The following is a 53,248-nucleotide window of genomic DNA, read 5'->3' as shown; positions in this document are numbered from 1 at the left end:
CGCCGCTTCGAGCAGCAGCTGCTGCAACTGGCTGCGGCCGCCCGGACCGTGCCGCGCTATGCCGCCCTGGCTTGATGCCGATCGCCTGCGCAGCGCCGAGCTGGACCTGCGCGTAACGGCTGGCCTGATGCTGTGCTGGAGCGCCTGGTGAGCTCCGTTGCTGCCACGCGGCACGCCGTGCCATCGCCGACGACGCCGCGGGCGTTCAGCTGCGCCTGCGGCCGGCCGGTGTTCTTCCGCAACAGCGAATGCCTGGCCTGCCACCGGCCACTGGGTTATGCCCCCGCTCGGGGCCAGTTGCTGGCGCTGGAGGCGGCACCGCGCTCAGGCCGCGGCGGCTGGCGCGAGGCCGGCGTGCCGGCACGCCGCGCGCCCCGCTACGCGCGCTGCGCCAACCTGGACAGCGCGGCCGCATGCAACTGGCTGCTGGACGTCACGGAAGTGATGGCCGGCTTGACGCTGTGCCGCTGTTGCCGGCTGACGCGTACCGTGCCGGACCTGTCCCAGCCCGAAGCCGGCCTTTGGTGGGGGCGCATCGAAGCGGCCAAGCGCCGCCTGGTGTCGTCGTTGATCGGCCTGGGCCTGCCGGTGCTGTCGCGCGCCGAGGATGCCGAGGAGGGCCTGGCCTTTGACCTGCTGCTGGCGCCACCCGAAGGCCCGGCCGTCATCACCGGCCATGCCGACGGCGTCATCACGCTGGACGTGTCCGAGGCCGACGACGCGCGCCGCGAGGCCCGGCGCCACCAGCTCGGCGAGCCCTACCGCACGCTGCTGGGCCATCTGCGCCACGAGACCGGCCACTACTACTGGCAGCGCCTCGTCGAGCCGACGGACTGGCTGCCCGCCTGGCGCGAGCTCTTCGGCGACGAGCGCGAGGACTATGGCCAGGCGCTCCAGCGCCACTACGCCAACGGCGCGCCCCCCGACTGGGGCCAGCGTTTCGTCAGCGCCTACGCCAGCGCCCACCCCTGGGAGGATTGGGCCGAGACCTGGGCGCACTACCTGCACCTGGTCGACACGCTGGACACGGCCCGCAGCTTCGGCCTGGATGGCGAGCGCGTGGAGTTGAACTACGAACGCTTCGACGCCAACCTGGTGGCGGATGCCGGTTTTCTGCAGCTCATCAACAGCTGGATGGAACTGACCGGCGTGCTCAACGAGCTGTCACGCAGCATGGGCGTGGCCGACTTCTATCCCTTCGTGCTGTCGGCGCAGGCGGTGCGCAAGCTGCACCTGGTGCATCGCGTCGTGCAAGGTGCCCGGTCATGAGGTTGGGCCGCCCACTGCTGTGCGCATTTTTCGCGCCCGGGCAGCGGCCCCGGCGCGGGGCCGCTGCCAGGCCTTAGTTGCGGCCGCGGCGCGGAGCGCGGTGCCGTCCGCGGGCCGTGAAGACGGTTGCGTCATGCGGGCATGGCAGTGCCCGCGGCAGCTCTCAGCGCCAGTGCGGCGCCAGTGCGACCGGTGCCGGCCGGGTGTGCAGCTCAGGCAACTGCGGCGGCGGCGAGGGATGGGTACCCACCCGCGCATCCAGGCGAGCCAGCACCTCGTCGACATTCAGCGGCTTGGGCCACAGTTCGCAGAAGCCCCAGTCCTCGACCGGGAAGTTGACGTCGGCCGTCACGGCCACGGCTGGCACCGACTCGCAGCCAGGCAGCGCCCGCAGCAGGCCGAGCAACCGGCTGCCGTGGCAATCGGGCAGGCCCAGGTCGAGCAGCAGCAGGGCGGGGTGCAGGCCGGCCGCCATGCAAAGCGCCTCTTCGCCCGTGGTGGCGACGAGGAGCTCCAGCTGAGGCCGTCTTTCCAGAATCGCGGCCATCAACAGCGCATTGACCGGGTGGTCCTCGACATAGAGAACGGGTCGGCGGGCTGGGCTGGGCATGGGTCCTCCGGAATGAAAGCTCAGGCCTGGTGGCAATCCGCGTGCCCGGCGCCGCGATGCAAGCCGGGCACCGCCCTTGCCACTGACGGGCTCTCGCCAACCAGGGCCCATCTATGTCCACTTCCGCCGCCACCACCGACGCGCCGCGCAGCTTCGGCGTCTTCAAGCCGGTCGGCCACGTCGTCATTTCATTCCCCGAGGCGGGCCAGGCCGCCCGCGCCGGCCAGGCCATGGCCGACTTCGGCCTGCCTGACGGCGCGGTGCGCCACTACAGCGACCAGGAGATGCTCAGGCAGATCGACGAGGACATCGCCCACGCCAGCCCGCTCGCCTCGGTGGGACAGGAGATGAATCTCGTGCTCGCCCACCGCGCGCTCGCCGCCAAGGGCTACCACTGGCTGGTTGTCCGTGTCGCCAATGACGACCAGGCCATCCAGGTGGCCCGGGCCGCCCAGGGCTGCGGCGCCGAGCGCGCCCAGCACTATGGCCACTTCATCATCGAAGAGCTCATCGAGCGGCCCGGCAACATCGCCCAGGTCGCCGAATCGCCGGACCGCGGCCTGGATGCGCAGACGCCCTCGGGCAAGGAAACCGAAGCGGCCCAGTTGAAGAAGAAGGACCCACGATGACGACAGTCGACAAGACCCTCCAGACCCAGCGCGCCATCCAGAAGCGCCAGGACCAGGCCGATGCCGGGCAAGCCAAGCAGGGCAAGAAGGAAGAAGAGAGCGGCGCCATGCAGGCTGGCGCCCGCAAGCAGCCCGAAACCCTGCCCGCCCAGCATCTGCAAAAGCCCGGACGGGAGGCCGACCTCGAACTCGCGCCGCGCTTCCTGGCACCCGACTACCGCGGCAGCGGCAAGCTGCAGGACTTCGTCGCCCTCATCACGGGCGCCGACTCCGGCATCGGCCGCGCCGTGGCGGTGCTGTTCGCGCGCGAGGGCGCCGACGTGGCCGTGGCCTACCACTCCTCCACTGAGGACGCCGAGGAGACCCGCCGCTGCATCGAGGCCGAAGGCCGCCAATGCCTGCTGCTGCAGGGCGACGTGAAGGACAGCCGCTGGTGTGAGGACGCCGTCGACCAGGTCATGGAGCGCTTCGGCAAGATCGACGTGCTCGTCAACAACGCCGCCTTTCAGGAGCACGCCTCCTCGCTGGAGGATCTCGACGACGAACGCATCATGGAGACGCTGGACACCAACATCGGTGGCTATCTGCGCATGGCCCGCGCGGTGCTGCCGCATCTGAAGGCAGGCGGCTCCATCATCAACACCGGCTCGACGACCGGCCTGCGGGGCAGCGCCAAGCTCATCGACTACTCGGCCACCAAGGGCGCCATCCATGCGCTGACCAAGTCCCTGGCCAGCAACCTCATCGAGCGCGGTATCCGCGTCAATGCCGTCGCGCCGGGGCCGGTGTGGACGCCACTGAATCCGGCCGATTCGCCCGCCGACAAGGTGGCCGAGTTCGGCAAGCAGACCGACCTGAAGCGCGCCGCCCAGCCGGAGGAGCTGTCGCCGGCCTATGTCTTCCTCGCCGCGCCAGTGTGTGCTGGCTACATCACCGGCATCGTGCTGCCCGTGACCGGCAGCGTCGGCGCCATCTGAGCACGCGGCTGGCAAGCCCTGCTGCAAGTTCTTCCACCGCGCGCAACGCGCGAGCGGCACCCCGTTTGCCTGATGCCGGTGACTTCACCTCGACCAGGAGCACATCATGAATCTGATTGTCTGGCTCATCTCCGGGGGCATCATCGGCTGGATTGCCAGCCTGCTGATGCGCACCGACGGCGAACAGGGCGTCATCCTCAATGTCCTGGTTGGCATCGTCGGCGCAGCCATTGGCGGCTGGTTGATCTCGCCCATGGTCGGCATTCCGAGCATCAATCAAGACGCTCTCAGCCTGGGTGCTCTCGTCGTGTCCCTGCTGGGCGCGGTCGTGCTGCTGGCGATCGTCAACCTGATCCGCCGCGGCACCCTGCGCTGAACCGTCACCCGCTTTCCAACCCCAAGGACCACCATGGCCACCACCACTGCCAATACGCCCTTCCCGACCTCGTCGGTCTCGCCCGCCACGCCCGCGCCTGCCGCAGCCGTCGTCAACGACACAGCCGCGAAGGCCGGTGACGCCGTCGACAAGGGCGCAGCCGTCGGTCACGACGTGCTGAACCGCGTTGTGCAAGGTGCGCACAGCGCCATCGACCGCGTGGCCGAGACGGCTGCCCCCGCCGTGCAGCGTTTGCAGGACGGCGTGCAGGCCGCTAGCGAATCGCTGAGCCAGCGCGCCAGCGATGCGCGCGACCTGGGCGATGAATGGGCCGAGAGCCTGCGCAGCACCGTGCGCGAGCATCCGCTGGCCGCCATCGCGACGGCCCTGGCCGTCGGCGTGCTGGTTGCCCGGCTCGCCCGCTGAGGCGGCCTTGGCCGACTCACCGCAAGACCAGCCCGCCCCACTGCTGGAGCAACTGCAGTCGCTGTGGCGCGAGTTGCCTGGCCTGGTCAGCGACCGGGTCGAGTTGCTGTCGCTGGAGCTGCAACGCGCGGTCCAGGCGCTGGCCCAGATCGTTGCACTGATGGTGGCCGTGGCCATCCTCGGTGTGACGGCCTGGCTGGTGCTGTGGGCCGGCGTCATCCGCCTGCTGGTCGCGGCCGGGCTGCCGCTGGAGGTGGCCCTGCTGCTGGCCATCGCCGTCAACGGGCTGGCCATCGTGCTGGCGCTGCAACGCGTGCGCAGCCTGCTGCCCAGGTTGCGCCTGCCCGCAACGCGGCGCCACCTGATGCTGGCTCCCGACCCGCAACCCAATGAGGCCAGCGATGAACGCGCCGCTGCCTGAACCCGATATCGATGCCCGCATCCTGGATGTCGAGCACCGGCTGATGGCGCGCGAGGCCAGGCTGCACGCGGGTGTCGAAGGTCTCACGGGCCAGCTGCGCCACCGCTTGCAACCCAGGAAGCTGCTGCTGCCGGTGGGTGGCGCGCTGCTCGCCGTTGCGGCGCTGCTGGCGTTGCGCCGGCGCCCTCACGCCGAGCCCGCAACGCCGCGCCCCGCCAGCGCGCTGCGGAACATTCCCTGGCTGCGCCTGCTTGGCCTGGCCTGGCCGTTGCTGCCCGAGCGCTGGCGCGGCCGCGTCAGCCCCGCTGCGGCGAGCAGCTTCGTGACGCTGGGGCTGCCGCTGGTCGAGACCTTGCTCGGCACGCATCGGGCCGAGCCACTGGCCACCGTTGGCGAGGTCGACCTGGCGCAGCTCAGCGGCCGCTGGTTCGTGGTCGGTGAATTGAAGGCGCACGGTGCGCCGGCGTTGCAGCCGCCGGAGTTCGGCCTGCTGCCGCGCGACGACGGGCGGCTGGATCTGCTGGAACGCCGGGTCGACGGCAATGGCACCCACGGCAGCGAGGCCTTGGTGGAGCCGGTGCCAGGCGGCCATGGCGCCCGGCTCAGGATCAGCCACTGGCCCGAGGCGTTGCGCTGGCTGCCGCTGGCCTGGCTCGAGCATGGCGTGCTGCATGTCGATCCGACTTATGACGAGGCGCTGATTGGCAGCACCGGGCGGGACGCGCTGTGGCTGCTGTCACGCCGACCGACGCTGGTCGCGCAGCGCCGCCAGACGCTGGTGCAGCTCGCGCGGGATCGCGGCTTCGTGGTGGGAAAGCTGCGCTTTTACGACGCTGGCTGATCCGCGGGCACGGCGGCACACGCCTTGCCTGCGATGGGTGCGGGGCCGTCCCGCGTTTCACAGCCGGAGGTTTTCATGGCACGCAGCAGCCTGCTAGGTATCGATTCCGCCGCGGCCGAGCCCGCCGGCCGCGACAAGGCGAGCCTGGGGCCCAGCGACAGCTCGGACAGCGGCAGCGACGTGGCGGGCATGGACGGTGAAGACGACGGCACCGACCCCGGCCTGCCCGTCGACGTGGCCCTGCGCGACGATCAGGTGGCGCCCTTGCCGCTGGGCGAATCGCTGCCGTCCAGCGAAGGCGAGACGGGGGTGCGCGACGGCGCCGACATCGGCGTGGACCGCGTCTTCACGCCGGGCGAAGCCGATGACACCGAAGCGTTGCTCACGGCCATCGACGAAGCGCCGCAAAGCGAGGACGACGAGGACGATGAAGATGAAGAGGAGGAGGAGCAGGAGGGTGAGGCCAGCCGGGTCAACACCCCTGCCAAGCCTCGCCAGCGCGCCACCAAGGCCGCGCCGGCGCAAACCGACAGCGAGGAGCGGCCCGGCGATGCCGATGCCGAATCCTCGCACCGCCCCGGCCGAAGCTAGGGCGGCTTCACGCTCAGACGGCGGCGCGGGCCTGGTCGCGCAGCGTGCGCACCTGCAGGTGGTTGCGCTTCACGCCTTCGTACTGGCGCTCCACGAGCATGCGCACATCGGGCGGCAGGGCCTCTTCCAGCGCCTTGCGATAGGCGCTCATCGCGCTGTCCTCACCGCGCTCGGTCTCCTCGAGGATGGCCTTGTCGGTGTAGCCGGCCAGCGTGCCCTTCACGGCCACCCAGCCGCGGTGCATTGCACCGGCGGCGGTGCCGCTGTCCTCGGCCTTGCCGCCCAGGCGCACGACCTGCGACTGCAGTTCGGTTGCAGCCTGGCGGCACTCCTCGGCGCGGCGCTCAAAGGACTGCTTGATTGCCGGGTCCTTCAGGTATTCCGCTGAGGCGTGGAAACCGTATTCACCGTCCTTGCAGGTTTCGATCAGGTCGTTCAGTGTGTCGATGATGTCGTCGTTGCTCATGGCAGATCCTTTCAGGGTTCGATGAAGACGCGCCGGCCGTCCGCAGGCATACCGTGCGTCCAGCCCTGGCATCGGCATTTGGCATGCCCGCGCCTGCCGCGGTGGCTGAGTTGTCGTTACGGCGTGTGGCCGGCCGTGGGCGGCGGGTGGGCGATGCGTGCCGCCGCGAGGGCCGCCTGCAGCGCGGCCAGCAGCTCGGCCGGCGCGCAGGGCTTGTGCAGGGTGATGAACTCGCCTTCGCCAATGGCCGAGTTGTTGAAGCCGGTGATCAGCACCACCGGCAGGCGCGGGCGGTGCTCGCGCAGCCGGCGCGCCAGCGCGACCCCGTCCATGGCGCCGGGCATGACGACGTCGCTCAGCACCACATCCGCCCCGGCCCCGTCGTCCAGCAGGCGCAGGGCGGCGCCCACCTCGGCGGCGCGCAACACGCGGGCACCATGGGCCATCAGCAGTGCCGCCGTCACGTCACCCAGGGCCTCGTCATCCTCGACCAGCAGCACCGTGGCGCCGGCAATGCTCTGCGGGGCCGTGTCGGCAAAGGCCGGCATCTGGTTGTCCTGGGCGTTGCTCGCCACCGGCAGCAGCAGCGACACCGTGGTACCCACGCCCGGCGTGCTGGCCAGGCGCGCGGTGCCGCCGGCCTGGGTCGCGAAACCATGGACCTGGCTCAGGCCCAGGCCGCTGCCCTGGCCCACGCCCTTGGTCGTGAAGAAGGGCTCGAAGGCATGCTCGACCAGGGACGGATCCAGCCCCATGCCGTCGTCCCCCACGGTCAGCAGCACATAGTCCCCCGGCGGCAGGCCTTCCTTGTCGTGCGCCTCGGCATTGCTGGCCCGCAGCCGCAGCTCGCCGCCCGTCGGCATCGCGTCGTGGGCGTTCAATGCCAGGTTGACGAGGGCCAGATCCAGTTCATTGGCGTCCACCCGCACCGGCCAGACGTTGGCCGCCACCTGCACCTGGATCTCGATGCGCCGCCCGAGCACGCTGCGCATCAGCTCCTGCACCTCGGGCAGGTAGCGGGCCAGCGACAGGGTCTGCACCCGCACCGGCCGGCGGCCGGAAAAGCGCAGCAGATGCTGGGTCAGCGCGCTGCCCTTGTCGACCGAGCGCTGCGTGGCGCGCAGCGGCCCCTGCAGCTCGGCGGCGCTGGGGTGGCGCTGCATCAGGTGCATGCTGTTGCTGATGACGCCCAGCAGGTTGTTGAACTCGTGCGCCACGCCGCCGGTGAGCCGGCCCAGGGCGACGACGCGCTGGCTCTGGGCGCCCCGCTGCTCGACATGGCGCGTGCGCTCCACGGCCTGGGCCACGCTGAGTTCCAGCTCGGCGCGGCTGGTCTCCATGTCGCGCGCCGCGCTGGCCAGGGCCTCGGCCACCTCGTCGCACTCGGCCATGCCGGTCGGGGCGGCCTGCACCGGCCGGCCGGCCTGCAGGTCCTGGGCGAGGCGCTTGAGAGCGCCTATCGGCCGCTCGATGCGGCGGGACACCCAGATGGCGCCGGCCATGGCCAGGGCCAGCAGTGCCAGCGCGCCCACCGCCACGCGTTGCACGGCCTGGGGCACGCGGCCGGCGAATTCCTCGCGCGGCATGGCGCTGACATAACTCCAGCCGAGCGCCGAGGTGCTGAAGTAGCCCGCCGTGGCGCGGCCGTCCAGCGAGATCGATTCGAAGCCGCCTTCGCGCGCCGCCGCCATGCGCTGACGCWGGTCGGCGCGGCCCTCGCGGCCGACATAGGCCGCGCCGCCGGGCAGCCGGGCCACGAGGCGGCCGCTGCTGTCCATGACAGCGCCTATCCAGCCCGGATGCGGCGACTGCGCCTGCAGGACGCGCTGCAGCTCCGAGGGCCGCACCGTGACGACCAGGTTGTAGACCAGGCGGCCGTCGCGGGTCACCGGCTCCACCCAGGCGGCATGCGGCTCCGGGGGCACGCCCGTGGGAGTGGGCGCAACGGGTTGCAGCGGCAGCATGACGGGGGTGGCACTCAGCGCCTCAGGCGCGCTGGATTCGGCGCTGGCGCCGTCGCCCGGCCGGGTGCTCAGCAGCAGCTTGCCCGGTGCCCTCAGCTCAACCCAGCCGCTCAGCCCCTGCATGGCTCGCCGGGCCAGGCGCTCGAAGGCCAGGCGGCTCTCCTCGCGCAGCGGCCCGGGGCCGTCCAGCGCGGGTGACTGCGCCAGCACCTGGGCGATGGCCGCGCGGCGCGACAGCTCGCCGTCGACCAGCAGGGACAGCGCGCGGGTCGTGTCGCGCAGCGTGCGCTCATGCGCGTCGCGTTCGGTCTCGTAGATGCTGGCAATGAGCCAGGCGACGCCCAGCATGCCGGGCAGCAGCACCGACAGCACGAGCAACAGCAAGCGGGAACGAATGGTGACCGGCATGGCGGGTCCAGGTGCGGCAGGCGTGAGCGGATTGCACGGACGCAACCATAGCGCTGTGGCCCGCGCCGGCCACGAAGAAGTATCAGGCCGCCTTGGCAATTGGCGTGCCCGACTGCGTGCGGCTGAGCCGCCGCCCCTAGGTGTAGTGCTTGCGTGAGCGGGATTTCGATGGCGGCCCGCGCAGCAGCGAGCCCAGCGACGGCGACGGTGCGTGCCGGTCGCCCTCCAGGAAACGCCGCAGCAGCGCCAGGCCCCGCCGGCGCTGGCAAAGGCTGCGCAGCCCGATCAGCAGCGGCACGGCGATGAGGGCGCCGACGATGCCCCACAGCCAACCCCAGAACAGCACCGACAGGAAGACCGACACAGTACTCAGCGACAGCCGGCGCCCGACGATGACCGGGCTGACGATGTTGCTTTCCACCGCATGGATGGCCATGAAGGACAGCGTGGGGCCGAAGATTTCCGGCCCCGTCTCGAAGGTTGCGATGCCGGCGAGCAGCAGCAGCACCATCAGCGCCATCGGGCCGAGGTAGGGAATGAAGCACAGCAGCGCGGCGATGCAGCCCCACAGCGTCGGGTTGGGCAGGCCCAGCAGCCACAGCACCAGGGCCAGGATGACGCCCACGACCGCGTTGATGATGCCAACGGCGGCGAGGTAGTGGCTGATGTCGCGCTGGGCTGCGCGCACGCCACCCAGCAGCAGCGCGCGGGTGCGCCGGCGCGGCAAGGCCTCGATGCTGCGGGACAGCAACCATTGCTCGGAAGCGAGCAGGAAATAGGTCAGGATGACCGTGGCCGCGGCTGCCAGCAGGAAGGACAGGCCCCGTGTCAGCACCAGGCCGGTCAGGGCCACGCCTTCGGTGGCCAACCTTTCCTTCAAAGGGTCCGATGCCGGTGTCGCCGCCACCCGTCCGAGCCGCGTGGCGGGCTGCGGCGGGTTCAAGCCCGGAATGGCGGCCCGCAGCTTCTCCAACTGCTCCAGCAGCTGGGCGACGGTGGTGGGCGCGGCCTGCCACCAACTGGCGGCCGGGCGCGCCAGGCTGCTGGCCACGGACACGGTGGACAGCAGCAGCGCCAGCACCAGCAGCAGGGCGCCAATGGAGGGCGGCACGCCGCGGCCGTGGAGCCAGCGCACGGCAGGCGCCAGCGCGAAGGTCAGCATGACGGCGATCAGCACCGGCGCCAGCAGCGGCCGGGCCTCGCGCACGGCGAAAACCAGGGCGACAAAAAAAATGCCGCGCAAAGCCCAGGCGCTGCGCGGCGGTTGGGACGGCTCGAGTCGCGGATCAGGCGCCGTCATGGGGTCCCCGACCTAGTGTGGAGTCACCCTGGCGGCCGCCGTGGCTGGGGTCTGCATGGCGCTCACTTCTCCGGAGGGCGCACGATGATGTTGTTGCGCACTTCCTTCACGTCGGGCGTGCTGCGGGCGAGCTGGCCGGCGCGATCTTTCTCGGCCTGCGAAGTGGCGAAGCCGGCGAGCTGCACGGTGCCCTTGAGTGCCTCGACCTGGATGCGCATGGCGCTGACCTGGCTGTCTTCGGCGAAGCGCGCCTTCACGCGGGTCGCGACGGTGGCATCGTCGACATACTGGCCCACGGTGCTCTGGCCGCTGGTGACCGCGCAGCCGCTGGTGCCGAGGGTGGCCAGCGCGACCATCGAGACGATGAGGATCTTCTTCATGCGTTCTCCTATTGCGAGGGATCTCGCGCCGGCCAAGGGCAAGGGCTGTGCCTGCGCTGGGTTGAAAGGCGAAAAGGGCTGCAGCGGCCGGCGTCGAACATGCCGTATCAGGCGGCACGCTTTGCCGAAATTGCCCGTTCGGGGAGGCCGCCCCGGTAAATCTTGCAGCGGCGCGGCGCCGTGGGCGGGGCGTTCCATGGGCTTCACGCTTGCCATGCGCCGCTATTCCCTGGGGGCGGCGCCAAACTGTTTCGGGATGCGACAAGCAACGCTCGCCGGCACGGAGGTTGCATTGACTGAAGTTCCCGCGCGCCGTCCACGCACGGCGCGGCAAAAGCGACGTTGCCAACAGGAGCACCCGTGCCCTCCATGGACCTCCGTGCCGACCACCGGCAGACCCAGACCCTGTCCCCCCGACTCCAGCATGCAGTGCGTCTGCTGCAGATGTCCTCGCTCGACTTTGCTGCGATGCTCAGAGACACCCTGGGCCGCAACCCTTTCCTCGAGGCCGAGGAGGGCGAGGCCGGTGACGGGGAGGGCAGCACGGCGCTGCCGCTGGCTACCGGCACCGAGGCCGGCCCGATGGAGCAACCGTCGGCCCTTTCCAGCCTGATGGAGGAGGGTGTTTCGGCCGATGCCGGCACCGAGCTGCCGGCTGCGGCCAACGATCCCGACACCAGCGGCGGGCCCGAGGATGGCAGTGACCGGGACCTGTGGGCGACCGACAGTGCCGGGCAGCGCCGCGCCGAGGACGGCGAACTCAGTGCGCTCGACATGATGGCCGTCGAAACCTCGCTGGCGACGCATCTGCACGGACAACTGAACGTGCTGCCGCTGTCCGATCGTGACCTTGCACTGGCGCGCACCATCGTCGAGTCGTTGGACGACGACGGCTATCTGCGCACGCCGCTGGAGGAGCTGATCGACGTCACCGGCCTGGAGCCGGCACCCGAGTTGCAGGAGATGCAGTTCGCGCTGAGGCTTGTGCAGTCGCTGGACCCGGCGGGCGTGGCGGCGCGCGACGTCGGCGAGTGCCTGCTGCTGCAGCTGCCCGGCATCGACTGCGCCGACACGCGGGCCCTGGCCCAAGACATCGTCACCAACCACCTGCCGGCGCTCGCGGCGCGCGACGTGGCTTCGCTGGCGCGCCAGTTGGGCGAGTCGCCGGCGTGCGTCGAGGCGGTCTGCGACCGCATCCGCCGCCTGGACCCGCGGCCGGGCTGGCGCTTCGGCTCCACGCAGGTGCCGTATGTCGTGCCCGACGTGATCGTGAAGAAGGTGCGCGGCCATTGGACCGTGCAGCTCAACCCGGCCATCGTGCCCCGCGTCAGGCTGAACCAGGTCTATGCCCAGCTCTTCCAGCGCCACCGCACGGCGGCCAACGCCGAGCTCGGTGCCCACCTGCAGGAGGCGCGCTGGACGCTGCGCAATGTCGAGCAGCGCTTCTCGACCATCCTGGACGTGGCCGAGGCCATCGTCAGGCGCCAGCACAACTTCCTGGACTACGGTGCCATGGCGATGAAGCCGCTGGGCCTGCGCGAGATCGCTGAGGAAGTGGGCATCCACGAAAGCACCGTCTCGCGTGTGACCAACAATAAATACATGGCCACGCCGGTGGGCGTGCTGGAGCTGAAGTACTTCTTCAGCCGCGCCATGATCAGTGCCAATGGCAGCGCCTGCTCCGGCACGGCGATCCGCGGCCTCATCAAGGACATCATCGAGGCCGAGAGCCCGGATGCGCCGCTGTCGGATGCCGAGATCACGCGTCAACTGGCCCAGCAGGGCCTGGTGGTGGCGCGGCGCACCGTCACCAAGTACCGCCAGATGCTGAAGATCGAGGCGGTGGACCGCCGTCGACGCGTGGCTTGACACGCCCCTCGTCCGGTCTCGCCCTGCTGAACTCGGGCGTGCCCAGCCGGTCCCCCAAGGGGACGGCGATGCGTGCCGGGTTGACCGGCGCGCACATCGCCTAAGCGGGCCGGCTTGGGAGCGGCCCGGCGCTCGGCCCGAATGCACCCGCTGAGATGACTTAGCGCGGCGCCACGCGCCAGATGGCATTGCCCACGTCATCGGCTACCAGCAGCGCGCCGCGAGCATCGACGGCCACGCCGACCGGGCGGCCGCGGGCCTCGCCCTCTGCGCTCAGAAATCCCGTCAGCACGTCCACGGGCAGGCCCTGCGGATGCCCGTTTGCAAAGGGGACGTAGACGACCTTGTAACCGGCGAAGGGCTTGCGGTTCCAGGAGCCGTGCAGGCCGACGAAGACGCCTTCGGACGGGCCACCGGGAAGCAGCTTGGGCACGGGGCTGGTTCCTGCAGCAGCCAGGCCCAGCGCGGCGACGTGAGCGCCCAACGCATAGTCGGGCACGAGGGCTTTGGCGACGAGATCGGGTCGTGGCGGCTGGGCGCGGCTGTCCACGTGGGCGCCGTACCAGCTGTAGGGCCAGCCGTAAAAACCGCCATCGCGCACCGAGGTCAGGTAGTCGGGCACCAGGTCACTGCCGAGCTCGTCGCGTTCATTGGCCACGGTCCACAGCACCGGTGCGCCGCCGGGCGCGGCCATCCAGGCCATGCCGTTGGGATTGCGCAGGCCGGTGGCGAAGAGGCGTTTGGCGCCGCTGCTGCGGTCGATCTCCCAGATGGCGGCGCGACCTTCCTCGGCCTCGATGCCATGCTCGGCCACATTGCTGTTGGAGCCGACCGTCGCGTAGAGCTTGCTGCCGTCGGGGCTGGCGATGAGGCTCTTGGTCCAGTGGTGGTTGCGCGTGCCGGCGGGCAGGTCGGTCAGCTTGCGGCCGGGGCCGCTCAGGCTCGTCTGACCAGGCATGTAGCTGTATTCCCAGACCGCATCGGTGTTGGCCACGTAGAAGCGATCACCAACCAGGGCCATGCCGAAGGGCGAGTTCAGGTCTTGCAGGAAGACGGTCCTGACCTCGGCGCGGCCGTCGCCGTCGGCGTCGCGCAGCAGCGTGACGCGGTTGGCGCTGGGCGTGGCTGAACCGGCCTTGGCCATCAGCTTCTTCATCACCCAGCCCTTGAACCCCTTGCCTTCGTCCGGCCGTGGCGGCGCGTTCGTCTCGGCCACGAGCACGTCGCCGTTGGGCAGCACATGCAGCCAGCGTGGGTGCTCCAGCCCGCTGGCGAAGGCTTGGGCCTGCAGGCCTGGCGCGGCGATCGGTGCCTCGCCGGCTGCCCAAGGGCGGGTCGAGGCGACGTGGGCGGTTGGCACCAGGGTCTGCACCGGTTCGACCAGGGTGGGCCGGGGGCCGACGTCAGCACCCTGTGGCAGGCGGGCGCTCTCGCCGCAAGCAGTGAGGGCCGCGGCGGCCAACAGCAATAGGCAGCGTGTGTTCATACGCAGGTCTGGCAAGCCAGATGCCCGACAGATGCCCGGCGGATTTGCGGCGCAGATGGCCGCGGCCGTGCCGCTGGCTTGAGCGGCCCTCAGTGCGGTGCCGTGGCGTCGCCGGGCGCGGAGATCTCGCGCAGGGCGCGGTCGATGTGACCAGACTCGCGCACCGCCAGGTCGCCCAGCGACACGATGCCGACGAGGCGCCCGTTCTTGTCGACTACCGGCAGACGGCGCAGCTGGCGGGCGCCCATCAGGCGCTTGGCGTCCTCGGCATCCTGATCGGCGGTGCAGGTCTGAACCTCGGGGCTCATGATGTCGGACACGCAAGCCTGGTCGGGATTGAGGCCGTCGGCGATGCCGCGCACCGTGATGTCGCGATCGGTCAGCATGCCGAGCAGGTGTTCACCGTCGCAGACGGGCAGGGCGCCGACGTCCAGTTCCTGCATGCACTGCGCCGCACGGCGCAGGCTTTCCTGCGGCTGGATGGTGCGCACCTGGGTGGACATGATTTCGGCGATGGTCGACATGAGGGTCTCCTGGGTGAGGCGGACAGCGGGCAAGACCGCGGGCCCGGCGCAGGCGGGCCCGCGTCGCCGCAGTCAGTCGGTCAATGGAAGAAGAGATAGACCAGCAGCAGCACGATGCCCGGGACGCCGAGCAGCCACGCGAGAAGATATTTGCCCATGATGATCTCCGGTGAGGTGGGGTAGGCAAAGCTTCGCTGCAACGGCAGCGGTGGGACAGCGGACGAGGCGCGACAGGCGCGTAGGAAGAGCGGCAGCCGACCTGGTCGATGTTGTCAGCGGGCGCGCCATGGGGCGGCCCGCTGGCTTTGCTGAGCCGCGACGTAGGACTGGACCCACCCGCCGACCCGGCCCAGGCCGGCCCGGGTGCACTGCCTGGCTCGTTAGTCTGACGCCAGTCCCCTAGGCAAGTCGTCACGGGGGTCGTCACAAAGGAGCACACCATGAACACCGATCAAGTCAAGGGCAGCGTCAAGGACATCGCGGGCAAGGCGCAACGCAAGCTGGGCGAGGCCATTGGCAGCACCGAGCAGCAGGTCAAGGGCGCCGCGACCCAGGTCGAGGGCAAGGTCCAGAAGGCCGTGGGCGATGCCCGCGAGGTCGTCAAGGACGCCCGCGACCAGCGCAAGATCTGATTGCTCCGCACGCCATGCCCCCGCCGCCGGACCTCAGGGTCCGGCGGCGCTTTTTCTGTCGAGAGGTACACCATGCGTTCTTCCAAGATTCCGTTGCGCAGCGGCGCGACGGCCACCCTGATCGTGGCGGCCCTGCTGGCCGCTGGCTGCTCGTCGATGAGCGAGCGTGAACAAGGCACCGCCAAAGGTGCCGGGGCCGGTGCTGTGGCCGGCGCCATCATTGGTTCGGTGACCGGCGGCAGCGCCGGGCGTGGGGCCGTCATTGGCGGCGCTGTCGGCGCGGTTGCCGGCAACCTGTGGTCCAAGCGCATGGAGGACAAGCGCGCCGCCCTGGCCCAGGCGAGCCAGGGTACCGGCGTCGAGGTCGCGCGCACTGATGACAACCGCCTCAAGCTCAACGTGCCCAGTGACGTGTCCTTCGACACCGGCCGCGCCGACATCAAACCGCAGATGCGCCCGGTGCTCGACGAGATCGGGCGCAACCTGGACCCGGGTGTGCGTGTGACTGTCGTCGGCCATACCGACAGCACCGGCAGCGATGCCATCAACGAGCCGCTGTCGCGCGAACGCGCCGCGGCCGTGCGCGACTATCTGTCGGCCCGCGGCGTGTCGAGTTCGAGAGTCAACGTGGCGGGGCGCGGCTCGCACGAGCCGGTGGCCGGCAACGACACCGAGGCCGGCCGTGCCGCGAACCGCCGCGTGGAGATCTTCCTGGCTGAACAGGGCTAGAGCCAGGAGCCACCAGGCCGTAGTGGGCGCACCGCGGTTGATCAATGAGGGTTGGTGCTAGGCATCCGCGGGCGGCAAATCGACCACCCTTCGCGCTTTTCGACCGATTGGAAGATCCATGCGCAAGAGCGTTGCCGTCGTTGTTGCCGGCCTGGTGGCCGGTGCCCTGGACATCGTGGCGGCGTTCGCGAGCTATGCGGCGCAGGGCGCCACCGTCGAAGGCATCCTGAAATACATCGCCAGCGGGCTGCTGGGTGCCTCCGCCTTGCAGGGCGGCGTGGCGATGGCAGGGTTGGGGCTGCTGTTCCACTTCTGCCTGACCACGGCGATGGCTGCGGTCTTCATGGCTGCGGCGTTGCGGTTGGGCGCGCTGACGACGAGCCCCTGGCTGTGGGGCAGCGTCTACGGCCTGCTCACCTGGGTGGCGATGGTCTACGTCGTCGTCCCGCTGTCAGCGGTCAACGGCTGGCAGCTTCCGCACGGATGGAACATCGTCAGCGGCCTGCTGTCGCACATCTTCTATGTCGGCGTTCCCATCGCCCACATCACGCGCCATGCCTTGCGCCCGCAGGCGGCCTGAGCGTTCTGGTTCGCGCCGGCTCAGTCGGGCCGATGCCAGGCCACATCAGGCGTCGCCTGCGGCTGCATGACGCTGCCCGGGGCTGACGCGAAAGAGGGCAGGCGGGCGGTGGCGAGCTTCTCGACATAGTCGGCCAGCGCGGGCCAGTCGAAGAAGCGCGCGTCGGGCTCCCGCAGGGGTGAACGACGCCAGACAGTCTCGCCGCCACTGTCGAAGAGCAGGCCCTGGCAGCCTGCGCGGTGGCCGGCCTCGACGTCATCCAGCCTGTCGCCCACCATCCAGGAGCGCGCCAGGTCCAGGCCGTGGCGGTGGGCGGCGCGGATCAGCATGCCGGGTGCCGGTATGTGGCACAGGCAGGCCGGGCGGCCTTCATCGTCGGGTGCGTGGGGGCAGACTTCCACGCCCTCGATGCGCACGCCGAACTCCTGCTGCAGCCGTTGCAGCAGGACCTGCTGCAGGCGCGCGAAATCCGCCCTGGTGAAGCGGCCGTGCGCCAGGCCGCTCTGGTTGGTGACGATGACCAGGGCCAGCCCCGCGCGTTGCAGCCTGGCCAGGGCCTCGCCAGCGCCGGGCATGAAGCGCAGCTGCAGGGGGTCGGCGTTGTGGGGTGCGCCCTCGACGAGGGTGCCGTCCTTGTCGACGAAGAGGCAGGGCCGCAGTGGCGCGCGGGCCGGCGCCGGCCGCTGCAGGTCGCGCAGCGTCAGACCGCTCAAGGCATAGGGTGCATAGCTCATGGGCGCACCTTGGGCTCGGCAAGGGCGGAGGTCGGGAAACGGCAGTCGCTCATGTCGGGGGTCCGGGCTGAAGAAGGTGCGGCACCGCTCCCGGCAATTGGCGTGCCCGCCCCGGAACGACGCTGCCGCAGCGCTTCATGACGGCGGCAACATGAGCCTGCTTGCCCTGGCGACGCGACGCGTCCCGGCGTCCTACACAGCGATGCGGCGCTGTTCCCTGACCCGCCGCAGGCCGGTCGGCGTAGCTTGTCGGGGCACAGGAGATTCCATGGCCACATCCGCCCGCTCTATCGCTTCCCTGACCCTGAGTTTCGGCCTGGTCAACGTGCCCGTGCGCCTGTTCTCAGCTACCGAGGCGGGCGCTGACATCCGCTTCAACCTGTTGGCCAAGGACGGCGCGCGTCTCAAGCAGCAATACGTCAACGAGCGCACGAAGAAGGTTGTCGAGCGCAAGGATATGGTCAAGGGCTACGAGGTCGAGGACAACCAGTTCGTGCTCTTCACGCCGGAGGAGCTCAAGGCGCTGGAAGAGGGCAGCAGCCATGTCATCGAGATCGTCAGTTTCGTGCCGCTGGCTTCCATCGACCCGCTGTTCTACGACAAGAGCTATCTGCTCGCGCCGGACAAGCGCGGCGACAAGCCCTACGCCCTGCTTGCCGAAGCCTTGCGCCGCTCAGGCCGCTGCGCGCTGGCCAAGTGGTCCTGGAAGGCCAGGCAGTACGTGGTGCAGGTGCGCGCCAATGATGACGGGCTGATCCTGCAACAGCTGCGCTATGCCGCCGAGGTGCGCTCGCTGGCCGACCTCGACATCCCCAAGGCCAGCATCTCCAAGCCGGAGCTGCAGCTGGCCCTGCAGCTGGTGGAGCAGATCGCGGCGGACAGCTTCGAGCCGGCGCTGTTCCACGACGAGGAGAAGGACCGGGTGCTGGCTGCCATCGAAGAGAAGGTCAAAGGCCGCAAGATCGTCGCTTCCACGCGCGAGGAGCATGGGCCGACAGGCGGCGGCCAGGTCATCGACCTGATGGACGCACTGCGCGCCAGCCTCGGCAGCAAGCCCGCTGGCAAGTCCGCGGCGAAAGCCGGCGGCAAGACGTCTGCCAAGGTCACGCCCATGCCGGCGCGCAAGGCGGCCACGCGCGATGCCGCCGAACCCGAGGCCGCAGCCCCCAAACGGCTGCGGGCGCGCAAGTAGCGCCTGACCCATGAGCAAGCCCCGCCCCGCTACCGCCGAGGCGCCATTGGCGCGCTACAACGCCAAGCGCGACTTCAGCGGCACGGCGGAGCCCAAGGGGAGGCTGGGACGCCGCAAATCCAAGGCCTTGGGCTTCGTCATCCAGAAGCACTGGGCCTCGCACCTGCACTACGACTTCAGGCTCGAACTGGACGGCGTCATGGTCAGCTGGGCCGTGCCCAAGGGGCCGAGTTTCGACCCCGCCAAGAAGCAAATGGCCATCCATGTCGAGGACCACCCGGTCAGCTACAACAGCTTCGAGGGCGAGATTCCCAAGGGGCATTACGGCGCCGGTACCGTCATCATCTGGGACCGCGGCAGCTGGACGCCGGTCGGCGACCCGCGCGAGGGCCTGGCCAAGGGCAAGCTCATCTTCGAATTGCATGGCGAGAAGCTGGCCGGGCTGTGGGAGCTGGTGCGCATCTCCAAGCCGGGCGAGAAGAAGCAGGACCAGTGGATCCTGTTCAAGAAGCGCGGCGATGCCTGGGCGCGGCCGACGGCCGAATACGACGTCATCAGCGCCCTGCCGGACAGCGTCGTGGAAAAACCCCTGGGCCCCGTGGAGGAGCGTGAACCGCGGGTGCGCGCACAGCCGCAGACGGCCGGCCCCGATCTGTCCCGCGCAAGGAAGGCGCCGTTCCCGAAGACGCTCGAGCTGCAGCTGGCAACGCTGATTGCCGCTGCGCCCGCAGACGGCGACTGGGTGATAGAGAACAAGTTCGACGGCTATCGCATGGGCGTGCGCATCAGCAAGGGCAAGGTCGCGCTGATCACGCGCAATGGCAATGACTGGACCGCGAAGCTGGCGCCGCTTGTCGATGAACTCGAGAAGCTCGGCATCGATCAGGCCTGGCTGGACGGTGAGATCGTCGTGTTGAACGAGCATGGCGTGCCGGACTTCAACCGGCTGCAGAACGCCATCGACAACGCGCGCACGCAGGACATCGCCATGTTCCTGTTCGACCTGCCCTTCCTCGGCGACACCGACCTGCGCGAAGTGCCGCTGCGCAGCCGGCGCGCGGTGCTCAAAGAGCTGCTCGAAGGCCGCACCTCGGCCCATGTGCGCTTCAGCGATGAGGTGCCGGCGGCGCCGTCGCAGGTGCTCGCCGCGGCCTGCCAGCTGGGCCTGGAAGGCGTGATGCTGAAGAAGGCCGACTCGCCCTATGTCTCCCGGCGCAGTGACAGCTGGCTCAAGCTGAAATGCCAGCGCCGCCAGGAATTCGTCGTCATCGGCTTCACCGACCGCACGAACTCGCCCCAGGAAGTTGGAGCCCTGATGCTGGGCTATCACCAGGACGGCAAGTTGCGCTCGGCCGGCTCGGTCGGCACCGGCTGGGCCTCGGCGCAGGGGCGCGAGCTGCACCGGCAGTTGAGCAAGCTGCAGACGAAGACGCCGGCCATCGCCCCGGCGGCCGTCGAGCCGGGCCGCTGGTCGCGCCGCGCCCGGGGTAGCGAGCGCTGGGTGCGGCCGGAGATGGTGGTGGAAGTGGCCTTCGGCGAGTGGACGCCCGATGGCCATATCCGGCACGCGAGATTTGTTGGTGTGCGCGCCGACAAGGCGCCCAAGGCGATCCAGCGCGAGCAGGCCGCGGCGGTACGGCCTTCGCCCAGGACGAGCGTCAAGATCAGCCACCCCGACCGGGTGATCGACACCTCGACCGGGCTACGCAAGATCGACCTGGTGCACTACTACGAGAGCGTCGCAGACCGCATCCTGCCGCACCTGAAGAACCGCCCGGTCTCGCTGGTGCGCGCACCCCAGGGCATCAGCGGGCAGCTGTTCTTCCAGAAGCATTCGGACAAGGAGATCCCGGGCATCACGACCCTCGATCCGGCGCTGTGGCCGGAACACGAGGCGCTGATGAGCGTCGACAGCGTGGAAGGGCTCATCAACGCCGCGCAGCTCAATGTCGTCGAGTTCCACACCTGGAACTCCAAGGTCGGGCGCATCGACCAGCCGGATCGCGTCGTGTTCGACCTGGACCCGGGCGAGGGCGTCAGCTGGGCGCATCTGCAGGAGGCGGCCGCCCTCACGCACACCATGCTCGAGGAGTTGGGCCTGAAGGCCTGGCTCAAGACCAGCGGCGGCAAGGGCCTGCACGTGGTGGTGCCGCTGGCGCCCAAACTGGACTACGACACCGTCAAGGATTTCTCGCAAGCGGTCGTGGCCCACATGGCCGAGACCCTCCCGCAGCGCTTCGTCGCCAAGAGCGGCGGCAAGAATCGCGTTGGCAAGATCTTCATCGACTACCTGCGCAACGGCTTCGGCCAGACGACGGCGACGGCGTTCTCTGCGCGGGCCCGGCCGGGATTGGGCGTCTCCATGCCCGTCAGCTGGGAGCAGCTCGGCTCACTGAAGAGCGGCGCGCAGTGGACCATCACGACGGCGCGCGAGTACCTGTCCTTCGAGAAGGAGGACCCGTGGCGCGACTACGCGAAGTCGCGGCAGACCTTGTCCACCGCAAGAAAGCGGCTCAAGCTGCCGTAGGCTCGCCCATCAGCACGCGCTTCAACGGCGCCCCGCTGACGGTTTCCTGGCCGAGCAGCATCTCGGTCAATGCGTCCAGGCGGTCACGCTTGTCCTCCAGCACGCTGCGGCATTCGGCCTGGGCACTCTCGAGCAGGGCGCGGGCCTCGTCCAGCAGCGACTTCTGTACGTCGGGGCCGATGAGTTCCTTGGGCACGCCGGCCATGCTGAGCAAGCCGAACGTCTTGCCAAAGCCCATGGAGCCGATCATGTTGGTGGCGAGCTCGGACGCGCGCTTGAGGTCGTCGGCCGCGCCGGAGGAGGTGTTGCCGAAGGCGATCAGCTCGGCCTCGCGGCCTGCCAGCATCATCGCCAGGCGCGAGCGCAGCTCGCGTTCGCCGTACAGCGGCTCTTCGTGGGTGCGGGTCACATAGGTCACGCCCAGGGCAGGGCCGCGCGGCTCGATGCTGACGCGCTCGACGCTGCCGGCCTCCAGCACGTGGGCCACCAGCGCGTGGCCTGACTCATGGAAGGCGATGCGGCGCAGCGTCTCGGGCGTGATGACGTCCTTGCTGTTGCTCACCTCGCCGCCGAGCTGATGGGTCTCCAGCGACTGGTAGACGCGCTCCTGGCTGACCTGCGGCTCACCCGCTTCGGCCGCATAGGCCGCGGCGCGGTTCACGCAGTTGGCGATGTCGGCCGGCGACATGCCGGCCGCGGTGCGGGCGATGGACGGGAGATCCATGCCGATCGCCGCCTTGATCTGGCCCAGGTAGAGGCCGAACAGCTGCTGGCGTTCGGGCACCGTGGGCATGGCCGTGCGCACGATGAGGTCGAAGCGGCCGGGGCGGCGCATGGCCTCGTCGATGTTGTCGATGTGGTTGGTGGCGCCGACGATGACGACGTTCTCCAGCGAGGAGAAGCCGTCCATCTCCACCAGCAGGCGGTTGATGATGCGGTTCTGCTCCTGCTCGCCGCCACCCCCGCCGGCTTCCTTGCCGTTGCTGCGCCGGCCGATGCCGTCGATCTCGTCGATGAAGACGATGCAGGGCGCTGCGTCGCGGGCCTTCTTGAAGAGCTCCTTCACCTTGCCGATACCGGCGCCATAGAACATGGAGCTGAAGTAAGAGCCGTCGACGCTAATGAAGCTGGCGCCGCATTCGCCGGCCAGGGCCTTGGCCAGCAGCGTCTTGCCGGTGCCCGGCGGGCCGTCAAGCAGCACGCCGCGCGGCGCCTTGGCGCCCACGGCGGCGTATTGCTTGGGATCCTTCATGAAGGCCGCGACGCGTCGCAACGCCTTCTTGGCCTCTTCGGCGCCGATGACGTCGTCGAAGCGGGTCTTGGGCTTGTCGGCCAGGCGCGTACGCTGGCTCAAGGGGCCGCGCAGCTGCAGATAAACCAGCGGGCCGGCGATCAGCAGCATGACCAGCAGCGGCGCCAGCGCGCTCCCGGCCCGCTCCAGGGACTGGAATAGGCGCTGGCCGCCGGTACGCGCGTCGACGTCGATGTCGGTCAGCGCAAAGCCTTGGGCCACGCTGAGTTCGCCCAGGCGTGAGCCGATCTCGTTCTTGCAGCCCAGGCCGCAGTCGATGAGCCGCGTGCTGAATTGATGGCCGGCGCGGTCGGTGTAGAGCACCAGGCCGCCGCTGACACCGACGGCCGCAACGTCCTTGGCCTGCAGGGCGCGCTCGAACTCGGAAGCTTCACGCGGGTGGGCCAGCCATTGTTCGGGCGAGCGCTCGAAGCTGAGGGCGGTGGCGTTCTTGCGGGCCTGCACCTCGCTGGTCGTGCGCTCGTGCAAGGTCGATAGGCCGAACAAGGCCAGCAGCGCCGTGACGACGATGGCGGCAATGATGAGTTTCTGACGCAAGCCCGGCGTGGGGGTGTTGCTGGCGCTGTCCATGGTGTTCGGGCGACTTCGGGAACTGCAATCCATGCAGACTAACGGCCCGGTGCCCTCGCCGCGCGTGCGTTATCGAGGTTGGGCTGAGGTCGTTTGCAACAGCTGTTCCAAGTGCGGAAAACTGCCCAGAACGCAAAAAGGGCCTGATCGCGAGATCAGGCCCTTGGTGCTTCTTCTTGTTCTGGTGCCGGCAAGAGGAGTCGAACCCCCGACCTTCGCATTACGAATGCGCGCGAGATAGTGTTTGCCGTTGTTGATGCCCATTCGTACACTCTATGAAAATCAACGCGTTAGCGGGCTAGGTCTGTCGTTGCATCCAGTCCGGGCGTTGATTCAAATTCGCCAAAATGTCGGCCGACTGGCTACATGGTGGCTACATGGAGTCGGGACATGGCGAGACGCAAGGCAGGCGCACCGATAGACCTGACGCAGCCGCACGCACTCACGGCGGGCTTGATTGCCGACCTGGCCTGCCCCGCTGGCAAGGAACAGGCGTTCCTGCGCGATACCGAGTGCAGGGGCTTGCGCGTGCGGGTGACGGCAGGGGGCGCCAAGTCTTTCGTCTTTGAAACGAAGGTCAGCGGCAAGACCCTGCGCCGCACGATTGGTGAGGCATCGGGGAATCCGCCACCCTGGAGCATTGAGGCCGCGCGCAAGGAGGCCAACAGCCTGCGGGTGCTGACCGACCAGAGGCAAGACCCCCGCGAACTGGACCGCGAGAAGGCGGAAGCGAAGGCGCGCAAGGCCGAGGAGGCGGAAGCGGCCCAGGCCGTAGCAGTGGCGCAGGCCGTGACCGTGGGCGAGGTCTGGCCGGTCTACATGGCGAACGGCAAGCCCCCGAAGAAGGCCGCGTGGAAGCCCCGCTATCGGGCCGACCTGATGAAAGCCGCCGCCGCTGGGGGCGAACCCCTCAAGCGCGGCGAGGGCCTGACGAAGCCCGGGCACCTCGCCGCCTTGATGCCGCTGACTCTGGCGACCATCGACCAAGACACCATCCGCGACTGGTACAGCAGCGAAGCGAAGCGGGCGCCCATTCAAGCGGCGCGGGCCGTGGCGATGTTTTCGGGCTTCTTGTCGTGGTGCGCCACCCGCAAGGAATACCGGCCGCTGGTGGACCGCGAAGCGGCCCGCGCCCGGGACTTGGGCGACGTGCTGCCAGCATCGAAGCCCCGCACTGATGCCCTGGAGGCCGAGCAACTGGCCGCATGGTTCGCTGGCGTCGGCAAGCTGCGCAACCGGCACGCTGCGGCCTATCTCGTGGCGCTGCTGCTGACCGGCGCGCGCCGGGAAGAAATGGCCGGGCTGCGCTGGGCAGACGTTGACTTTCCGAACCGCCGCGTGACCATCGCGGACAAGGTGGACGCCACCCGCGTGATTCCGCTGGCCCCGTATCTCGCTAGTCTGTTGCAGGCGCTGCCGCGCGTCACGCTGGCAGACGGCACGCAAAACCCCTTCGTGTTCGCCGCAGCCATCACGAAGAAGGGCGCCAACAAGGGCCGCAGCCGCAGCGCATCGGGCCGCATCGCAGAGCCCCGCGCGTATCACGCTGACGTGCTGACCGAGGCGGCATTGCCCCATGTCTCAATACACGGCCTGCGCCGTTCCTTCGCCTTGATGGGTGAGGCCGCTGGCGCCCCCGCTGGTGCCATCGCTCAAATCATGGGGCACCGGCCTAGCGCCATGTCTGAACGGTACAAGCCGCGCCCAATTGGCGTGCTGGGCGAGTATCTGGCGAAGGTGGAGGCGTTCGTTTTGGAGAAGGCCGGCATTGCCTTCGGCCCGCAGGCATCGACGGCAAGGGGTCTGCAGCTAGTTGCCGCCGCCTGACGGTTTCAGGCAACGGGCCTGACGGCATAGACTCATTCCGCCCCAGCTAGGCCCGCGAACCGAAGAGCGGGACACCTTCACCCGCCTGCTGGGGCTCCTCATGAAGGGCACCGGAAGGGGTGCGATGGAACAAGCAGAAAAGCGGGCTGAAGCTGAACGGGATTACGCCTCGCTGGTGGTCAAGGTGTCAGGACGTGACGCGCTGCCGGTGCGTGCAATTCCCTACGTGTCCGGCTGGGCTCTGTCGCCCGACATGGTCGCGCAGAACTTCGCCAGGGCTGCCACCGAGGGTTTCGAGAAGCTGGAGAGCACCGACACGTATCACTTGGGAGACGGCGGCCCCGTCAAGCTATTGCCGAAGGAGTGGGATAGACCTATCGCCGCGCTGCAAGGGCTGCAGGCGCAACTCAAGGAGGAGTACACAAGCGATGAACGAGGGTACGCGGCCTGGGTATCGCGTTCTGTGGAAAAGCTTCCCGCCCGCGTCTTCGTGTGGCTCGATGAGTTCGTCGCCGACTTCGAGCTGGACCATGGGCCCAACCGACTGTCCATCACGTCGGAGCGGGAGGGAGACCGAGCGCTGAACCTCTCGCCGTTTCTCGATGAAGAAGAGCTCAACATGGTGCTTGAGGGCTTCGGGAGGAAGTCCGAACTGCGCACGCGGCGGTCAGACGACTTTCACGCGCACTTTGCGGAGATGGCCTGGAACGGCCGCCTCATCGACTGGCAGTATTGGGTGCAGAACATGCCGACACTCAATGCGGCCGAGGCGAGCCGGCTGATGGCGGGCCTGGACCCCGACCTGTACGAAGACCTGACCTCACGGCCCGAGCCGAAAAACAACCCCGCCCAGGTCTGCGCCGAGGCGCGGCGTATGGAGCGCCTGGCTGTCGCAGAAGGGCGCGACCGGATGCCGCCCGAGGGGTGGTATCAGTGGGCGCGCGAACGGGATTTCGACCCTCATATCGGCTTCTTCCTGGCGGTTTATGGCCGGCACCTGCGAGAGAACGAGCTGCAAGTATTGCGCGAGATGCCGCGCGCCGAGGCGACTCGCTGGGAACAGGCTCGCGTCATCTCCGATGTAGGGCGGGAGGTCTCAACAAGCTATGCACGACACATCGGCTCCATGTCCATGACGTTCCCCCGCTTCGTCGCTGAGGTGGAGGAGCGGCTGGCGCGCTGGCGTCGTGGCCGCTACGAACTGGTGGAAGCAGCGCAGGTGCTCGCCGACCACGCGGGCGGCCTGGACGCGAAGGAGCTAGCTGAACAGATGGACGCAGCCATCCGCGACGGCAAGCTCACATACAGGGTCAACAACATCCGCGTTGAGCCGCAACGCATCCCTCGGGAACACCTCTGGTATCGCACCATTTTTCAGCACGACGTGAACGCCTGGCTCGCGGCGGAGGCAATCGGCGATGCGCTACGGCTTGAATATCCATATCCGCCCACTAAGGCAGACAAGGCCGCCGTACACGCCCTCGGCTCAGAACCGGCACGCATCGCGGCCCCGTTGGTGGAGCACGCAGAGCAGCCCGGCTGGCACCTGAACACGCCCCAGCGGTTTCGCGGCTACTCATGGCCCCTGTACAAATTCTTGAAGACGGCTCACAGCGCCGGTGCCGCCAAGCCTACTGCTCGCGATGTCCTAGACGCCTTCAGGGCGACAAAGCCACCTGAGGTGGACCAAGTCAATGCGGACGGGCTCATCTACTCGGACACCGAGGGCAAAGCGAAAGAAGCAACGCTTGCCGCCATCGCCGAGATGATTCGGCGAATGACCTCCGAAGACGCCTAGAGCCCACGCCAAGGCCACTCCAGGCCCACGACAGTCACGGTAGCGCCACGCCTGCCACGGCATCATGGCGTGCGGACACTTGCGCAAATTCAATGGCTCCATCGCAACAAACCCCAGGGGTTTTCGATGGCACCGAAGGCAGTTCAACCCGTATCACTTGAGCAGGAAGCTCGCGCCAACCTCCCGACGAGTGAGGCAGCTTTTCATCTAAATCGCGCTGAGCAAACGCTTAGGCTCTGGGCCTGCGATGAGTCCGGCCCCATCCGGCCCATCCGCATCAATGGTCGGCTAGCCTGGCCTGTCGCCGAGCTTCGCAAACTGCTGGGGGTGGCGCAATGAAAAACGGCCGCCCCACCGAAGTAAAGACGACCGCCCCCAAGCACGGCGATTCTAAAGCGGCTGCCTATTTTTTGGGCACCGACAACCCGCGTCACCTGCGCGTGATTCAGGCAGTGCTGACCCGCCCCATGCCGCGCGAACACATCGATTCGGTAGCCGGGTGCAGCAACGGCCCCGAGTTGATTGCAGAGCTGCGCCGCCGTGGGCTGGAGCTGCCATGTACCCGCACCAAGAAGAGGGACCGCGACCTTTTCGACTGCTGGCCCGGGGTCTATCACTGCACGGAAGCCGACCGCCGCAAGCTGACCGAGTGGAAGCGCAAGCGCGCGGCGGGGGCGGCATGACAGCAGCCAAGCCCGTCCAGGCGCCTCAACACGCCGCCGTGCGCGCAACCCTTGCAGCGCAACATTTCCGGCCGCTATGGCCCTTCCTGGCCCCTTTGTGGGCCTGGATAGCCGACCGCGCTGCCTCATGAGCGGCAAGGACAAGCGCCGCAAGGGTGGAGGCGTCAGCGTCACCGGGCCGTGGGTGGCGATGCCGCTGCAGTTCCTCGGGTCGCGCGCCTGCGCCGGACTGTCCCCTATCGCCTTGAAGATGCTGCTTGACCTGTGCGGGCAGCTTGGCCCGAACGCCAACGGCAACGGCGACCTGTCGGCGGCGCCGTCCGTGATGCGGGCGAAGGGCTGGACCGGCAACGCCACACGCCAGGCCGCTCTAGACGAGCTGATTACCGCCAAGCTGGTCTGCATGACCCGCCAGGGTGGGCGGCGGCAATGCTCGCTCTACGCCGTCACGCTCTGGCCGATGGCGTGCGACTTCGCAAAGCTTGACCACGGCCCGGGCTGCTACAGCGTGAACGACTGGCGCGGGCCGAAGGATGAGGCGGCATCCAGGCCCACCGAGGAACAGCCGGCAACGTGGGCGACGCCACGCAAAAACACTTTGCCATGCCCCGCCACGGGGCGACCCCAGGCGGTTATGACCCCGCCACGGGGCAAGCAAGCCCAAGGACCGCCACCTTTTGACCCCGCCACGGGGTCAATACAGCCCATTTCGGCCTCAAGGGTTACCCCGCCACGGGCCACCTATCTAGATAAGCCATCTGCAGCAGCAATTCCGGCAGCAACGCATTGAAGGACACACACCATGAGCGAGCCCAACACGGACTCTTTGACGATGTACCCGCTGAGCGCCGAAGCGCTCCACGACGAGAAGGGGCCAATGGTCAGACTGGAGCAGCAAGAGGACTTCAATGACCCCTCGGTCATCGTCGTTCATCCCTGGCAGCTTCGAGCAGCCTGCCAGCATCTCGGCATCGTCGCTACTGACCCCGAGGTAGAACGTACGGCGGCCCGCCTTGCACGTCGGCTGCAATCCCTCGCCGGGCGCATCCGCCACCTCAATGACTGGCTGCGCGAGAACGGGGCCAGTGGGCAGGCGGGCCTGGCCTACGGGCAGACCTACGCGCAGGCCAGCGCAGACCTTGCGGCCGAGTTCATGGCCGACCTTCGCGAGTCCAGGCCCACCGAGCCTGAACAGGGGGTGCTGCTGTGACGACGGCCAAGACGGCGATTGCCTATTGATTTCGGATTCAGTGAAGGGACGCGGCAATGGCTAAGGGCGGCTATCGCTGGAACGCTGGGCGGCCCGGATGGCACGTCAAAGCGGAGCACTGCCTTCGTATCGACTCTCGCCGCTGGGCTCGTGAAGGCATGTTCTCGGCTGGTCGCGCTGGCGCGTGGGTTTGGCGCGATGCCGAAACCGGGGATGAAACCGGCCGCATCGGCTACCTTGGCGGAGGCGGGGCCGTCTCTCTGAACTTCACGGTGAACGGTGAGCCGGTGCGGCAACACATCACCACGCAAAAGACGCCATGCAACTACGGAGGCGGCCGCGTTTGGTTCTCCTGCCCTCGATGCTGGCGCCGCGTGGCAGTGCTGTTCCTGCGGGGCACCGCAGGATTCATCTGCCGGCACTGCGGGCGCATCGCCTACGGCAGCCAGAGCGACGATGCGATGGGCAGAGCATGGCGCACGCAGCGCAAGGCAGAGGCGCGGCTAGAGGACGGATGGGGGCGCCCTAAAGGGATGCACAAGAGCACGCGCGACAAGCTCGTGAAGACCATTCTCGAATGTGAGGAGAGGCGCGACGATGCGCTGTATGAGTTCATGGCCAGACACTTCCCGGCGGGTCTGGGCTGCTGATTGAACAGCGCATGAGCAGCGCTAGCGCCTCATTCAACAGGTCGGAAACAGACCGAGGCCAGCCGCCCCGACTTTGGGGGCAAACACCGTGATGAGTGGAAACTGCCCGACGAATTTGACTTCACCCGAATGAAGTCGTTCCCCACCGACGGAATTCTTCACCCCGTATGGCCTGATGCTGGCGCCAGTACTTGGCAGCGTCGCTCAAGTACCAATAGAGCGCGACGCCAACAACCAGCCAGAACGTCGCCCCAAAGAGGCTGGCTCTGTCGCCCCCATTGAAGAGTGCGGACACAAGGCAAATCGGCACGCCAGCCAGTGAGATGACGAGGGCCACCCCAGCGCCGTCTGCATTCGCAGGCCTTCGGCGGCGCTGCAGATGGCGAGCAGCAGCACGTTCGAACTCTGCGTCGCTAAGTAGCTGAAGGTGCCTGAACTCGCCTTCAATGGGCATGGTTCCGAGGCGGGCTGCGGCGGCTTTCAGTCCGTTCATGCTCAACATCCTAGTGGCCGATGACCATCCAGGCCCATAAGGACAAGACCAGGGCAGAGGCTAAGCTTTGCCTCAGTCGTGGCCGGCGGCAAGCAGCCGCAGCGGACGTGCAGCTAGGGTCTAGGTAGGCACTGTGAGGGGCAATGCATGAAGTTGATGCTGACAACATTCGCGCTAGTGTTCAGCTCCCCAGCCTGGGCTGATTGGGAGCCCATCGCTGCCAACGATGAGGCCATCCACTTTTTAGATTTGCAAACTGTCAAAACTACGGGCCAGATTCGGCGCGTATGGGTACTGATTGACATGAAAACGCCAGTGGTTGGCAGAGGCAATTCGCAGCGGAGCTTGGCCGAGTACGACTGCCGCGAAGAACGATGGCGCTACCTGCAGTCTTCCGACTTCTCCGGACAAATGGGAGAAGGGACGATTTTGGTTGACAGCAGCCAGCCAACGGCATGGCGTCCTGTCGCACCCGGCACTGTTGGCGCGGCGGCTATCAAGCTGCTTTGCGCGCCACCGCCGAAGCGGCCTTCTGCGTCCGTAAAGGCACCGTGATTGCTCCTCCGGCCGCTACATGGTGGCTACATGAGGCCCAGAAACAACAAAGCCCAGCGGGTGAGGCTGGGCTAAGTGCTTGTTTTTATTGGTGCCGGCAAGAGGAGTCGAACCCCCGACCTTCGCATTACGAATGCGCTGCTCTACCAACTGAGCTATGCCGGCCTCACGCGTCCCGCAGGCGGGATCAGCGAAGCCCGAGATCATAGCGCAACTGCATTGAGCCGCCAAGATCGGCTTGCTTTTCGGGCGTCAGGACGCAAACTCCGGCGCATGAAAAAGATCAGGAATCTGCTGCTGGGGGCGTGGATGCTGGGTGCCACGGCGCTGACCCAGGCCGAGGATGGGCGCTTCGACGTCGCCACCCGCGAGGGCGTTGTCACGCCGGTGTTCTGGCAGGCTGCCGAAGCGGCGCGGGCGACGGTGTTGCTGTTTCCCGGTGGCAGCGGCGGCTTCGGGCGCATCGAAGCGGGCCGGCCAACGAGCCGCAATTTCCTGGTCCGCTCCGCAGGGGAGTTCGCCGCGCGCGGCTACAACGTCGCCATCTTCGGCAAGCCGAGCGACACGCCCGATCTGGGCTACAGCGAGCGCATCTCGGACGCCCACATGACCGACATCCGCGAAGTGCTGAAGGCCGTCAGGCAGAAGTCGCCATTGCCGGTCTGGTTGGTCGGCACCAGTCGTGGAACGGTGTCGGCCACGGCGGCGGCCATCCGATTGCAGGGGGAGATCGCCGGCCTGGTGTTGACGTCCAGCATCGTCGCCTGGGACAAGCCGGGCGCCGTGCCGCGCCAGGAGTTGTCGGCCATCCGCGTGCCGGTGCTGGTGCTGCACCACGCCAAGGACCAGTGCCGGCAGACTCTGCCTCATGACGTGGGCTACATCCCGCGCGGGCTGACGGCTGCGCCAGTGAAGAAGCTGGTCGTGGTCGACGGCGGCGCCGACCCGACGGGCGACGCCTGCGAGGCCCTCCACTGGCACGGCTTCATCGGCATGGAGGCCGAGGCCGTCCAGCTCATCACAGGCTGGATGGACCGGCCTATGCCATAGACGCTTCTTGGTACGCTTCTCAGGACGCGTCGAGATGATAGGCGGCGATACGCTCGACCTCGTTCTTGGAGCCCAGGGCCACGGCCACGCGTTCGTGCAGCTTGGTCGGCTTCAGGTCCATGATGCGTTCACTGCCGGTGGTGGCCACGCCGCCGGCCTGCTCGACGAGGAAGGCCATCGGGTTGGCCTCGTACAGCAGGCGCAATTTGCCGGGCTTGTCGGGCTCGCGCTGGTCCCAGGGGTACATGAAGACGCCGCCGCGGGTCATGATGCGGTGCACGTCGGCCACCATGCTGGCGACCCAGCGCATGTTGAAGTCCTTGCCACGAGGCCCTGTGGAGCCGGCCAGGCATTCGTCGATGTAGCGGCGCACCGGCGGCGCCCAGTGGCGCAGGTTGGACATGTTGATCGCGAATTCCTTGGTGTCTTCGGGAATCCTGACCTGGTCCTGCGTCAGCACCCAGGAGCCGGTCTCGCGGTCCAGCGTGAAGACAGCCACGCCGTCGCCCACCGTCAGCACCAGCATGCTCTGCGGTCCGTAGACGCAGTAGCCGGCCGCCGCCTGCTGCTTGCCGGGCTGCAGGAAGTCTTCTTCGCTGACGCCACGCGAATGGCCCACCTTGCGCAGCACGCTGAAGATGGTGCCGATGGACACGTTGACGTCGATGTTGCTGGAGCCGTCCAGCGGGTCGAACAGCAGCAGGTATTCACCCTGGGGGTAGCGGTTGGGCACGACGTAGATGCCGTCCATCTCCTCGCTGGCCATGGCCGCGAGGTGGCCGCCCCATTCGTTGGCCTCGATCAGCACCTCGTTGGCGATGATGTCGAGCTTCTTCTGCACCTCGCCCTGCACGTTCTCGCTGCCGGCGGTGCCGAGCACGTCACCCAGCGCCCCCTTGTTGACGGCGATGGCGATGCGCTTGCAGGCGCGCGCGACGACCTCGATCAAGAGGCGCAGTTCCTGCGGGATGTGGCCGTGCTCGCGCTGCTGCTCGACGAGGTATTGGGTCAGGCTGGTTTGACGAGACATCGATCAGCCTCCCGAGGCCAGCGCGCGTTCGACGATTTCGCGCACGTCGCTCGACAGATCAGGCTTGGCGGCAACGCGCGCGACGGCCTCGCGGGCGGCGCTGCGGTAGGGCTCGGCCAGCACGGCCCAGCGGTCCATCGCGCGGGCGAGGCGGCTGGCGAGCTGCGGGTTGATGGCGTCGATGGCGAGCACCTGTTCGGCCCAGAACACATAGCCGGCCGCGTCGGCGCGGTGGAAGGCGGCCGGGTTGAACATGCACAAGGACGCGAGCAGGCTTCGCGCCCGGTTGGGGTTCTTCAGGCTGAAGTCGGGGTGCTTGAGCAGGGACTTGGCCCGGGTGAAGACGCGGCCGTCCGCCTCGGGCGCGCGGGCCTGGAGCGAGAACCACTTGTCGACCACCAGTGCATCGTCCTTGAACAGCGCGTGGAAGCGCTGCAGGGCCGGTGCGGCCAGCTCGGCGTTGGCGTTCACCAGGGCGGCCAGCGCGCCGAGACGCTCGGTCATGTTGGACGCGTCCTTGAAGCGCTGGTAGGCCTTGCCCGGCCAGACGGTGTCGCCCGTGGCCTGCGCATCCAGCACGAGCATGGACAGGGCCAGGTTGGCCAGCGCCCGCTTGCCGGACGAGACCGGGTCGGGCGTGTAGCCACCGCTGATCTGGTTGGCCTCGAAGGCCGCAGCCCAGTCGTCGCGCAGGGCGGCGGCGAGCTGGGTTTGCGCGGCCATGACGGCAGCGTGGATGGCCTGTGGGTCGACGACGTCGAGCTGCTCGGCGATATAGGCCTCGCCAGGCAGGGTCAGGGCCAGTTCCTTGAAGGCCGGGTCCAGCTCGGGATGGTTGAGCAGGACCCGCATCGCGTCGATGAATACGGAGCTCAGCACCAGCGGCTGGCCCGCACGCAGCGAATGCAGGATGCGGTTCAGCGCCAGGCGCTGGCCGGCTTCCCAGCGGTTGAAAGGGTCGCTGTCGTGGCGCATCAGCACGATCAGGCCGGCGTCGGACAGGCCGTCCTCCAGCACCACCGGCGCAGAGAAGCCGCGCATCAGCGAGGGCACGGGCTCGCTGTCGATGTTCTCGAAGATGAAGGTCTGCTCGGCCTGGTCCAGTACCACCACGCCCTCGGTGTCGCCCTGGACGTTCACGGGCAGGGCGGCGCCGTGGCGGTCCAGCAGGCCCATGACGATGGGGATCACCTGGGGCTGCTTGTCGCCCTGGCCCGGCGTGGCGGGTGTGGTCTGCGTGAAGCGCAACGTGAAGGTGCGGGCGGCGGCGTCATGCTCGCCGCGGGCGGTCACGCGCGGCGTGCCGGCCTGCGAGTACCAGCGCTTGAAAGTGTCCAGGCGCGTAGCGAGGCCCGAGCCGGGGTTGGCGTCGGCAATCGCCTGCGCGAAGTCGTCGCAGGTCACGGCCTGGCCGTCGTGGCGCTCGAAGTAGAGCTTCATGCCCGCCTCGAAGCCCTTGCGGCCGACCAGCGTCTGGTACATGCGCACGACCTCGGCGCCCTTCTCGTAGACGGTGGCCGTGTAGAAGTTGTTGATCTCGCTGTAGCTGTCCGGGCGCACCGGGTGGGCCATGGCGCCGCTGTCTTCGGGGAACTGCGCGGCGCGCAGCTGGCGCACGTCCTGGATGCGGCAGACGGCACGTGCCGACGGCGTGCCGGCCATGTCCATCGAGAACTCCTGGTCGCGGAAGACGGTCAGGCCTTCCTTGAGCGACAGCTGGAACCAGTCGCGGCAAGTGACGCGGTTGCCGGTCCAGTTGTGGAAATACTCGTGGGCGACGATGGACTCGATGCGGTTGAAGTCCGCATCCGTTGCGGTGGCGGGCGAGGCGAGCAGGGCGCTGGTGTTGAAGATGTTCAGGCCCTTGTTCTCCATCGCGCCCATGTTGAAGTCGGACACGCCGACCACCATGAAGCGCTCCAGGTCCAGCGGCAGGCCGAAGCGGGCCTCGTCCCAGACGATGGAGGCGATCAGCGAGTTCATCGCATGCTCGGTCTTCTCCAGGTCGCCGCGGCGCACATAGACCTGCAGCAGGTGGTCCTTGCCGGCGCGGGTGCGGATGCGCTGCTCGCGCGCGACCAGGTCGCCGGCGACGACGGCGAACAGATAGCTGGGCTTGGGGAAGGGGTCGGCCCAGACGGCGAAGTGGCGGCCGTTGTCGAGCGTGCCGCTGTCGACCAGATTGCCGTTGGACAGCAGCACCGGGTAGAGGGTGGCGTTGGCGCGCAGCGTGACCGTGTAGACGGCCATCACGTCGGGGCGGTCCAGGAAATAGGTGATGCGGCGGAAGCCCTCGGCCTCGCATTGCGTGAAGAAGCTGCCGCCCGAGGTGTACAGGCCGGAGAGGGCCGTGTTCTTGTCTGGGCAGGTGGTGTTGCGGATCTCGAGCGCGAAGTCGGCGTCGGGTGCGCCTTCGATGATGAGCTCGTTACCTTCCTGGCGGAAGGAGACGCTCGCGCCGTCGATCAGCACGCGCAGCAGGTTCAGTTCCTCGCCGTGCAAACGCAGCGGGCCGTGGGGCACGGCGCGGTTGCGCTCGATCTGCATCTTGCTGGTGACCAGGGTCTTGGCCGGGTCGAGATCGAAGGTCAGGTCGACCTTGCGGATCCAGAACGCCGGTTGCTGGTAGTCCAGGCGTTGGATCAGGGTGGCATTGCCTTCACGCATTGGGGCTTCCTTGGAAATCGGTCAGTTCAGTCGAAGCGCTGCGCGCCAGCCGGAACGCGGGCGCGCAGTGCTTCAGGGAGGGCATCAAACGCCCTGTTTCAGCGACTCCGTGATGAACGGGTCGAGATCGCCGTCCAGCACCTTCTGCGTGGCAGACGTTTCGTAGTTGGTGCGCAGGTCCTTGATGCGGCTCTGGTCCAGCACGTAGGAGCGGATCTGGTGGCCCCAGCCGACGTCGGTCTTGGTGTCTTCCAGCTTCTGCTGTTCTTCCTGGCGCTTGCGCATCTCATGGTCGTACAGGCGCGAGCGCAGGCGCTTCCAGGCGACGTCGCGGTTGCTGTGCTGGCTGCGGCCGTCCTGGCACTGCACGACGATGCCGGTCGGGATGTGCGTCAGGCGCACGGCCGAGTCGGTCTTGTTGATGTGCTGGCCRCCRGCGCCSSWGGCGCGGAAGGTGTCGGTGCGCACGTCGGCCGGGTTGATGTCGATCTCGATGCTGTCATCCACCTCGGGGTAGACGAACAGCGACGCGAACGAGGTGTGGCGGCCGCCGGAGCTGTCGAACGGGCTTTTGCGCACCAGGCGGTGCACGCCGGTCTCGGTACGCAGCAGGCCGAAGGCGTATTCGCCCTCGACCTTGATGGTCGCGCTCTTGAGGCCCGCCACGTCGCCGGGCGTCTCGTCTTCCAGCGTCGCCTTGAAGCCCTTGCGCTCGCAGTACTTCAGGTACTGGCGCAGCAGCATGCCGGCCCAGTCGCAGGCTTCGGTGCCGCCGGCGCCGGCCTGGATGTCGATGAAGCAGTTCAGCGGGTCGGCCGGGTTGTTGAACATGCGGCGGAACTCGAGTTCCTCGACCTTGGCCTGCAGCGCGGCGGCGTCCTGTTCGATGGCCAGCATGCCGGCTTCGTCGCCTTCCTCGCGGCTCATCTCGAACAGCTCGGTGTTGTCCGCCAGCGAGCTGGTCAGCGTCGTGATCGTGTCGACGACGGCCTCCAGCGTGCGCTTTTCCTTGCCCAGTTCCTGGGCACGCTTCTGGTCGTTCCAGACGTTGGGATTCTCGAGGGAGGCGTTGACCTCGTTCAGTCGCAGTGCTTTGCGGTCGAAGTCAAAGATACCCCCTTAGCGCGTCGGTACGCGCTGTGAGGTCGGCCAGGTTGTTGCCGATTTGGTTGATGTGTTCGATGTCCATGACGGGCGCTTGGTTCTTGGCGAAACGCGGATTTTCTCATGGGTGAGAATGGCCGCCATGACAGCTCCGCTGCGCGACGACTATTGGCGCCGCACCCGCCGCCTGACGGTGTGGTTGCTGCTGGCCTGGGCCATCGTCGGTTTTGCGCCGGTGTTCTTCGCGCGCGAGCTCAGCGTCGAGGTGTTCGGCTGGCCGCTGGCCTTCTGGCTGGCTTCGCAGGGCGCGCTGCTGGGCTTTTGCGCCATCGTCATCGTCTACGCGAGACAGATGGACAAGTTGGAGGCCGAGTTCAGCGAGCCTCGGTCCTGAACAGGCGCCGGGCTTCGGCCTCGCCGACATAACGCGCGTAGAGCTGCTGGATCCAGCCTTCGCGCCTCAGCAGGGTGATCTGGGCCTGCAGCAGCTGAACGTCGTCCTCGGTGACGGTGGTGCGGTTCAGGTAAAGGCCGATGGGTTCGGTGCCGGCCTCCGGCAGGTCGACGACGATGCTCTGCGCCGGCAGTGCGCCATCCCGCTTGAGCTTGGCATGGATCATGTTGGGAATGATGGCTGCCTGGATGCGCCCGGCCGTCAGCTTGGCCGCCAGGTTGTTGAAGTCGGGCGAATACTCGGCCTGTCGCGAGGCCAGCAGCGGTGCGATCCGTTCCTCCAGCACCTCACCTACGCGCACGCCTCGGACGATACCGAGCTTGAGGTCGGGCCGGCCGACAAAGGCCTCCAGCGAGCGCGGCCCGCGCTCCGACGCGACGATCAGATCCAGTTCCGTGAAGGCATAGGGCAGGAAGTGCCCGACCCGGTCGCGGTCGGCGGCGCGCATGGCCGAGGTCAGCACGTCGATGCTGCCGTGCTCGAAGTCCAGCAGCACGCGCGCACGAGGCGCGTAGCGCAGGGTCAGCTTGCAGCCACTGCGCCGGGCCAGCTCGTCCAGCAGATCGGGCACGACGCCTTGGATATGGCCGTCGCGCAGGAAGGCTGAATAGCCGAGGTCGGAGATGCCGACGCTGAGTTCTCGCGAGCAGCTCGCCTGCGCGCCTGCGGCAGCCAGCGCGAGCAGCAACCCGATGGCAGGCTGCCTCATGTCTTCGACAGGAAGGGCTCAAGCACGGCGGCCAACGCTTCGGGTTGGTCGTGGTGCAGCATGTGGCCGGCGTCCTGCAGCACGGCCTTCTCCAGCTGTGGCACCAGGGCCAGGCGGGCCTCGAAGTCTTCGCGCGGGTAGCGAGTGCCCCAGAAGCGCGTCAGCTGGTCGTCGCTGCCCTCGACCCACAGCGTGGGCGCGGCGATGCGCTGCCAGCAGGCCAGCACCTCGGCCTTGCGGTAGAGCATGGGGTTGGCCAGCTTGTGGGCCGGGTCGGCATTGAGCTGGAAGCCCTCGGGAGTTTCACGCGACCAGTGCTGAGCCAGCCAGGCAGCCTTGGTCGCCGGCAGGCGGGGGTTGTTCTTCATCAGCCGCTCGGCCACGTCGGCCAGCGTCGCGTAGGGTCGCAGCGAGGGCGGGTCCTTCAGCTCGTCCAGCCATTTGGCCAGGCGTTCGGGCGCGGCGGCGGACGAGATGTCGGGCATGCCAAAGCCTTCGAGATTGACGAGGCGACGGATGCGCTGCGGACGAACCCCGGCATAACTCATGGCCACATTGCCGCCCATGCTGTGGCCCAGCAGGTCCACCGGCGCGCCCGGGCTCAGCGCATCGAGCAGGGCGTCGAGGTCGCCGAGGTAGTCCGGGAACCAGTAACTGTCGGCACCCGTCGTCGCACTGAGGCCGAAGCCGCGCCAGTCCAGCGCGATGACCTCGCGCTCCTGCTGCAGCGCATCGACGACGAACTGGAAGGACGCGCCGACGTCCATCCAGCCATGCACCATGACCAGGGGCGGGTGGCCCGGCAAGGGCTGGCCCCAGCGCAGGATGTGGTGGCGCAGGCCGCGCAGGCTCAGAAATTCGCTGCGGTGGGCGCGGCGCGGGGAATAGACATCGGGCATATCCGCACTGTAGGACACGGCAGTGCGCTGACAATGGCCACCATGCCCGCACCCCGCCACGACATCCGCGCCGCCGAGCCGCGCGATTTGAAAGCCATCGTCCAGCTCATCGGCGAGCTCGCCGAGTTCGAGAACCTGACCCATCTGCTTGAAGTCACGCCAGAGAAGCTCGAGCCGCATCTGTTTGGCGATGCTCCCGCGGCCGAGTGCCTGGTTGGCATGGTGGACGGTGAGGTGGTCGCCTTTGCGCTGTTCTATACCAACTTCTCGACCTTCCTGGCCAAGCCCGGCCTCTACCTGGAAGATCTGTATGTGCGCCCCGCCCACCGCCGCAGCGGCCTGGGCAAGGCGCTGATCATCGAGCTGGCCCAGACAGCCTGCGAGCGCGGCTATGGCCGTTTCGACTGGACGGTGCTGGACTGGAATGAGGACGCCATCCGCTTCTATGAAGGCCTGGGCGCCGACGTCATGCCGGAGTGGCGCATCTGCCGCCTGACCGGCGATGCGCTGGAGCGCTATGCCGACGGCGACCGGCCGAGCATGTGGTCACCCTCTGCCTGGCTCGGGCTCTGACCTGACCACCCGGTTTCTGCCCCGGGCAATCCATTAGCCCGGGCATTGCCGGGCTGGCTAGCATTCGCCCCCTTGTCCCAACCGGGGTGGCCCATGGCGGAAGACCGATACGAGCAGCTGCACGGCGCCTTTCGCTGGCAGGTGCCCCAGGACTTCAACATCGCCGAGGCCTGCTGCGGCCGCTGGGCGCGCGACACGCCCAACGCCACGGCCATCTATTTCGACAGCGAAAGCGGCTGCCGAGCCCACTACAGCTACGCGCAATTGCAGCGGGCCGCCAACCGGCTGTCCAACGCGCTGCTGGACCAGGGTGTGCGGCGCTGCCATCGGGTGGCCATCGTGCTGCCGCAGCGCTTCGAGACGGCCGTCGCCCACATCGCCATCCAGCAGATTGGCGCGGTCGCCATGCCACTGTCCATGCTTTTCGGCGCCGAGGCGCTGGAGTACCGGCTGCAGGACAGCGGTGCCGTGCTTGCCATTGCCGCCTGCGAAGCCCTGCCGGCCCTGCGCGAGGTCAAGGCGCGCTGCCCGGCGCTGCGCCGCATCCTGGTCGTGGGCGAATGCCCGGTGGATTGCGACGAGCTGCCGTGGATGCAGGCCCTGCAGGCCGAAGAGGCACGCTTCAAGCCGGTGGCCACTCAGGCCGACGACCCGGCCATCCTGATCTACACCAGCGGCACCACCGGCAACCCCAAAGGCGCGCTGATCCCGCAGCGGGCGCTGATTGGCAACCTGACCGGCTTTGTCGCCAGCCAGAACTGGTTCGGCTTCGATCCATTTCCCGATGTCACTGAGACGATCAGGCCCTCTTCCCTGGGGAAGGGGGAGCGGGAGATGGGAGGCGGCAATGAAGGGCCTCGGCCCAGCAAGGGGCTCCAGAAGACGGACGCCGTCTTCTGGAGCCCTGCCGACTGGGCCTGGACCGGCGGCCTGATGGACGCTTTGCTGCCTACGCTCTACTTCGGCCGCCCCATCGTCGCCTGGCAAGGCCGTTTCTCGGCTGCCAAGGCCTTCGAGCTGATGGCGGCCTACGGCGTCACGCATGCCTTCCTGTTCCCGACGGCGCTCAAGGCCATGATGAAGGCCGAGCCTCGCCCGAAGCGCCATGCGCTGAAGCTGCGCGCGCTGATGAGCGCCGGCGAGGCGGTTGGCGACGCGGTGTTCAACTGGTGCCGCGACGCGCTGGGGGTGCCGGTCAACGAGATGTTCGGCCAGACCGAGATGAATTACGTGGTCGGCAACTGCCAGGCCTTGTGGCCGGCCAAACCGGGCAGCATGGGCCGGGCCTATCCGGGCCACCGCGTGGCCGTCATTGATGACGAAGGTCGGGAATGCGCACCGGGCGAAACCGGTGAGGTGGCCGTGAACGCGCGTGACCGCCACGGCGATCCCGACCCCGTCTTCTTCCTCGGCTATTGGAACAACGAGGCAGCGACCAAAGCCAAGTTCACGGGTGACTGGTGCCGCACCGGCGACCTCGCCCGCAGCGACCGGGACGGCACGCTCTGGTACGAAGGCCGGGCGGACGACGTCTTCAAGGCGGCGGGCTATCGCATCGGCCCCGGCGAGATTGAGAACTGCCTGCTCAAGCATGCGGCCGTGGCGAACGCGGCCGTCGTGCCCAAGCCGGATGCCGAGCGCGGCGCGCTGGTGAAGGCCTATGTCGTGCTGGCCGAGGGCCATGCTGGCAGCACCGCGCTGGTGGAGGCCCTGCAGGCCCATGTGAAGGCGCGCCTGGCGCCCTACGAATACCCGAAGGAAATCGAGTTCATCGACGCGCTGCCGATGACGACGACCGGCAAGGTGCAGCGGCGCGTGCTGCGGCTGCGCGAGCAGGAACGGGCCACGGCCGGCACGGCATCGCCGTAGCGCCGCCGGCATCGGTGGGTTCAGTCCTTCAGCGGCGAAATGCCTTGCACCGGCCCGATCAGGCGCTCGAACAGGCTTTTGAGCCGCTCAACCCGTGCACGGTCACGCATGAAGGCGTGGAAGTCCTCGGGGCTGGTGTTGTATTTGTCGATCGACTGGTAGCCGGTCGGCGGCGCGACGTCGTCGCGGATCGGGAACCGCTGCGGGTTCGAGGCCACCGGCAGCGACAGCGTCCAGCTGACGTACAGCTTCGCCGCGGCCGGGTGCTTGGCATCCTTGAAGATCGCGCCGGTCTGCGCCCAGGTCAGGAAGGGATCGCGGGTCGGCAGCACAAAGCGGAGGCTGGACGACTCCATCGGTACGAGGTTGCCCGACGTCCCGGTTGACACCGCGTACTTGCCGGCTTCCACGGCGTCGCGCGGCGTCTGCGTGCCGCGCACCCACTGCACGCCGTTGGCCTGCAGCTTCTCGACGAAACCGATGCCGTACTTCTGGACGATCTTGTCGAACACGTACAGCACCGCGTCGTCGTCGTGCGGGTAGGTGATGATGATCCGGTTCTTGAACTCCGGCTTCAGGAAATCGGCGTAGTCGCGCGGCGCGTTCTCTGCCGTGACCAGGGTCTGGTTGTAGCTGTTCGCGAAGGTCAGCATGAACAGGCCCGTGAAGCGCGCCTGCGGATCCTTGTAGGCCGCCGGGACGTGGTCCCAGCCGGTCGGCTTGTACGGCAGCAGCAAGCCGCGCGCTGCCCAGTCGTCGAAATCATGCAGCGTCTGCAGGTGGGCGACGTCGACCTTCAGGTCCTTGCGCAGCAGTTCCTCCTCGATGCGCGCATCGTGGTACTTGCTGAGGTCGACGACGAGGTTCAGCTTCATGCCGGGAAACTGGCGCTCGAAGGCCGCCTTGATGCCAAAGCCCTGCGTGACCTCGTCGCCGCCGGCATACACCGTCAGCGCGCCGCCTTCCTTCAAGGCGGCCTGGTAAAGGTCTTGCAGCGTGTGGCCGGCGCCGTCGCGCTCCGCGGCGAGGGTGGCGGGAGCCGCCGCAGCCTGGGCCCGTGCCGGCATGGATGCGGCAGGCGCCAATGAAGCGGCCAAGGCCAGCCACGCCAGCTTGCGCGCCAGGGTGATGCTCATTGGTTCATCTCGCGCCTGTCGCCTTGCGAGTCGGCCGCCGGTGGGGTCACTGGCGGCTGGGTTGGCGACCTTCGAGTCGGCGTGGGGGATCGTGCGTGCTTTCATCGGGGCTCCTTGGCGGCGGATGGTCGATGGCGGCACTCTATTGATTCCAAATCAGCCGATAAAGCCGGTTTCGATCAATTGGTTGTCAACCGAATCGATTCAATGAATGCCCCTCAGGGCTTCAAAGTGCGGCGCCGCTGCTGCGCCCGCGAGCGCAAGGACGAGCCGGTTCAGGTGGCGCGGTTGCGCAGCCTCAGCAGGCTCAGGCCCAGCAGCACGAACAGCCCGCCCGAGATGCGGTTGAACAGCCGCAGATGTCGCGCCTCGGTCAGGAAGCGGCGCAGCTGGCGGAACAGGCCGACATAAAAGGCGTGGGACACCAGGGCCAGGGCGGTGAAGGTGATCGTCAGCAGCACGGTCTGCATGACCAGGGACTCGCCAGGCACCAGGAACTGCGGGAACAGCGCCGTGAAGAACAGGATGGCCTTGGGGTTGGTGACGGCCACGCCCAGGCCTTGCAGAAAAAGCTTGCCCGGCGTCGTTGGCTGATGGGTGGAAGCCGACGCATCCAGCCGCAGCGGGGCGCTGCGCCATTGCTTGATGCCGAGGTAGATGAGATAACCCGCGCCGACGATCTTGACGACCAGGAAGGCCGAAGCCGATACCGCCAGCAGCGCGCCCATGCCGGCCGTGGCCGCACCGGACACGACGAAGAGGCCGGCCGCATTGCCCAGCGAACTGAACATCGTGTGGCGCGGCCCGACGGCGACAGAGTTCGAGATCGCGAGCAGCACGCCGGGGCCCGGCGAGAAGCAGGTCAGCAGGGCGACGCCGCAGAACAGCAGCCAGGTCGAGAAGGGCATGGCGGGATCGGGAGATTCAGAGCCGGCCAGTCTAGGGACAAGCGCAAGACCGCGTGCGTTGGTGGTGCAATCGCCAGATCAGCGTCCAGGTCTTGCCGCCGTCGGTGCTGCCTTCCCCGTCCCCATCGAAGCTGTCGGGTTCGATGTCGTAGAAGCGCATGCGCTGGGCCTCGAACTGCTCGCCCGCCGAGTCAGAAATCAAACAGTTCGGCCGGCGCGGCGGCTTGGGCGGGCGAGAGCAGGGCGGCAAACAGGGCAGCGGCGAGGAACTGGCGCATGACAGGTGTGGGCAGTGATGGAGGCACCGGCCTGGGCGTGCAGCGCCGGCAGCGGTGTTGCAGAAATTGCTGCGCGACACCGGTTTGTCGAAAACGATGCCCAGCGTTCGTCGTAGCGTGGGCACCCCCGCGGGCGCCTGTTCGCAACTTCGAGGACCGCCATGCCGCTCCAGATCATTGACCGACCCGCCGTCACCGTCGTGGGCCTGCAGATCCGCACGACGCCGATGTCACCCGATATCCCGGCCCTGTGGCCGCGCTTCGTGGCCCGCATCCCCGAGGTCGCGCAGGCCACCGAGGCCAGGACCACCTACGGCGTCATGCACAACCAGTCCGACGCCGGCTTCGACTACCTCGCCTGCGTTGCCGTCGAGCCGTCGGCCGCCGTGCCGGCGGGCATGACGAAGCTGACGTTGCCAGCCGGGCGCTATGCCTTTTTCAGCTTCCCGCTGTCGGGGCTGGGTGAGGGTTTTGGCGACATCTTCGAGCGCCAGGCGCTGCGCGATGCCGCTCACTTGCACTTGTAGGGCTTGCCGACCATGCCGATCGCCCGCGGGGCGACGCTGCCGTTGAACTGGTCCATGTCGGCAATGCGTGAGCGGAAGATTTCGACGCAGGTGTTGCCGCGGCGCATGACGGTGCGGCGGTCCCCGAGTGCGCCGACAGCCTGGGAGCGGTTCTCGCCGGTGCTTTCCTCGACCCAGGCGCCTGCCCCGCCGGTGGCGTCAGCGATGCGGTCCTCGAACGTCGGCCGCGCCGTGTTGCTGCGCGGGTCGCTCAGCGCCGGGTTGCGTGCGGCGGCTGACGACGCGGCATAGCCGGGCGGCAGAGTCAAGCGCAGCGCCGTGCGTGGCGGCTCGGCCGGTGCCGTGGTGGCAGAAACGGTTTCGGCCGGCGCGGTGGGCGCAGGGATGGCGGCGCCAGGCGCCTCGGTCCTGAAGGGCAGGGGCGCGATGTCGGGAAGCTCGGGCTCCGGCTTGCGCGGCACTGGGGCGATGGACGGCGCAGGCGGCGGCGCCTGCTGCAGGCGTGGCGCCAGCAGGCGCACCGTCGTCACGCGCCGCTCGCCGGGGTGGTGCAGCGGTGGCGGCCGGTGCAGCCACAGCGCGGCCAGCAAGGCCAGGTGCAGCCCGCCAACCAGGCCGCGCGCGATCCAGCGGTGGTTCATGCCTTACAGCTTGACGCTGAGCTTGCTGCTGGCCGGTGGCAACAGCCGGGCCGCGTYGGGCCAGTTCTCCTGGCCGGTCAGCAGCGTGCAGGGGCGGCCTTTCTCGCCGGGCTTGGCTTCTGGGTCGCGCTCGCCCACTGCCTGAGGCAGCGGCAAGCCGAGCAGTTGGCCACTCTCACGCCACTCCAGCTCCCAGGTGGGCGTGGCCGAGCACACGCGCACGGCTTCGATGCGCGGGAACAGCCAGCGCAAGTACCAAGGCAGCAGTTCCTCGCGCAATGTGCGCGCGACGCGCAAGGTCTGGCGCACCTTGGCCATCGTCAGCTGTTCGGGCGGAACGGTCAGCTCGATGGTGCCACGCACGGCCATCTGGCCCTTGGGCGCGTTGGTCGCGAAGTCGGCTGTCCTGGCCTCGGCCTCGGGCAGCAGGGGCAGGTCGAAGCGGCCCTCGCCGTCGACCCGGATCGGGTGGTCGGCCTCGTCGCTTCGCACCACCATGCGTAGCTCAGGCAGAGGCAGTTTGGTCTTCTCGGCGTCGACCTTGAAGTCCATGCGGAACAGCCCCTCGCCGTGCTTGCTCAGCTTGGTCAGCAGCTCGTTGATGCGCGCATAGGGCAGCACGCTCTTGTCGCGCTTGAGGTCGGTCTGGACGGGCGGCAGGACTTCGGTCTGCGCGTGGGCGGCGCAGGCCGCGAGCAGCAGGCAAGGGATCAGAAAGCGCATGGGCAGGAAGCAGGTCAGGGTTCTTCGGGCGGCTCGGGGCCGGGTTCCCAGGCGAGCAGATCGCCCGGCTGGCATTGCAGGGCGTCGCAGATGCGCGCCAGCGTGTCGAAGCGCACGCCGCGCACCTTGCCGCTCTTGAGCAGGGACAGGTTCGCCTCGGTGATGCCCACGCGCTCCGCCAGCTCGCGCGAGCGCATCTTGCGGCGCGCGAGCATGACGTCGAGGGTGACGACGATGGGCATCAGACGAACTCGGCGTTCTCGTCGGCGACTCGCGCGGCTTCGTGCAGCACTTGGGCCAAGGCCAGCAGCAGCAGGCCGAAGAGCAAGGCGAGATAGTGATCACCCGACAGGCCGAACCACAGCTGGCGCTCGCCCTTGGGGTTGCCCCAGGTCAGCGCGAGGATGGCCAGCGTCTGGCCCAGCGGCTGGGCGGCTGCCAGGGCGCACAAGCCCAGGCCGAGGCGGCGCAGATGCTGGGCCGGCCGGCGCGCCAGCAACTCGCCCTGGGCGAAGCAGCCGAACAGCGACCACATCTGCCACAGCGCGAACAGGCTTGCCAGCGTGGGCAGCATGGAGGCTGCAAGGCCCCACAGCCGCGTGCCCATGTCGAGCTGTATGCGACTGAGGTTCCAGGTGCGCGCCGCCACGTCAGCCACCCAATCGGCCTCGGCCCAGAAGATGAAGGGCAGGGTGCCGATGACCACGACGCCGAGCAGGCAGAGCAGCCGCACGACCCAGGCCAGGCGGCGGATGCGCCGTAAACCATCGGCAGAAAAGGAGTCGGGCATGGTGGCCTAGGGCAAACACGGAAAACTTACTGTAAAACAATAATTGCTTGCTGTGATGGAGTAAGTTTTACCTCCCCGAGAATGAAGGGATGAGCAAGAAGATCGCCCATGTCAGCGAAACCCCGGCAACCCAGGCGCTGAAGCGTGCCGGCGTCGCCTTCACCGAGCACGTCTACGACTACGTCGAGCACGGCGGCACGGCCGAGTCGTCCAAGCAGCTGGGCGTCGAGGAGCACGCCGTCGTGAAGACCCTGGTCATGCAGGACGAGAAGGCCGAGCCGCTGATCGTGCTGATGCACGGCGACCGCAYGGTCAGCCTGAAGGAGCTGGCACGGCAGATCCCCTGCAAGAAGGTCGAACCCTGCAAGCCCGAGGTGGCGCAGCGCCACAGCGGCTACCAGGTCGGCGGCACCTCGCCGTTCGGCGTGCGCAAGGCCATGCCGGTGTTTGTCGAGGCTTCGATCCTGGTGTTGCCGAAGATCTGCATCAACGGCGGCCGGCGCGGCTACCTCGTCGGCATCGAGCCAAAGGTCCTGACCGAGCTGCTGGATGCGCGGCCGGTGACCTGCGCGAACTGAACCGGCGCGGGCGCGCGGCTTGCCAGGCAGGCGGCCATGTGGGCCACCGTCCTCCAGACCCTGCAGTCCGAGTTCTCTGATGCGCCCGATGTGGAGCAGGTCACCCGCCTCACGACGCGGCTGCTGCTCGCGGCGCTGCTGGGTGGTGTGCTCGGTTATGAGCGCGAGCAAAAGGGCAAGGCGGCCGGCATCCGCACACACATGCTGGTGGCCATGGGCGCAGCCTTGTTCGTGCTGGTGCCGCAGCTCGGCGGCATGTCCGTGGCGGACATGAGCCGGGTCATCCAGGGCATCGTCACCGGCATCGGCTTCCTCGGCGCCGGGGCCATCATCAAGCACCGCACCGAGGAAGACACCCAGGGCCTGACGACGGCGGCCGGCATCTGGATGACGGCAGCGATCGGCGTGGCCTGCGGCCTGGGCCGGGAGACGACGGCGCTGATCAGCGCGCTGCTGGCCCTGGCGGTTCTTGCGGTGCTGCCGCGGCTGGTCGGCCGGGGCAGGCGCTGAGCGTTCGCGGTCTCGTCCTACGGGATGCCTGGCGGGCGCTCGCGAAACTGCCTTCGATGTCGACGCGAACCTCCGCCATGAACGGTCGCGAGACGCTGGACCTGGCGTACTCCCAGCTGGAGGCCCTGCTGCCCAGGCGTGCCGCGCGCTGCCTGGCTTGGTTGCACAGCCCCCGGGCGGTGTGGGTGCGCATCCCGGCTGGCCTGCTGTGCATCGCCGCGTCGGTGTTCTGGTTTCTGCCCATCATCGGCATCGAATGGTTGCCGCTGGGCTTGCTGTTGCTCGCGGAGGACCTGCCGTTCCTGCGCAAGCCGGTGGGGCGCTTCATCCTGTTCCTGCTGGAGCAGGGGCGGCGGCTGCAGGTCTGGTGGCGGGCCCGGCAGCATTGACACGGCCGGGCTGCACGACAATGCCGCCCCATGCAAACCGTCCTCCCCCTGCTGGCCGCCCTCGTCGGCTACCTTGTCGGCTCGCTGTCCTTTGCCGTCATCGTCAGCCGCGCCATGGGCCTGTCGGACCCGCGCTCCTATGGCTCGGGCAACCCTGGCGCCACCAACGTGCTGCGCTCGGGCAACAAGGCCGCGGCCATCCTGACGCTGGTGTTCGATGCGCTCAAGGGTTATCTCCCCGTGCTGGCCGTGCTGATCTGGGGCCCCAGGTACGGCCTTGGCGAGGGCACGGCGGCGCTGGTGGGCCTGGCAGCCTTCCTTGGCCATCTGTGGCCGGTGTTCTTCAGGTTCCAGGGCGGCAAGGGCGTGGCCACGGCGGCCGGCGTCATCTTCGGGCTCAACCCCCTGCTAGGGGTTGCGACGCTGGCGACCTGGCTCATCATTGCCTGGTTCAGCCGCTATTCGTCCCTGGCCGCCATCGTGTCGGCCGCCTTCGCGCCGATGTATCAGTTGCTCATTTGGGAAGCCGGCCCAGCCGCGCTGGCCCTGATCATCATGGGCTTGCTGCTGGTGTGGCGCCACTCGGCCAACATCAAGAAATTGCTGGCCGGCACCGAGAGCAAGCTCGGGCACAAGGCAGAGAAAGCTGTGCCGGCATCGCATCCCGTCAAATCCACCAAGCACCGGAAGAAAGCATGACCGCCTCCACCCCCGTTGAACGTTTCGACATCGGCGCCCGCCTGTCGGAGATGGCCGTGTACAACGGCGTCGCCTACCTGGCCGGCCAGGTGCCCGAGGACGCCAGCGCCGACGCCACCGGTCAGACGGCCCAGGTGCTGGCCGCCATCGACAAGCTGCTGGAGCGCGCTGGCACCGACAAGAGCCGCATCCTGCGCGCCCAGATCTACTTGGCCGACCGCGCCGACTTCCCCGGCATGAACGCCGCCTGGGACGCCTGGGTGCCCGCCGGCCACACGCCGCCGCGCGCCACCGTCATCGCCGGCCTGGCGCGGCCGGAGTGGAAGGTGGAGATCGTCATCACGGCGGCGGTCTGAAGGGCTATGCCGGCGCGCCCTGTGCGCGCCGGCGCCAGAACTCCGCGTCGATCAGCTGCTCCACCCCGGTGCGTGCATTGATCAGCCAGAACTGACGCCCGTCGGCGCTGATGCGCGCCACCTCGCCCACCTGCCGCCCGGCGGCCACGCGCAGCCCCAGCGCATTGGCGGGAAAGCCCGGCTCGCGCGCCAGTTCCTGCAGAGGCAGGGCGTCCCGGGTGTCGCCGGCCAAGCGCAGCCGCTGCACCAGCGGCGCCAGCAGCGGGCTGGCCGCATCGGCGGGCGACACGAACAGCACCAGCTTGGCCTGCGCCCGGCTCAGCGCGACGTTGAGCAGGCGCTGTGCCTCGTCGCCGTGCAGGAAGGGCTGGGCGCCATCCGCGGGGTCGAACAGCACCACCGGCGCCTCGCTGCCCTGGGCGCGGTGCACGGTGCTGACCCGCAGCGCCTCGGGCAGGCCGCGCGCACGCAGCCGCTGGCGGATCAGCGCCCGTTGCGCACGGAACGGCGTCAGCACGATCAGCTCCTCGGCCTGCCATGAGCCGCTGGCCAGCGCACGCTCCACCAACTCTGCAATGGCTTCGGCCGACTCGCGCCGCACCGGCCCGCGCTCCGCGGCCGACCAGCCGCCATCCGTCTTCAGATGGTGGACATGCACATGCACGTTGGCGCCGATGTCGCCCAAACTGCGTTGGCGAGCAGCCTGCCAGCTGGCCGAAGCCTCGGCGTCTGCCGCCACGCGCAGCGCGCCGTCGTAGAACAGCTGGCTGACCAGCTCGCCGATCGGCGGCGCCATGCGCGACTGTTCGTCCAGCAGCGCGACGGACGGCCCGCGCGGCATCTCCGTAAACGCCGAGCGGCCCAGCCAGCGCCGGGCCAGACGGTCGTCGCTGCGCAGCACGGGCGACAGCTGCTGGGGGTCACCCGCAAACAGCCGGGCGCGGCCCAGCGGCATCAGCACGAGGGCATGCGCCAGGCTCACCTGGCTGGCTTCGTCGAACACCAGCAGGTCGAAGGGCGGTTCGCCATCGGGCTGCAGCTCGCGCAGCGTCTTCAGCGTGAAGGCTGCGCGCGTCGTCGTCATGCTGGCCAGGCGGCAGCGTTGCAGCACCTTCAGCGAAGCGGCGCGCAGCTCGTCGCGCAGTGCGGCGACGCGGTCGGCCCAGGCCTTGAGCGCGAGCGCATCACGGGCTGATGGCCGCTGGCCTTCGGCGCGGGCCAGGCGGGTGATGAGATCGCGGTCCTGCGTCGGGATCAAGTGTTCGCGGCCTTCGTAGGCCGTGGCGGCGAAGCGTGTGCCCAGGCGCTGCACTTCGGCGCGCAGGTGCTCGCGGCGGCCCTTGTGCAGGGCCTTGTCGACGGCCAGCGTGGCCTGGTCCACCGCCTGGTTGGTGGTGGACAGCAGCAGCACGCGAGCGTGCGGGTGGCGGTCCAGGTACTCGGCCAGCAGCACGCCCAGCGTCGTCGTTTTGCCCGTGCCCGGTGGCCCCCACAGGAAACCGCTGCTGTGGCCCGCCAGCGCCAGCGCTGCGCGTTGCGCCGGGCGCAGCCAGCGGAAGGGCTCGCCGGTCAATGCCGTGCCGCCGTGCAGAGGTTGTGGGTTCGACAGGTCGGGCAGGCAGGCCAGCGCCTGTTCGGCCCAGGGCGTGTCCCACCACGCATCGGCCACGGCGTTCAGGAAGCGCGTCGGGTAGAGGCGGAGCAGGTGCCCGGCCGGCGGCGGCGGGCCGCTGGCGTTCTGCAGCACGAGCTGGTCGTCCTCGGCCAGCACGGCCAGCACGCTGGCGCCGCCTTTGCTCGGCGCGCCCCACCACGCAGAGGCGCCGTCCAGGCTGTCGTCCAGCAGCGCCTGCGCCGAGGCCACACCCGGCCGCTGGCCCTCGGCGAACACATAGCCCGGCTCCAGCGTCACCCGCCACAGCACGCCGTCGCGCTCGCTGTGTAGCACCTTGAAGTCGTAGTACTCGGGCGTGGCCGAAAGCTCGGCGTTCAGCGCCGCGCGGAGGTCGGCGAGGCTCATTGCAGGGGGGCGGATTCGGGGAGGCGGCACTGTAGCGGCCTCCTCGCTCAGAAGGTGTTTTTCGGCGGCTGGAAGTTGGCGGGCAAGGCCGTGGGGGTCAGCTCCAGTGCGAACTTTTCGTCCGAGCCGGCGCGGGTCATCTCGATGCGGGCCTTCTGACCCCAGGCCGACATCACGCTGGGGTGGCCGAGTTCCACGCCCGGCTCGCCATGGCTGATCTGAGTCTTGATGAGCGCCGAGTCGCCGGCCTTTTTCGGCCACAGCGTGATCGATAGCGGCTCCTTCACCCAACCTGGCTCGTCGCCGGCCATGGCTTCGAGCCGCAGCATCACACGCTCGCCGTCGCGGCCGATGACGCGTGCCTCGACGGTCGACTTGTCGCCACCCTGGCTGCGCTCCACCTTCAGCTGCAGCTCGATGAAGCCGGCGCCGGCTGCGGGAGGTGGGCTTTCCGCCGCATAGGCCAGAGTGGAGACGGCGGCCACGCCGGCTGCGAGCAGCAGCGCGCGGCGGCGGTTCAGGGGTAGGGGGCGGTTCAGCATCGCGATCCTTTCGACGAGGGGGTGGGAGCTGCCCCAGCGGCTGGCCAGCGGCGCGCCGTGGGGCGTGAGATCGTGGGCGGCGAGCAGGGCTCCCGTGTAGTCGGCCAGCGCGCCGGGCCGGGCCGCCAGCACGGCGGCATCGCAAGCCAGTTCCTGGTCCGCCTGCATACGGCGCGCGGCCCACCAGGCCAGCGGGTTCCACCAATGCAGCGCCGTCAGCGCGCAGGCGAGGAGGTTCCAGAGGTTGTCCAGTCGGTCGCGATGCACCTGCTCGTGGGCCAGGATCAGCTCGCGCTCGGCAGGCGAGAAGCGCTGTTCGAAATCGACGGGCAGCGCGACGCGCGGCCGCAGCAAGCCGACGAGGGCGGGGCTGCTGCCGGCCGGCAGTTGTTGGCCCAGGCGCGTCAGCCGCCATTGCCGCCAGAACTGGGTCGCGGCGAAAAGCGATGCGCCGCCCAGCCACAGCGCCAACCAGGCTGCCGCGTGATCCGGCGGCGGCGCTGGCAGCGCAGGCGCGGCCAGCGTCTGGGCGCTGCCCGTGGCCTGCAGCACCACGCGCAGCGGCTCCTGCGCCGGCCGGGGCAGCAGCAGCGTCAGCAACAGCGCCGGCACCAGCAGCCAGGCCGCGTAGGCGCTGCCTGCGCCCAGGCGCCTCAGCAGCAGCGGCCGCAGCGCGGCGATCAGCATGACGCCTACGCTCAGCAACAGAGCCTGCTGCAGCAACACCACCAGCAGCCGCTCACTCATGCCCCTGCTCCTTCAGCAGCGCCTTCAGCGCCGCGATGTCGTCCGCGTTCAGCTTGCGTTCCGACGCGAACTGCGCCACCAGCGGCGCCAGGCGCCCGCCGAACAGCCGGTCGATCAGCGACAGGCCGGTGTCGGCCACCCAGGCGTCCTCGGGTACGGCAGGCGCGTACAGAAAGCGCCGGCCGTCGCGTTCGGCCGTCACGGCGCCCTTGCTCAGCAGCCGGTTCAGCAGCGTCTTCACGGTGGCAAGCTGCCAGCCTTGCCGGGGCCCGAGCACCGCGGCGATCTCGTCGGCGGCCTGGGGAGCGCGCTGCCAAAGCAGGCGCATGACCTGGGCTTCGGCGTCGCTGATGGGGGTGGGTGGCCTGGTCATTGATTACGAGCGTAAACGATGGCGAATGATTACGTGTGTAAACGATGTCGTCAAGCTCCTTGTCACAGTCGCGCCATATCGCCCGCCTAGGCTCGCGGCCTACAGCCGCCGTTGCGGCCGGGAGCCCTCGTGAGCCACATCGAAGACGAACTGGTGAAGCGCATTCACCGCGACCTGCAGGACGATTTCGACGAGGAACTGGAGCTTGAGCTCGAGGACCGAGAACACGGTGTGATGGCCAGCGACGCGCCGGCCGGTGAAGCCATCGAGCGGCGGCGTTACTTCCGCGAGCTGTTCCGCCTGCAGAGCGAACTGGTCAAGCTGCAGGACTGGGTGCAGCACACGGGCCACAAGGTCGTCATCCTGTTCGAGGGCCGCGACGCGGCGGGCAAGGGGGGCGTCATCAAGCGCATCACGCAGCGGCTGAACCCGCGCGTGTGCCGAGTGGCCGCGCTGCCGGCGCCCAACGACCGCGAGCGCACGCAGTGGTACTTCCAGCGCTATGTGTCGCACCTGCCGGCGGCCGGCGAGATCGTGCTGTTCGACCGCAGTTGGTACAACCGCGCCGGTGTCGAGCGCGTGATGGGCTTCTGCACCGACGAGCAGTACGAGGAGTTCTTCCGCTCGGCGCCCGAGTTCGAGCGCATGCTGCAGCGCTCGGGCATCCAGCTGATCAAGTACTGGTTCTCGATCAGCGACGACGAGCAGCGCGTGCGCTTCCTGGGCCGCATCCACGACCCGCTCAAGCAGTGGAAATTGAGCCCCATGGACCTGGAGTCGCGCCGGCGCTGGGAGGCCTACACCTCGGCCAAGGAGGTGATGCTGGAGCGCACCCACATCCCCGAATCGCCCTGGTGGGTCGTGCCGGCGGATGACAAGAAGCGCGCGCGGCTGAACTGCATCCATCACCTGCTGGGCCAGATGCCCTACCAGGAGGTACCGCACGCCGACATCGATCTGCCCGCGCGCGAACGCCGCGAGGACTACCTGCGCAACCCCGTGCCGGACGACATCATCGTTCCCGAGGTTTATTGAGCCGGTCTAGCATGGGGCCATGAAGTGGCCCCCGCTTTCGCTGCTCGTCGTCGTTGCGCTGACCGCGCTGGCCTCCTGGGCCTGGCGCGGGCATGTTGCAGCGCAGGACGGCGAACTGCTGAAGCAGCGCGCCAAGCCGGGCGATATCCGCATGATCTCGTCCGAGACCTGCCCCTATTGCCTGGCGGCGCGGCGCTGGATGACTCAGGAGGGCGTGCCCTTCAGCGAGTGCTTCATCGAGCGCGATGCCCAGTGCCTGAGCGACTACCAGGCCCTGGGCGCCGTCGGCACGCCGACCCTGGTCGTGCGCGGCCAGCGCGTCATCGGCTTTGACCGGGCACGGCTGAAGGAGATTCTGGAATAGGCCGAGCCGAGTCGGCAGTACTGGCTCAGCAGTACTGGCGACTCGGCTCGACGGTGGTGGGACAGGACGTCATTCGCATGTTCAGACGGCGCCCGGCTCAGCCGCGCTTTGCGGTGGTCTTGGCGGCAGCCAGGGTCTGGCGGGCCAGGGTGGCTTCGCTGTAGCCGACGATCACGACGCGAGGCAGTTGAGCCACTTCACGCTGGGCGTGGCCGGTCACGACGACGCGCGGCAGCTGGGCGATCACT

General features: G+C 68.4%; 59 protein-coding genes and 1 tRNA gene (1 of these 60 cut by a window edge). 34 read left to right on the top strand and 26 right to left on the bottom strand.

The window, feature by feature from the left end; all coding sequences use genetic code 11:
* On the top strand, positions 1-75 hold the end of the coding sequence (locus ACXJKM_RS19315) for a glycosyltransferase family 4 protein (RefSeq protein WP_457354427.1). Its footprint begins 1,098 nt before the window's first position; only the last 75 of its 1,173 coding nucleotides appear in the window; the start codon falls outside the window, past its left edge; the stop codon is at positions 73-75.
* Positions 76-147: 72 nt separating this feature from the next.
* Positions 148-1,269 (top strand): zinc-binding metallopeptidase family protein, encoded by a 1,122-nt coding sequence (locus tag ACXJKM_RS19310; protein WP_457354425.1) that lies wholly within the window; start codon positions 148-150, stop codon positions 1,267-1,269.
* Between the two features lie 163 nt (positions 1,270-1,432).
* Here ACXJKM_RS19310 and ACXJKM_RS19305 read toward each other — a convergent pair whose 3' ends face one another.
* Positions 1,433-1,879, bottom strand: a complete 447-nt coding sequence (locus ACXJKM_RS19305) for a response regulator (protein ID WP_056198749.1) — start codon at positions 1,877-1,879, stop codon at positions 1,433-1,435.
* A 113-nt stretch (positions 1,880-1,992) separates the two neighbouring features.
* Between ACXJKM_RS19305 and ACXJKM_RS19300 the strand changes: the two genes are divergently transcribed.
* From ACXJKM_RS19300 to ACXJKM_RS19270, 7 genes are all read left to right on the top strand, one after another.
* Entirely contained in the window at positions 1,993-2,508 is a 516-nt protein-coding gene (locus ACXJKM_RS19300; protein WP_056198747.1) for a hypothetical protein, read from the top strand.
* Positions 2,505-3,485 (top strand): SDR family oxidoreductase, encoded by a 981-nt coding sequence (locus ACXJKM_RS19295; protein WP_457354422.1) that lies wholly within the window; start codon positions 2,505-2,507, stop codon positions 3,483-3,485. The genes ACXJKM_RS19300 and ACXJKM_RS19295 overlap by 4 nt, the downstream gene beginning before the upstream one ends.
* Positions 3,486-3,591: 106 nt before the next feature.
* On the top strand, positions 3,592-3,861 hold the full coding sequence (locus tag ACXJKM_RS19290; protein ID WP_056198742.1) for a GlsB/YeaQ/YmgE family stress response membrane protein: 270 nt from the start codon (positions 3,592-3,594) through the stop codon (positions 3,859-3,861).
* Positions 3,862-3,894: 33 nt separating this feature from the next.
* Positions 3,895-4,287: a DUF883 family protein gene (locus tag ACXJKM_RS19285; RefSeq protein ID WP_457354420.1), complete on the top strand. Its 393-nt coding sequence runs from the start codon at positions 3,895-3,897 to the stop codon at positions 4,285-4,287.
* 7 nt (positions 4,288-4,294) lie between these two features.
* A complete protein-coding gene (locus ACXJKM_RS19280) occupies positions 4,295-4,708 on the top strand; it encodes a phage holin family protein (RefSeq protein WP_457354418.1) in 414 nt (137 codons plus the stop codon).
* Positions 4,689-5,549 (top strand): lipocalin family protein, encoded by an 861-nt coding sequence (locus ACXJKM_RS19275; protein WP_457354416.1) that lies wholly within the window; start codon positions 4,689-4,691, stop codon positions 5,547-5,549. The genes ACXJKM_RS19280 and ACXJKM_RS19275 overlap by 20 nt, the downstream gene beginning before the upstream one ends.
* 75 nt (positions 5,550-5,624) lie before the next feature.
* Positions 5,625-6,140, top strand: coding sequence for a hypothetical protein (locus ACXJKM_RS19270; protein ID WP_457354414.1), 516 nt, complete (start codon positions 5,625-5,627; stop codon positions 6,138-6,140).
* Positions 6,141-6,153: 13 nt separating this feature from the next.
* Here the strand turns inward: ACXJKM_RS19270 and ACXJKM_RS19265 are convergent, their stop codons facing one another.
* From ACXJKM_RS19265 to ACXJKM_RS19250, 4 genes are all read right to left on the bottom strand, one after another.
* Entirely contained in the window at positions 6,154-6,606 is a 453-nt protein-coding gene (locus ACXJKM_RS19265; RefSeq protein ID WP_457320671.1) for a PA2169 family four-helix-bundle protein, read from the bottom strand.
* 116 nt (positions 6,607-6,722) lie between these two features.
* Positions 6,723-8,978, bottom strand: a complete 2,256-nt coding sequence (locus tag ACXJKM_RS19260; RefSeq protein WP_457354412.1) for an ATP-binding protein — start codon at positions 8,976-8,978, stop codon at positions 6,723-6,725.
* 136 nt (positions 8,979-9,114) lie between these two features.
* Positions 9,115-10,278 carry an AI-2E family transporter gene (locus tag ACXJKM_RS19255; protein ID WP_457354410.1) on the bottom strand — a complete coding sequence of 388 codons (1,164 nt, stop codon included), beginning with the start codon at positions 10,276-10,278 and terminating at the stop codon, positions 9,115-9,117.
* 62 nt (positions 10,279-10,340) lie between these two features.
* Positions 10,341-10,658 carry a BON domain-containing protein gene (locus ACXJKM_RS19250; RefSeq protein WP_056198716.1) on the bottom strand — a complete coding sequence of 106 codons (318 nt, stop codon included), beginning with the start codon at positions 10,656-10,658 and terminating at the stop codon, positions 10,341-10,343.
* Between the two features lie 369 nt (positions 10,659-11,027).
* On the opposite strand from ACXJKM_RS19250, the gene rpoN reads away from it, so the two are divergent.
* Positions 11,028-12,527 carry an RNA polymerase factor sigma-54 gene (rpoN, locus tag ACXJKM_RS19245; RefSeq protein WP_457354562.1) on the top strand — a complete coding sequence of 500 codons (1,500 nt, stop codon included), beginning with the start codon at positions 11,028-11,030 and terminating at the stop codon, positions 12,525-12,527.
* A 160-nt stretch (positions 12,528-12,687) separates the two neighbouring features.
* On the opposite strand, the gene ACXJKM_RS19240 is transcribed toward rpoN, so the two are convergent.
* Together ACXJKM_RS19240 and ACXJKM_RS19235 are read right to left on the bottom strand one after the other, a co-directional pair.
* Positions 12,688-14,013 (bottom strand): PQQ-dependent sugar dehydrogenase, encoded by a 1,326-nt coding sequence (locus tag ACXJKM_RS19240; RefSeq protein ID WP_457354408.1) that lies wholly within the window; start codon positions 14,011-14,013, stop codon positions 12,688-12,690.
* Between the two features lie 89 nt (positions 14,014-14,102).
* A complete protein-coding gene (locus ACXJKM_RS19235) occupies positions 14,103-14,537 on the bottom strand; it encodes a CBS domain-containing protein (RefSeq protein ID WP_457354406.1) in 435 nt (144 codons plus the stop codon).
* Positions 14,538-14,977: 440 nt separating this feature from the next.
* Here ACXJKM_RS19235 and ACXJKM_RS19230 point away from each other — a divergent pair, with 440 nt between their 5' ends.
* The 3 genes from ACXJKM_RS19230 (at position 14,978) to ACXJKM_RS19220 (ending at position 16,478) form a co-directional block, all read left to right on the top strand.
* Positions 14,978-15,169: a CsbD family protein gene (locus ACXJKM_RS19230; protein ID WP_056198702.1), complete on the top strand. Its 192-nt coding sequence runs from the start codon at positions 14,978-14,980 to the stop codon at positions 15,167-15,169.
* A gap of 72 nt (positions 15,170-15,241) precedes the next feature.
* On the top strand, positions 15,242-15,898 hold the full coding sequence (locus tag ACXJKM_RS19225; RefSeq protein ID WP_457354404.1) for an OmpA family protein: 657 nt from the start codon (positions 15,242-15,244) through the stop codon (positions 15,896-15,898).
* A 118-nt stretch (positions 15,899-16,016) separates the two neighbouring features.
* A complete protein-coding gene (locus ACXJKM_RS19220; protein WP_457354402.1) occupies positions 16,017-16,478 on the top strand; it encodes a hypothetical protein in 462 nt (153 codons plus the stop codon).
* 20 nt (positions 16,479-16,498) lie between these two features.
* Here ACXJKM_RS19220 and ACXJKM_RS19215 read toward each other — a convergent pair whose 3' ends face one another.
* Complete coding sequence (locus tag ACXJKM_RS19215) at positions 16,499-17,212, bottom strand: D-glycero-alpha-D-manno-heptose-1,7-bisphosphate 7-phosphatase (RefSeq protein WP_457354400.1); 714 nt, start codon at positions 17,210-17,212, stop codon at positions 16,499-16,501.
* Positions 17,213-17,480: 268 nt separating this feature from the next.
* On the opposite strand from ACXJKM_RS19215, the gene ku reads away from it, so the two are divergent.
* Positions 17,481-18,404, top strand: coding sequence for a non-homologous end joining protein Ku (gene ku, locus ACXJKM_RS19210; protein ID WP_457354399.1), 924 nt, complete (start codon positions 17,481-17,483; stop codon positions 18,402-18,404).
* Between the two features lie 10 nt (positions 18,405-18,414).
* On the top strand, positions 18,415-20,931 hold the full coding sequence (gene ligD / locus ACXJKM_RS19205; protein WP_457354397.1) for a DNA ligase D: 2,517 nt from the start codon (positions 18,415-18,417) through the stop codon (positions 20,929-20,931).
* Here ligD and ACXJKM_RS19200 read toward each other — a convergent pair.
* Positions 20,918-22,813: an AAA family ATPase gene (locus tag ACXJKM_RS19200; RefSeq protein WP_457354395.1), complete on the bottom strand. Its 1,896-nt coding sequence runs from the start codon at positions 22,811-22,813 to the stop codon at positions 20,918-20,920. The genes ligD and ACXJKM_RS19200 overlap by 14 nt on opposite strands.
* Before the next feature lie 390 nt (positions 22,814-23,203).
* Here ACXJKM_RS19200 and ACXJKM_RS19195 point away from each other — a divergent pair, with 390 nt between their 5' ends.
* The 6 genes from ACXJKM_RS19195 to ACXJKM_RS19170 all read left to right on the top strand — a co-directional run bounded on the left by ACXJKM_RS19195 (position 23,204) and on the right by ACXJKM_RS19170 (position 28,981).
* Positions 23,204-24,640: a tyrosine-type recombinase/integrase gene (locus ACXJKM_RS19195; RefSeq protein ID WP_457354393.1), complete on the top strand. Its 1,437-nt coding sequence runs from the start codon at positions 23,204-23,206 to the stop codon at positions 24,638-24,640.
* 124 nt (positions 24,641-24,764) lie between these two features.
* Positions 24,765-26,438, top strand: a complete 1,674-nt coding sequence (locus tag ACXJKM_RS19190) for a hypothetical protein (protein ID WP_457354391.1) — start codon at positions 24,765-24,767, stop codon at positions 26,436-26,438.
* Positions 26,439-26,773: 335 nt separating this feature from the next.
* Positions 26,774-27,121: a hypothetical protein gene (locus ACXJKM_RS19185; RefSeq protein WP_457354389.1), complete on the top strand. Its 348-nt coding sequence runs from the start codon at positions 26,774-26,776 to the stop codon at positions 27,119-27,121.
* A gap of 127 nt (positions 27,122-27,248) precedes the next feature.
* On the top strand, positions 27,249-27,911 hold the full coding sequence (locus ACXJKM_RS19180) for a hypothetical protein (RefSeq protein ID WP_457354387.1): 663 nt from the start codon (positions 27,249-27,251) through the stop codon (positions 27,909-27,911).
* Between the two features lie 12 nt (positions 27,912-27,923).
* Positions 27,924-28,331, top strand: coding sequence for a hypothetical protein (locus tag ACXJKM_RS19175; protein ID WP_457354385.1), 408 nt, complete (start codon positions 27,924-27,926; stop codon positions 28,329-28,331).
* A 56-nt stretch (positions 28,332-28,387) separates the two neighbouring features.
* Positions 28,388-28,981, top strand: a complete 594-nt coding sequence (locus ACXJKM_RS19170) for a hypothetical protein (RefSeq protein WP_457354383.1) — start codon at positions 28,388-28,390, stop codon at positions 28,979-28,981.
* Positions 28,982-29,102: 121 nt separating this feature from the next.
* On the opposite strand, the gene ACXJKM_RS19165 is transcribed toward ACXJKM_RS19170, so the two are convergent.
* Positions 29,103-29,474, bottom strand: coding sequence for a hypothetical protein (locus ACXJKM_RS19165; protein ID WP_457354381.1), 372 nt, complete (start codon positions 29,472-29,474; stop codon positions 29,103-29,105).
* A 147-nt stretch (positions 29,475-29,621) separates the two neighbouring features.
* On the opposite strand from ACXJKM_RS19165, the gene ACXJKM_RS19160 reads away from it, so the two are divergent.
* Complete coding sequence (locus ACXJKM_RS19160) at positions 29,622-30,029, top strand: surface-adhesin E family protein (protein ID WP_457354379.1); 408 nt, start codon at positions 29,622-29,624, stop codon at positions 30,027-30,029.
* A gap of 89 nt (positions 30,030-30,118) precedes the next feature.
* Here the strand turns inward: ACXJKM_RS19160 and ACXJKM_RS19155 are convergent.
* Positions 30,119-30,194, bottom strand: a tRNA-Thr gene (locus ACXJKM_RS19155).
* A 108-nt stretch (positions 30,195-30,302) separates the two neighbouring features.
* On the opposite strand from ACXJKM_RS19155, the gene ACXJKM_RS19150 reads away from it, so the two are divergent.
* Positions 30,303-31,079 (top strand): alpha/beta hydrolase, encoded by a 777-nt coding sequence (locus ACXJKM_RS19150; protein ID WP_056198683.1) that lies wholly within the window; start codon positions 30,303-30,305, stop codon positions 31,077-31,079.
* Positions 31,080-31,098: 19 nt separating this feature from the next.
* Here the strand turns inward: ACXJKM_RS19150 and ACXJKM_RS19145 are convergent, their stop codons facing one another.
* From ACXJKM_RS19145 to prfB, 3 genes are all read right to left on the bottom strand, one after another.
* Positions 31,099-32,109, bottom strand: a complete 1,011-nt coding sequence (locus ACXJKM_RS19145) for a class 1 fructose-bisphosphatase (protein ID WP_056198682.1) — start codon at positions 32,107-32,109, stop codon at positions 31,099-31,101.
* 3 nt (positions 32,110-32,112) lie between these two features.
* Complete coding sequence (gene pepN, locus ACXJKM_RS19140) at positions 32,113-34,776, bottom strand: aminopeptidase N (protein WP_457354377.1); 2,664 nt, start codon at positions 34,774-34,776, stop codon at positions 32,113-32,115.
* 84 nt (positions 34,777-34,860) lie between these two features.
* Positions 34,861-35,965 (bottom strand): peptide chain release factor 2 gene (prfB, locus tag ACXJKM_RS19135; protein WP_457354375.1). Its coding sequence is split into 2 segments (ribosomal slippage): positions 34,861-35,883 and positions 35,885-35,965, totalling 1,104 coding nucleotides; the frame shifts between segments, so codons are not numbered across the junction.
* 57 nt (positions 35,966-36,022) lie between these two features.
* Here prfB and ACXJKM_RS19130 point away from each other — a divergent pair.
* Positions 36,023-36,274 (top strand): DUF4212 domain-containing protein, encoded by a 252-nt coding sequence (locus tag ACXJKM_RS19130; RefSeq protein WP_056199696.1) that lies wholly within the window; start codon positions 36,023-36,025, stop codon positions 36,272-36,274.
* Here ACXJKM_RS19130 and ACXJKM_RS19125 read toward each other — a convergent pair.
* On the bottom strand, positions 36,255-37,043 hold the full coding sequence (locus ACXJKM_RS19125; protein ID WP_457354373.1) for a substrate-binding periplasmic protein: 789 nt from the start codon (positions 37,041-37,043) through the stop codon (positions 36,255-36,257). The two genes, ACXJKM_RS19130 and ACXJKM_RS19125, sit on opposite strands and share 20 nt — an antisense overlap.
* Entirely contained in the window at positions 37,040-37,960 is a 921-nt protein-coding gene (locus tag ACXJKM_RS19120) for an alpha/beta fold hydrolase (protein ID WP_457354371.1), read from the bottom strand. The genes ACXJKM_RS19125 and ACXJKM_RS19120 overlap by 4 nt, the downstream gene beginning before the upstream one ends.
* Positions 37,961-37,975: 15 nt before the next feature.
* On the opposite strand from ACXJKM_RS19120, the gene ACXJKM_RS19115 reads away from it, so the two are divergent.
* Positions 37,976-38,515, top strand: coding sequence for an N-acetyltransferase family protein (locus tag ACXJKM_RS19115; protein WP_457354369.1), 540 nt, complete (start codon positions 37,976-37,978; stop codon positions 38,513-38,515).
* Between the two features lie 93 nt (positions 38,516-38,608).
* Complete coding sequence (locus ACXJKM_RS19110) at positions 38,609-40,384, top strand: acyl-CoA synthetase (protein WP_457354367.1); 1,776 nt, start codon at positions 38,609-38,611, stop codon at positions 40,382-40,384.
* A gap of 20 nt (positions 40,385-40,404) precedes the next feature.
* Here ACXJKM_RS19110 and ACXJKM_RS19105 read toward each other — a convergent pair whose 3' ends face one another.
* From ACXJKM_RS19105 to ACXJKM_RS19095, 3 genes are all read right to left on the bottom strand, one after another.
* Complete coding sequence (locus tag ACXJKM_RS19105; protein ID WP_457354365.1) at positions 40,405-41,520, bottom strand: ABC transporter substrate-binding protein; 1,116 nt, start codon at positions 41,518-41,520, stop codon at positions 40,405-40,407.
* A 275-nt stretch (positions 41,521-41,795) separates the two neighbouring features.
* Complete coding sequence (locus ACXJKM_RS19100; protein ID WP_457354363.1) at positions 41,796-42,428, bottom strand: LysE family translocator; 633 nt, start codon at positions 42,426-42,428, stop codon at positions 41,796-41,798.
* A 31-nt stretch (positions 42,429-42,459) separates the two neighbouring features.
* Complete coding sequence (locus tag ACXJKM_RS19095; protein WP_157281674.1) at positions 42,460-42,630, bottom strand: hypothetical protein; 171 nt, start codon at positions 42,628-42,630, stop codon at positions 42,460-42,462.
* Positions 42,631-42,867: 237 nt separating this feature from the next.
* Between ACXJKM_RS19095 and ACXJKM_RS19090 the strand changes: the two genes are divergently transcribed.
* Positions 42,868-43,233 carry a GyrI-like domain-containing protein gene (locus ACXJKM_RS19090; RefSeq protein ID WP_457354361.1) on the top strand — a complete coding sequence of 122 codons (366 nt, stop codon included), beginning with the start codon at positions 42,868-42,870 and terminating at the stop codon, positions 43,231-43,233.
* Here ACXJKM_RS19090 and ACXJKM_RS19085 read toward each other — a convergent pair.
* From ACXJKM_RS19085 to ACXJKM_RS19070, 4 genes are read right to left on the bottom strand one after another with little or no spacing between them, the layout of a single operon-like run.
* Positions 43,218-43,874 carry a hypothetical protein gene (locus ACXJKM_RS19085; protein ID WP_457354359.1) on the bottom strand — a complete coding sequence of 219 codons (657 nt, stop codon included), beginning with the start codon at positions 43,872-43,874 and terminating at the stop codon, positions 43,218-43,220. The two genes, ACXJKM_RS19090 and ACXJKM_RS19085, sit on opposite strands and share 16 nt — an antisense overlap.
* A gap of 3 nt (positions 43,875-43,877) precedes the next feature.
* Positions 43,878-44,597: a hypothetical protein gene (locus ACXJKM_RS19080; RefSeq protein WP_457354357.1), complete on the bottom strand. Its 720-nt coding sequence runs from the start codon at positions 44,595-44,597 to the stop codon at positions 43,878-43,880.
* Between the two features lie 14 nt (positions 44,598-44,611).
* A complete protein-coding gene (locus ACXJKM_RS19075; RefSeq protein ID WP_056198653.1) occupies positions 44,612-44,839 on the bottom strand; it encodes a helix-turn-helix domain-containing protein in 228 nt (75 codons plus the stop codon).
* Positions 44,839-45,387 (bottom strand): DUF2975 domain-containing protein, encoded by a 549-nt coding sequence (locus ACXJKM_RS19070; protein ID WP_056198651.1) that lies wholly within the window; start codon positions 45,385-45,387, stop codon positions 44,839-44,841. The genes ACXJKM_RS19075 and ACXJKM_RS19070 overlap by 1 nt, the downstream gene beginning before the upstream one ends.
* An 89-nt stretch (positions 45,388-45,476) precedes the next feature.
* Here ACXJKM_RS19070 and ybaK point away from each other — a divergent pair, with 89 nt between their 5' ends.
* From ybaK to ACXJKM_RS19045, 5 genes are all read left to right on the top strand, one after another.
* The gene (gene ybaK / locus ACXJKM_RS19065) at positions 45,477-45,965 is read left to right on the top strand and encodes a Cys-tRNA(Pro) deacylase (protein ID WP_457354355.1); all 489 of its coding nucleotides are present in this window, start codon (positions 45,477-45,479) and stop codon (positions 45,963-45,965) included.
* Positions 45,966-46,001: 36 nt separating this feature from the next.
* Complete coding sequence (locus ACXJKM_RS19060; RefSeq protein WP_457354353.1) at positions 46,002-46,475, top strand: MgtC/SapB family protein; 474 nt, start codon at positions 46,002-46,004, stop codon at positions 46,473-46,475.
* 77 nt (positions 46,476-46,552) lie between these two features.
* Entirely contained in the window at positions 46,553-46,864 is a 312-nt protein-coding gene (locus tag ACXJKM_RS19055; RefSeq protein ID WP_082532724.1) for a hypothetical protein, read from the top strand.
* Between the two features lie 30 nt (positions 46,865-46,894).
* A complete protein-coding gene (gene plsY, locus ACXJKM_RS19050; RefSeq protein WP_457354351.1) occupies positions 46,895-47,563 on the top strand; it encodes a glycerol-3-phosphate 1-O-acyltransferase PlsY in 669 nt (222 codons plus the stop codon).
* Positions 47,560-47,919, top strand: coding sequence for a RidA family protein (locus ACXJKM_RS19045; RefSeq protein ID WP_057296087.1), 360 nt, complete (start codon positions 47,560-47,562; stop codon positions 47,917-47,919). The genes plsY and ACXJKM_RS19045 overlap by 4 nt, the downstream gene beginning before the upstream one ends.
* 4 nt (positions 47,920-47,923) lie before the next feature.
* On the opposite strand, the gene ACXJKM_RS19040 is transcribed toward ACXJKM_RS19045, so the two are convergent.
* Genes ACXJKM_RS19040 through ACXJKM_RS19030 form a run of 3 tightly spaced genes read right to left on the bottom strand, consistent with a single transcriptional unit; the run spans position 47,924 to position 51,601 of the window.
* Positions 47,924-49,939 carry a DEAD/DEAH box helicase gene (locus ACXJKM_RS19040; RefSeq protein ID WP_457354349.1) on the bottom strand — a complete coding sequence of 672 codons (2,016 nt, stop codon included), beginning with the start codon at positions 49,937-49,939 and terminating at the stop codon, positions 47,924-47,926.
* A 47-nt stretch (positions 49,940-49,986) separates the two neighbouring features.
* Entirely contained in the window at positions 49,987-51,228 is a 1,242-nt protein-coding gene (locus tag ACXJKM_RS19035; RefSeq protein WP_457354347.1) for a M56 family metallopeptidase, read from the bottom strand.
* Positions 51,221-51,601, bottom strand: a complete 381-nt coding sequence (locus tag ACXJKM_RS19030) for a BlaI/MecI/CopY family transcriptional regulator (RefSeq protein ID WP_056198634.1) — start codon at positions 51,599-51,601, stop codon at positions 51,221-51,223. Before ACXJKM_RS19030 ends, ACXJKM_RS19035 begins: the two co-directional genes overlap by 8 nt.
* Before the next feature lie 129 nt (positions 51,602-51,730).
* Between ACXJKM_RS19030 and ppk2 the strand changes: the two genes are divergently transcribed.
* Positions 51,731-52,636, top strand: a complete 906-nt coding sequence (ppk2, locus tag ACXJKM_RS19025; RefSeq protein ID WP_082532723.1) for a polyphosphate kinase 2 — start codon at positions 51,731-51,733, stop codon at positions 52,634-52,636.
* A 19-nt stretch (positions 52,637-52,655) separates the two neighbouring features.
* On the top strand, positions 52,656-53,000 hold the full coding sequence (locus ACXJKM_RS19020) for a glutaredoxin family protein (protein ID WP_457354344.1): 345 nt from the start codon (positions 52,656-52,658) through the stop codon (positions 52,998-53,000).
* Positions 53,001-53,248 lie beyond the last annotated feature (248 nt).

The sequence above is a fragment of the Roseateles sp. P5_D6 genome, from assembly GCF_054049415.1.
Note: the sequence above shows the minus strand (reverse complement) of the source record. Positions and strands in the feature narration are given on the sequence as shown.

Excerpts from the sequence above, each read along its gene's own strand:
- plsY (WP_457354351.1), top strand. The coding sequence starts at position 46,895 with ATGCAAACCGTCCTCCCCCTGCTGGCCGCCCTCGTCGGCTACCTTGTC.
- ACXJKM_RS19030 (WP_056198634.1), bottom strand. The coding sequence starts at position 51,601 with ATGACCAGGCCACCCACCCCCATCAGCGACGCCGAAGCCCAGGTCATG.
- ACXJKM_RS19170 (WP_457354383.1), top strand. The coding sequence starts at position 28,388 with ATGGCTAAGGGCGGCTATCGCTGGAACGCTGGGCGGCCCGGATGGCAC.
- ACXJKM_RS19105 (WP_457354365.1), bottom strand. The coding sequence starts at position 41,520 with ATGAGCATCACCCTGGCGCGCAAGCTGGCGTGGCTGGCCTTGGCCGCT.
- ACXJKM_RS19250 (WP_056198716.1), bottom strand. The coding sequence starts at position 10,658 with ATGAAGAAGATCCTCATCGTCTCGATGGTCGCGCTGGCCACCCTCGGC.
- ACXJKM_RS19185 (WP_457354389.1), top strand. The coding sequence starts at position 26,774 with ATGAAAAACGGCCGCCCCACCGAAGTAAAGACGACCGCCCCCAAGCAC.
- ACXJKM_RS19115 (WP_457354369.1), top strand. The coding sequence starts at position 37,976 with ATGGCCACCATGCCCGCACCCCGCCACGACATCCGCGCCGCCGAGCCG.
- ACXJKM_RS19295 (WP_457354422.1), top strand. The coding sequence starts at position 2,505 with ATGACGACAGTCGACAAGACCCTCCAGACCCAGCGCGCCATCCAGAAG.
- ACXJKM_RS19070 (WP_056198651.1), bottom strand. The coding sequence starts at position 45,387 with ATGCCCGACTCCTTTTCTGCCGATGGTTTACGGCGCATCCGCCGCCTG.
- ACXJKM_RS19060 (WP_457354353.1), top strand. The coding sequence starts at position 46,002 with ATGTGGGCCACCGTCCTCCAGACCCTGCAGTCCGAGTTCTCTGATGCG.
- ACXJKM_RS19190 (WP_457354391.1), top strand. The coding sequence starts at position 24,765 with ATGGAACAAGCAGAAAAGCGGGCTGAAGCTGAACGGGATTACGCCTCG.
- ACXJKM_RS19035 (WP_457354347.1), bottom strand. The coding sequence starts at position 51,228 with ATGAGTGAGCGGCTGCTGGTGGTGTTGCTGCAGCAGGCTCTGTTGCTG.
- ACXJKM_RS19290 (WP_056198742.1), top strand. The coding sequence starts at position 3,592 with ATGAATCTGATTGTCTGGCTCATCTCCGGGGGCATCATCGGCTGGATT.
- ACXJKM_RS19045 (WP_057296087.1), top strand. The coding sequence starts at position 47,560 with ATGACCGCCTCCACCCCCGTTGAACGTTTCGACATCGGCGCCCGCCTG.
- ACXJKM_RS19040 (WP_457354349.1), bottom strand. The coding sequence starts at position 49,939 with ATGAGCCTCGCCGACCTCCGCGCGGCGCTGAACGCCGAGCTTTCGGCC.
- ACXJKM_RS19235 (WP_457354406.1), bottom strand. The coding sequence starts at position 14,537 with ATGTCGACCATCGCCGAAATCATGTCCACCCAGGTGCGCACCATCCAG.
- ku (WP_457354399.1), top strand. The coding sequence starts at position 17,481 with ATGGCCACATCCGCCCGCTCTATCGCTTCCCTGACCCTGAGTTTCGGC.
- ACXJKM_RS19255 (WP_457354410.1), bottom strand. The coding sequence starts at position 10,278 with ATGACGGCGCCTGATCCGCGACTCGAGCCGTCCCAACCGCCGCGCAGC.
- ACXJKM_RS19215 (WP_457354400.1), bottom strand. The coding sequence starts at position 17,212 with ATGAGCTATGCACCCTATGCCTTGAGCGGTCTGACGCTGCGCGACCTG.
- ACXJKM_RS19175 (WP_457354385.1), top strand. The coding sequence starts at position 27,924 with ATGAGCGAGCCCAACACGGACTCTTTGACGATGTACCCGCTGAGCGCC.
- ACXJKM_RS19285 (WP_457354420.1), top strand. The coding sequence starts at position 3,895 with ATGGCCACCACCACTGCCAATACGCCCTTCCCGACCTCGTCGGTCTCG.
- ACXJKM_RS19230 (WP_056198702.1), top strand. The coding sequence starts at position 14,978 with ATGAACACCGATCAAGTCAAGGGCAGCGTCAAGGACATCGCGGGCAAG.
- ACXJKM_RS19090 (WP_457354361.1), top strand. The coding sequence starts at position 42,868 with ATGCCGCTCCAGATCATTGACCGACCCGCCGTCACCGTCGTGGGCCTG.
- pepN (WP_457354377.1), bottom strand. The coding sequence starts at position 34,776 with ATGCGTGAAGGCAATGCCACCCTGATCCAACGCCTGGACTACCAGCAA.
- ACXJKM_RS19125 (WP_457354373.1), bottom strand. The coding sequence starts at position 37,043 with ATGAGGCAGCCTGCCATCGGGTTGCTGCTCGCGCTGGCTGCCGCAGGC.
- ACXJKM_RS19100 (WP_457354363.1), bottom strand. The coding sequence starts at position 42,428 with ATGCCCTTCTCGACCTGGCTGCTGTTCTGCGGCGTCGCCCTGCTGACC.
- ACXJKM_RS19020 (WP_457354344.1), top strand. The coding sequence starts at position 52,656 with ATGAAGTGGCCCCCGCTTTCGCTGCTCGTCGTCGTTGCGCTGACCGCG.
- ACXJKM_RS19300 (WP_056198747.1), top strand. The coding sequence starts at position 1,993 with ATGTCCACTTCCGCCGCCACCACCGACGCGCCGCGCAGCTTCGGCGTC.
- ACXJKM_RS19265 (WP_457320671.1), bottom strand. The coding sequence starts at position 6,606 with ATGAGCAACGACGACATCATCGACACACTGAACGACCTGATCGAAACC.
- ACXJKM_RS19085 (WP_457354359.1), bottom strand. The coding sequence starts at position 43,874 with ATGAACCACCGCTGGATCGCGCGCGGCCTGGTTGGCGGGCTGCACCTG.
- ACXJKM_RS19110 (WP_457354367.1), top strand. The coding sequence starts at position 38,609 with ATGGCGGAAGACCGATACGAGCAGCTGCACGGCGCCTTTCGCTGGCAG.
- rpoN (WP_457354562.1), top strand. The coding sequence starts at position 11,028 with ATGGACCTCCGTGCCGACCACCGGCAGACCCAGACCCTGTCCCCCCGA.
- ACXJKM_RS19305 (WP_056198749.1), bottom strand. The coding sequence starts at position 1,879 with ATGCCCAGCCCAGCCCGCCGACCCGTTCTCTATGTCGAGGACCACCCG.
- ACXJKM_RS19145 (WP_056198682.1), bottom strand. The coding sequence starts at position 32,109 with ATGTCTCGTCAAACCAGCCTGACCCAATACCTCGTCGAGCAGCAGCGC.
- ACXJKM_RS19195 (WP_457354393.1), top strand. The coding sequence starts at position 23,204 with ATGGCGAGACGCAAGGCAGGCGCACCGATAGACCTGACGCAGCCGCAC.
- ACXJKM_RS19275 (WP_457354416.1), top strand. The coding sequence starts at position 4,689 with ATGAACGCGCCGCTGCCTGAACCCGATATCGATGCCCGCATCCTGGAT.
- ACXJKM_RS19130 (WP_056199696.1), top strand. The coding sequence starts at position 36,023 with ATGACAGCTCCGCTGCGCGACGACTATTGGCGCCGCACCCGCCGCCTG.
- ACXJKM_RS19055 (WP_082532724.1), top strand. The coding sequence starts at position 46,553 with ATGAACGGTCGCGAGACGCTGGACCTGGCGTACTCCCAGCTGGAGGCC.
- ACXJKM_RS19075 (WP_056198653.1), bottom strand. The coding sequence starts at position 44,839 with ATGCCCATCGTCGTCACCCTCGACGTCATGCTCGCGCGCCGCAAGATG.
- ACXJKM_RS19180 (WP_457354387.1), top strand. The coding sequence starts at position 27,249 with ATGAGCGGCAAGGACAAGCGCCGCAAGGGTGGAGGCGTCAGCGTCACC.
- ACXJKM_RS19200 (WP_457354395.1), bottom strand. The coding sequence starts at position 22,813 with ATGGACAGCGCCAGCAACACCCCCACGCCGGGCTTGCGTCAGAAACTC.
- ACXJKM_RS19165 (WP_457354381.1), bottom strand. The coding sequence starts at position 29,474 with ATGAACGGACTGAAAGCCGCCGCAGCCCGCCTCGGAACCATGCCCATT.
- ACXJKM_RS19220 (WP_457354402.1), top strand. The coding sequence starts at position 16,017 with ATGCGCAAGAGCGTTGCCGTCGTTGTTGCCGGCCTGGTGGCCGGTGCC.
- ACXJKM_RS19240 (WP_457354408.1), bottom strand. The coding sequence starts at position 14,013 with ATGAACACACGCTGCCTATTGCTGTTGGCCGCCGCGGCCCTCACTGCT.
- ligD (WP_457354397.1), top strand. The coding sequence starts at position 18,415 with ATGAGCAAGCCCCGCCCCGCTACCGCCGAGGCGCCATTGGCGCGCTAC.
- ACXJKM_RS19160 (WP_457354379.1), top strand. The coding sequence starts at position 29,622 with ATGAAGTTGATGCTGACAACATTCGCGCTAGTGTTCAGCTCCCCAGCC.
- ACXJKM_RS19150 (WP_056198683.1), top strand. The coding sequence starts at position 30,303 with ATGAAAAAGATCAGGAATCTGCTGCTGGGGGCGTGGATGCTGGGTGCC.
- ACXJKM_RS19270 (WP_457354414.1), top strand. The coding sequence starts at position 5,625 with ATGGCACGCAGCAGCCTGCTAGGTATCGATTCCGCCGCGGCCGAGCCC.
- ACXJKM_RS19225 (WP_457354404.1), top strand. The coding sequence starts at position 15,242 with ATGCGTTCTTCCAAGATTCCGTTGCGCAGCGGCGCGACGGCCACCCTG.